The organism is Rhizobium sp. M1 (assembly GCF_002531805.1).
Taxonomy (GTDB): Bacteria; Pseudomonadota; Alphaproteobacteria; order Rhizobiales; family Rhizobiaceae; genus Rhizobium; species Rhizobium etli_C.
The window spans coordinates 57,210-112,040 of record NZ_NWSW01000007.1; the positions used below are offsets into that span (position 1 = coordinate 57,210).

A 54,831-nucleotide genomic window follows, 5' to 3' on the forward strand; every position below is an offset into this window, starting at 1 on the left:
AACGAAGCCGAAGGCGGTCAGAATCAGGACAGCTTTCTTCATCCGGGATCTCGCAACGAAAACACGCCCTACCCATTTGGCTGGAGGCATCTTAACGAAACCTTACCGTACCAGGTAAAATTCATTCACATCTGCTATCGGATTTTGCCCTAAACCGAACTCTCCGCGCTTGTCGCGATGATTTCGGCGCTTTATGGTGCGCAACTCTTAGTCATGGAATGCGGCCGAAGCAAGGATTTGGTCGTGAGGAGCTTTGCATGTTCAATGGGTCCATTCCCGCCCTCGTTACCCCCTTCACCGATGCCGGATCGATCGACGAAGACAGCTTCGCCGCCCATGTCGACTGGCAGATCAAGGAAGGCGGCGGCGGTCTCGTTCCGGTCGGCACGACAGGCGAATCGCCGACGCTGTCGCATGCCGAACACAAGCGGGTCGTGGAACTCTGCATCGAAGTGGCCGCAAAACGCGTTCCCGTCATGGCCGGCGCCGGTTCGAACAACACGCGTGAGGCGATCGAGCTTGCCCAGCATGCCGAAAAGGTCGGTGCCGACGCCGTGCTTGTCGTCACGCCCTATTACAACAAGCCGACGCAGAAGGGGCTGATCGCGCATTTTTCCGCGATCGCCGAGGCCGTCGCTCTGCCGATCTATATCTACAATATCCCCGGCCGTTCGGTGGTCGACATGACGCCGGAAACGATGGGCGCGCTCGTCAAGGCGCACGGGAATATCGTCGGCGTCAAGGATGCGACGGGCAAGATCGAGCGTGTCTCCGAGCAGCGCATCACCTGCGGCAAGGACTTCAGGCAATTGTCCGGCGAGGACGCAACGGCGCTCGGCTTCAACGCCCATGGCGGCGTCGGCTGCATCTCGGTAACGGCCAATGTCGCCCCGCGCCTCTGCGCCGATTTTCAGGCGGCAACGCTGGCCGGCGAATACACCCGCGCGCTGGAATATCAGGACCGGCTGATGCCGCTGCACAAGGCGATCTTCCTTGAGCCCGGTCTCTGCGGCGCCAAATACGGCCTCTCCAAGCTCGGCCGCATGAGCCGCAACGTCCGCTCGCCGCTGCTGTCGACGCTGGAGCCGGCAACCGAAGCGGCGATCGACGCAGCTCTGCGCCATGCCGGGCTGCTGAACTGAAGAGACCGCCCGTCTTCACAAGGCCGGGTCGTTCCCTTACATAAAGGGCAGCAATGAGGGCGCGGCTTTTCGCGCGCCTCGAAGGAAATATCGTCATGGCCCCCAAAGGCAGCCAGCGCGTGGTGAACAAGGTCGTGGCGGAAAACCGCAAGGCCCGCTTCAACTACGAGATCATCGATACTTACGAGGCCGGCCTCGTGCTGATGGGCACGGAGGTCAAGTCGCTGCGCGAAGGCAAGGCCAATATCGCCGAATCCTACGCATCGGACGAGGACGGCGAGATCTGGCTGATCAATTCCTACCTGCCGGAATATCTGCAGGCGAACCGCTTCAACCACGAACCGCGCCGGCGTCGCAAGCTTCTGCTGTCGGGCCGCGAAATCCATCGCCTGCGCTCAGCCGTCAACCGCGAAGGCATGACGCTGATCCCGCTGAAGATCTATTTCAACGATCGGGGACGGGCGAAGATGGAACTGGCGCTCGCCAAGGGCAAGAAGCTGCACGATAAGCGCGAATCCGAGAAGGAGCGCGATTGGAACCGCCAGAAGAGCCGCTTGTTGAAGGATAATGGCTGAGCCATCAAGCCGCAGCCGATCGGCTCGCGGCGCTTTCGATCAGTCCTCGAAATCGCTGGCCGGGGCGACTTCGGCCGGACGCGGCGCCCGCTCCGACGGATCGCGACCGATCTCAGCCTTCAGAGACAAGAGGTCGATGAAATGATCGGCCTGCCGGCGCAGGTCGTCGGCGATCATCGGCGGCTGGGTCGCCATCGTCGAGATCACCGAGACCTTGCGGCCTCTGCGCTGCAGCGCCTCGACCAGGTTGGTGAAGTCGCCGTCGCCGGAGAAGATGACGAGATGGTCGACGGTTTCGGATTGTTCCATGGCGTCGATCGCAAGCTCGATGTCCATGTTGCCCTTGATCTTCCGCCGGCCCATGGAGTCGGTAAACTCCTTGGCGGGTTTGGTGACGACCTTGTAGCCGTTGTAATCGAGCCAGTCGATCAGGGGACGGATCGACGAATATTCCTGATCTTCGATCAAGGCCGTATAGTAGTAGGCGCGCAGGAGGTAGCCGCGTTTCTGGAACGCTTTCAATAGCTTGCGGTAATCTATGTCGAAACCGAGGCTCTTGGATGCAGCGTAGAGGTTGGCGCCGTCAATAAAGAGTGCAATTTTTTCGCGTGGGTCAAACATCGCTTACCAATTCCTAATGAGAGAAATCGAAATTCGCAGGGCATCAAATTTCAATAAATACAATGGCTTATTGTGATTTTTGATTTGATCCTTACTTTACTAAGTGTTCATATAAGAGAGATTTAGGGCACGATTCGTCATATTCCAAGCAACCTTCGGTGGAATTGTGACATTCTCCATGGAAATTTAGCTCAGCCACGGATAAAGACGAGGGAGCCGGAACGAAAAACTTGTATTTGCCCGGTTTTAATTGTATCGGGCGTGTTAATCCCGAAATGACGACCGTAAAGGACAGGCAATGGCCCGTGTCACAGTTGAAGATTGCATTGACAAGGTAGAGAACCGCTTCGAGCTGGTTCTGCTCGCCAGCCACCGCGCCCGGCTGATTTCCCAGGGTGCCTCGATCACCATCGACCGCGACAATGACAAGAACCCTGTCGTCGCCCTGCGCGAAATCGCCGACGAGACGCTGTCGCCCGATGACCTCAAGGAAGATCTGATCCATTCGCTGCAGAAGCATGTCGAAGTCGACGAGCCCGAGCCCGATCCGGCCAGCATGATCGCCGCCGGCGGTGTTGCCGCAGCCGACAGCGAGGAGCAGGACGACCTGCCGGAGACGATCACCTTCGACCAGATGTCGGAAGAAGAGCTGCTTGCCGGCATCGAGGGCCTGGTGCCGCCGGAAAAGAGCGACGATTATTAAGCGCGCCGGCCGGTTCTGATCCGGAAAAGAGCGACGATTACCAATCGTCAATCTTGCGCCTTTATTGCTTAGGCATATTATTGCCCATGTGTGCGCCAATCGTTGATTGGCGCGCTTTTATTTTTACCGGAGTGGCTTTGGAATGATGCGGCAGTACGAGCTCGTGGAGCGGGTTCAGCAATACAAGCCCGATGCCAATGAAGCACTGCTGAACAAAGCCTATGTCTACGCCATGCAGAAGCATGGCCAGCAAAAGCGCGCGAGCGGCGATCCCTATATTTCCCATCCGCTCGAGGTCGCCGCCATCCTCACCGACATGCATCTCGACGAATCGACGATCGCGGTTGCCCTTCTGCACGACACGATCGAGGATACAACGGCGACGCGCGCCGAGATCGACGAACTCTTCGGCGAGGATATCGGCCGTCTGGTCGAGGGCCTGACCAAGATCAAGAAGCTCGATCTCGTCACCAAGAAGGCCAAACAGGCCGAAAACCTGCGCAAGCTGCTGCTCGCCATTTCTGACGATGTGCGCGTGCTGCTCGTCAAGCTCGCCGACCGTCTGCACAATATGCGCACCCTCGATCACATGTCGGCCGACAAGCGCGCCCGCATTTCCGAGGAGACGATGGAAATCTATGCGCCGCTCGCCGGCCGCATGGGCATGCAGGACATGCGCGAGGAACTGGAGGAGCTCTCCTTCCGGCACATGAACCCCGAAGCCTATGAGACCGTCACGAAAAGGCTGGAAGAGCTCTCCAAGCGCAACGAGGGCATCGTCAAGAAGATCGAGGCCGAGTTGCGCGACCTGCTGGTCGCCAGCGGCCTGACCAGCGCCTATGTCAAGGGGCGGCAGAAGAAGCCCTATTCGGTCTTTCGCAAGATGCAGTCGAAGTCGCTGTCCTTCGAGCAGCTTTCCGACGTCTACGGCTTCCGCCTGATCGTCGAGGACATCCCCTCCTGCTATCGGGCGCTCGGCATCGTCCACACGCGCTGGCGCGTCGTGCCCGGCCGCTTCAAGGACTATATCTCGACGCCGAAGCAGAACGATTACCGTTCGCTGCACACCACCATCGTCGGCCCCTCAAGCCAGCGCATCGAACTGCAGATCCGCACCAAGCGCATGCACGAGATCGCCGAATTCGGCATCGCTGCCCACACGCTCTACAAGGACGGCGCCACCAATGCCGATGGCGACATCCTTTCGCGCGAATCCAATGCCTATTCCTGGCTGCGCCACACGATCGAGGCGCTCGCCGAGGGCGACAGCCCGGAAGAATTCCTCGAACACACCAAGCTCGAGCTTTTCCAGGACCAGGTCTTCTGCTTCACGCCGAAGGGCAAGCTGATTGCCCTGCCGCGCGGCGCCACGCCGATCGACTTTGCCTACGCCGTTCACACCAATATCGGCGACACCACGGTCGGCGCCAAGATCAACGGCCGCATCATGCCGCTGGTGACGCGGTTGGCCAATGGCGACGAAGTCGAGATCATCCGCTCCGGCGTGCAGGTTCCGCCGGCCGCCTGGGAGGAGATCGTCGTCACCGGCAAGGCGCGCGCCGCCATTCGCCGCGCCACCCGCATGGCCATCCGCAAGCAATATGCCGGCCTCGGCCACCGCATCCTCGAGCGCACTTTCAATCGGGCCGGCAAGATCTTCTCGCGCGAGGCGATGAAGCCGGCGTTGCACCGTCTCGGCCAGAAGGACGTCGAGGATGCGATCGCCGCCGTCGGCCGCGGCGAGATGTCCTCGCTCGACGTGCTGCGCGCCGTCTATCCCGACCACCAGGACGAGCGCGTCACTGTCAAGCCTTCCGGCGACGACGGCTGGTTCAATGTCCGCAGCGCGGCCGGCATGATCTTCAAGATCCCCGGCAAGACCAAGGCGGGGGCCGAGGGCGGCCATTCCGAACTCGACGCCGATGTCGATATCGGCCCGATCCGCGGCCTGTCTGGTAATGTCGACGTCAAGTTCGCCTCGACCGGCGCCGTGCCCGGCGACCGCATCGTCGGCATCATGGATCAGAGCAAGGGTATCACCATCTATCCGATCCAGTCGCCGAGCCTGCAGCGCTTCGATGATCAGCCCGACCGTTGGATCGACGTCCGCTGGGACCTCGACGAAGCCAACAAGTCGCGTTTCATGGCGCGCATCATGGTGAATGGATTGAACGAGCCCGGCACGCTCGCCAAGGTGGCCCAGACGGTTGCAAGTCTTGACGTCAATATCCGCCTGCTGAACACCGTACGGGTGGCAGCCGATTTCACCGAAATGATGCTCGAGGTCGAGGTGTGGGATCTGCGTCAGCTCAATCAGCTGCTCGCCCAGATGAAGGAGCTCGACTGCATCGCCACGGTCCGGCGGCTCTACGAATAGGCTTTTGTTAAGCCTGTCACGGCAGCCAACCCGAGAATTTGCACATTTTATGACCGCTTCAAGGTCAAGTCGGCGCATGGAAGTGGCAATGTATGCGTTCCGTGCATGGCTGTCCCCATGTTGCGGGCGGTGGTAATTAACCTTTGCCGGGACTATCTTCTGATCGTCGAAAACGTAAACAGAAGATGAGACAAGGAAATGTTTGATCCTATCAGGAAAATCGCTCGCGCTCTTCGCGCTCCGACCACGCAGGAACGTGAAATGGCCTATCTGAACGGCTCGTTCGATCGTATCGATCTCGAGTTTCGTCAGCGTCAGGTCGACCGCGGTCTGTTCCGCAGCCGCTAATAGCGGATTTATACTTGGATGAGTGGGGGACGTTGCGTTACGAACGCCCCTCGGCATGAGGCCGCTGCTCCGCAGAGAAAATTGAGCGGCTGTTTTGCGGGTGGTATCATTTGCCGCTCTTGTCACGGTGCTGTGCGCTGCACTAAATAGCCGCCATGTTGTTTCGCCGTCGCAAGCCTGCGGGTTTCAAGGAAAAGATGCGGGAGCTTCTGTGGCCCCGAAAAGGTTTCCTTCGCCCGATCCGTTATCTGACAATGCGCATTCTGCGCCTGAGCGCCTCGCCGCATGCGGTTGCGGCCGGCGTCGCCGCGGGCGTCTTCGTCTCGTGGACGCCTTTCATCGGCGTGCATTTCGTCATGGCTTTCGTCATCACCTATTTCCTCTCGGGCAATATGGTGGCGGCCGCCCTCGGCTGCGCTGCCTTCGGCAATCCGCTGACCTATCCCTTCATCTGGGGCATCACCTGGGAGATCGGCCATCTGCTGCTCAGCCGCGAGGATCATCTGGCCGGTCAGGCGGTGGATCTCGCCGCCCTCTTTCACAAGCTGAACTTCACCGAATTATGGAAGCCGGTGCTGGAGCCGATGCTGATCGGCGCCATTCCGCCGGCCGCCGTGACCTCCGTTGCGCTCTATGCGTTGACGTTCTACACCGTGAAGGGGTTTCAGACGCGCCGCCGCACGCGCCTGATGGAGCGGGCGCGCCTGCGTCTGGCGGGGCCGGTTAGCGACATGCCGAGCGTATGAAACCCGTGCAGAATGCTTAAGCGACGGAAGGGTCCGGCATGATCATCGGCATTGGCAGCGATTTGATCGACATTCGCCGTGTCGAAAAATCGATTGAGCGCTTCGGTGAGCGCTTCACCCATCGCTGTTTCACCGAGATCGAACGGGCCCGTTCCGACCGCCGGGCAAACCGTGCCGAATCCTATGCCAAGCGTTTCGCCGCCAAGGAAGCCTGTTCCAAGGCGCTCGGCACGGGCCTCGCCCAGGGTGTCTTCTGGAAGGACATGGGCGTCGTCAACCTGCCGAGCGGCAAGCCGACCATGGTTCTGTCAGGCGGTGCCGCCGCAATCCTCGAATCGATGCTGCCCGCCGGCCACAGGGCCGCCATTCATTTGACAATAACCGATGATTATCCCTTGGCGCAGGCCTTTGTTATCATCGAGGCGTTGCCTGAGAGCCTGTGATCGTGACCTCGGGGAGCGTTGATCGCGACCTCTCGTCGCTTTTGATGTTGTCGCCATTGCCGCAACCGGCCGAAGCCGCTAGAACAGGATGATCTGAAGCCGGTCGGCCTGAATCCTGTTCTGGATTAAAGAATTGGAGCATGATGTTGTCCGAAAGCTGCTGACACTTTTCGGCATCATGCCCTACAGCGCCGCGCGTCTCTTCAGGTGCGCAGAGGACGCCGTAGCACTTTGAATTGCTGCATAATTCCCTAAATCGATATTGGTTTAGGAAATTATGCAGTAAGAGAACGACAGAAAGAATTGCGCCTCTGCGGCGTCTTGAAGGAATAAGACTGCGTGTCCGAAAAAGTCCAAACCAAGCCGAACGCCCTCTGGGAAAATATCAAGGTCATCATTCAGGCGCTGATTTTGGCGATGGTGATCCGAACCGTGCTGTTCCAGCCCTTTACCATCCCGTCCGGCTCGATGATGCCGACGCTGCTCGTCGGCGACTACATCTTCGTCAATAAGTTCGCTTACGGCTATTCGAAATATTCGCTGCCCTTCTCTCCCAATATCTTCAGCGGTCGCCTGTTGGGTTCCGATCCGAAGCGTGGCGACATCGTCGTTTTCCGCTTCCCGCCCAATCCCGATATCGATTACATCAAGCGCTGCATCGGTCTGCCCGGCGACCGCATCCAGGTCACCGACGGCGTGCTCTACGTCAACGGCAAGCCGGTTCCGAAGGTTGCAGACGGCAGCTTCACCTCGGATTACAAGCTCGATCCGGGTGAGGACGTACCGGTCTTCCGCGAAACGCTGGACAATGGCAAGACCTACGACACGCTCGACCAGTCTCCGGTCTCGCGCGGCGACAACACCCGTGAATTCATCGTGCCGGAAGGCCATTATTTCATGATGGGCGACAACCGCGACAATTCCCTCGACAGCCGCTTCGATGTCGGCTTTGTGCCGGCTGAAAATCTCGTCGGCCGCGCCAGCGTCATCTTCTTCTCGCTCGGCAACGACACGTCTTTCCGCGAAATCTGGAAGTGGCCGACCAATATGCGCTGGGACCGCCTTTTCAAGGTTGTTGAATGAGCAAGGCGCAGACGCTTTCTGCGGCGGACCGCGCAAAGCTTGAAAGCCTGATCGGTCATGACTTCGCCGAAAAGGCACGCCTGGATCGCGCGCTGACCCATGCCAGCGCCCGGACGGAAAAGGGCGGCAATTACGAGCGGCTGGAGTTTCTCGGCGACAGGGTCCTCGGACTCTGCATCGCCGAGCTCCTGTTCCGCACCTTCGGCACGGCGGGGGAAGGCGAGCTCTCGGTTCGTCTCAACCAGCTCGTCAGCGCCGAAACCTGCGCTGCGGTCGCCGACGAGCTCAACCTTCACCTCTATATCCGCACCGGCGCCGATGTGAAGAAGCTGACCGGCAAGCGCATGATGAACGTGCGCGCCGATGTCGTCGAAAGCCTGATCGCCGCGATCTATCTCGACGGCGGCCTCGAGGTCGCGCGCCGCTTCATCCTGCGCTACTGGCAGGGCAGGGCGGTCAGGGCCGATGGCGCCAAGCGCGACGCCAAGACTGAGCTGCAGGAATGGTCGCATGCGAAATTCGGCGTCACGCCGATCTATCGGGTTGATGAACGCAGCGGACCGGATCATGATCCACGCTTCAAGGTGACGGTGGAAGTTGCTGGCATAAAGCCGGAAACCGGCGTAGAGCGGTCGAAGCGTGCCGCCGAACAGGTGGCGGCGACCAAGATGCTCGAGCGCGAAGGCATTTGGCAGCAATCGCCTGCCGGAAACTGACGGGACAATGACACAAGAAGAAGATATCGCGGCTGAAGCTGCTGCAGAAACTCATGGCCCGACGCATTCGGGCTTCGTCGCGCTGATTGGCCCGACCAATGCCGGCAAGTCGACGCTGGTCAATCGCCTCGTCGGCGCCAAGGTCTCGATCGTCAGCCACAAGGTGCAGACGACCCGCGCGATCGTGCGCGGCATTGCCATTCACGACAATGCCCAGATCGTCTTCATGGATACGCCGGGCATTTTCAAGCCGCGCCGCCGGCTCGACCGCGCCATGGTGACCTCGGCCTGGGGCGGCGCCAAGGATGCCGATCTGATCATGCTGCTGATCGACAGCGAGCGCGGCCTGCGCGGCGATGCCGAAGCCATCCTCGAAGGGCTCAAGGAGGTCCAGCAGCCGAAGATTCTGGTGCTGAACAAGATCGACCGCGTCAACCGCGAGGATCTGCTCGCGCTGGCCGCGAGCGCCAACGAGAAGATCGCTTTCGAACGCACCTTCATGATCTCGGCCGAAAACGGCTCCGGCTGCGACGACGTCATGGACTATCTGGCAGCGACCCTTCCTGAAGGGCCGTGGTACTATCCGGAAGACCAGATCTCCGATCTGCCGATGCGTCAGCTCGCCGCCGAGATCACCCGCGAGAAGCTGTTTCTGCGGCTCCACCAGGAGCTTCCCTATTCCTCGCATGTCGAAACGGAGAAGTGGGAAGAGCGCAAGGACGGCTCGGTGCGCATCGAACAGGTCATCTATGTCGAGCGCGACAGCCAGAAGAAGATCGCGCTCGGCAAGGGTGGGGAAACCATCAAGGCGATCTCGACGGCGTCCCGCAAAGAATTGTCGGAGATTCTCGAACAGCAGGTTCACCTCTTCCTGTTCGTCAAGGTCCGCGAAAATTGGGGCGACGATCCCGAGCGGTTCCGTGAGATGGGTCTCGATTTTCCGAAATAGCGGTGGCAAGGATTTCATCGGGCAGACGCCAGTCCCTTGTTTCCTTGGAAAAAACCCGCTTCGTTGCGGAACGAATCCATGGCTTTGCGCATTCCCTGCTCGACGGTGCGTCGATGAGGGGCCGCCGGTTTGTTAAGACCGCGGGAGCAGGCATGGCAACGTCGAGACCCATCCATTCCTTCAAGACCCCTTGCGAGCAATGTCCCTTGCGGCCCCTGCCGCATTTCAGGGAGTTCAGCCGCGACGAGCTGGAATTCGTCTCCCGCTTCAAGCGCGGCGAGCTCGCCGTCGATGCCGGTTCCACCATCCTCGTCGAGGGCGCACACAGCGCCCATCTTTTCACCGTGCTTTCCGGTTGGGGCTTCCGCTACAAGATGCTGGAAGACGGCCGCCGCCAGATCCTGAATTACATCATGCCGGGCGACCTGATCGGCCTGCAGGGAACGATTGCCGGCGAGATGCAGCATTCCATCGAAGCGCTTTCACCGGTTTCCCTCTGCGTCTTCGAGCGCGACAGGCTGATGACGCTTTATAACAAGCACCCCTCGCTCGCCTTCGACATCACCTGGATCGCCGCGCGCGAGGAGCGGATATTGGATGAACATCTCCTCAGCATCGGCCGCCGCACAGCACTGGAAAGAGCGGCCTATCTGCTCGCGTTCCTGTTTGAGCGCGGCAGGAAGCTCGATCTTTTCAACGGCCGCAAGTTCATCCCCATCACCCAGCAGCACATCGCCGACACACTCGGTCTTTCCATCGTTCACACCAACAAGACTTTGAAGAAGCTCAGCGGACGGGGATTGATCCGCTGGCAGGAGCGCGGCTGCGAGGTGCTGAACGGTGAGGAACTGATGGCGATCGCCGGCTGGGATGGGCTTGGAGAGGGCAAGCGCCCCTTCATCTGAAGCATGGCGCGCAAAAGTGGGCCGCGATCTTGCGATAAGGACCTACGCGAAAAAAGACCTGAAGCGCGAGGTGTGAGCGGAAGGTTGCGGTGCGCTCCACGGCTATCCGACAGATGCGGCATGGGCGTGCGGAAACGCACAGCCGGCCTGTCTATGTCTTTTTTAAATGCGCATTAGCATCTGGCGAAATAAGGTCGGCCCTCGTCTTTCCTCCGATTTGATTCTTATTGGCCGGACAGAAAAATGGTTTATTCAGAAGTGGTGGCGGAATTCACCGATAGCGTGCCATGCGGGGCACCGGAGGGCAATGATGTTGGCGAAACGGCCGGGGCGCTGCGACAGGCGCTCGACGAGGGGCATGGAATCATGAGCGCAAACCGTGTTCTGGTTCTTGAGGACAGTCTGATCATCGCCATGGAGGCGGAGGATATTCTGCGCCTGGCCGGCGTCGACGGCATCGATATCGTCGGCAGCCTCGAACAGGCGAGGGCGGCGATTGCTGCGGAAAGCTATGATTTCGCCCTTCTCGACGTCAACCTCGGTGAGGGCATGAGCTTCGGATTTGCCCGCCATCTTCTCGATGTCGGCATCCCCTTCGGCTTCGTCAGCGGCTATTCCGATATACGCGATTTCCCGCCCGACCTGCAGCATATACCGCTTCTGGTGAAGCCTTTCGACGAGAAGGCGATGTGCGAATTCCTGCAGAGGCTTCTTCCGGCCGCGGCTTGACCCGGCCGGACGCCGAAAGCACGCTGTAACACTTTGAATTACTGCATAATTCCCTAATTCGATTTCGATGGCGGGAATTATGCGGTAGGATGGAATCGTCAGCCGCAGGGACTTCTTTCGATGCAGTGGCAGGACCACGCGATCATTCTGGGCGTCAAGCGCCACGGTGAGACGAGCGTCATCGCCGAGGTGATGACGCGTGATCGCGGCCGCCATCTCGGCCTGGTGCGTTCCGGCCGCTCTCGCGCCATGCAGCCGGTGCTGCAGCCGGGCAATGCGGTGGAGGTTATCTGGCGTGCCCGGCTTGACGAACATCTCGGCGAATTCCGGGTCGAACCGGTGACGCTGCGCGCCGCGCGCCTCATGGAAACGGCGACCGCCGTCTACGGCGTCCAGGCAATGGGCGCGCTGCTGCGGCTGCTGCCGGAGCGCGACCCGCATCCGCATCTCTTCGACGCGCTGGAGGTCATCCTCGATCATCTGCACAATCCGGCCGATGCCGGCGAACTCTTCGTGCGTTTCGAGCTGGCGGTGCTCAACGATCTCGGCTTCGGTCTCGATCTTGCCGAATGCGCGGCAACCGGCGACCGTTCCGATCTCGCCTATGTCTCGCCGAAATCCGGCCGCGCCGTCAGCCGCAGCGCCGGTGCGCCGTGGGCGGACAAGATGCTGCTCCTGCCGCCCTTCCTCGGCGCCGAAGGCAATCAGGCGGCGGACTTCGACAGCCTTTCAGCCGCATTCCGTCTGACGGGTTTCTTCCTGCATCGCCATGTCTACGAGCCGCGCGGCATGGAGGCTGCGGCCGCGCGTGACGGTTTCGTCCAGGCCGCACTCAAGGCGCTCAATCCAGCCTTGCGGACGCTTTCCGGTCCAAACGACGTCTCCGCCTGACCTCGTTTTTTACTGCTGCAAAACATCCTCCGGATTTGGCGGTTTACCCGCCTGGGAGCTCTTCCTATGTCTTGAAGGGCTGCCAACCACGGAGGTAACTCATGCTGACCAAGACCGCATCACCGACGACGATCACGCTCTGGAACGGCCGCGAAATTCCGCGCCTCGGCATGGGATGCTGGGCGATCGGCGGCCCATTCTTCGCCGGCGACACGCCGCTTGGCTGGGGTGAGGTCGATGACGACGAATCGGTGGAAGCAATTCATCGCGCCATCGCCCTCGGCATCCGCTTCTTCGACACCGCCTCGAATTACGGCGCCGGCCATTCGGAGGAGGTGCTCGGCCGGGCAATCGGCAATCGTGACGATATCATCGTCGCCACCAAATTCGGCTTTGCCACCGATCCGGAAACGAAGCAGGCAATCGGCGCCTTTGCCGATGAGGTTTTCATCCGCCGCTCCGTCGAGACATCGCTGCGCCGTCTCAAGCGCGACCGCCTCGATCTCTTGCAATTCCACCTCAATGATTTTCCGCTGGAGCAATCGGATGCCGTCTTCGATACGCTGGAGGCGCTGCGTGCCGAAGGCAAGATCGATGCCTTCGGCTGGAGCACCGATCATCCCGATCGCGCCGCCCGCCATGCCGGGCGCAAGGGCTTTGTCTCGATCCAGCATACGATGAACGTCTTCGAGCCGGTGCCGGAGATGATCGCCGTGGCCGAGCAGAAGGGCCTGATCTCGATCAATCGCGGTCCGCTGGCCATGGGACTGTTGACCGGCAAGTTCACCGCCGACAAGGCGGTCGGCGCCAAGGATGTCCGCGGCGCAGCGCTCGAATGGATGGTTTACTTCAAGGACGGGCGCATGGCCCCGGAATTTGCCGCAAGGCTCGATGCCGTCCGCGACCTTCTCAAATCAGGCGGCCGCACGCTGACGCAGGGTGCGCTCGCCTGGCTCTGGGCAAGGTCGCCGCGCACCTTCCCCATTCCGGGTTTCCGCACCGTTGCCCAGGTGGAGGAAAATGCCGGCGCGCTGGAAAAGGGACCGTTGCCGACCGGTGTCATGGCGGAGATCGATGCTGCACTCGGGCATGCATGAGAGGCGGTGAATCTGCCCCAAGGCTCCCTCATTCCTGTGCCTGTCACAGGAATCCTGCCACCGCGCGTCTGCGCGGTGACTGACCCAATGCAAATTTGAAAAAAAGACTTACGCGCCCAAGGACTTGGGCGCACTGGATTCCTGTGACGAGCACAGGAATGCGCATGTGACCTACCTTCGGGCACGAACCTTCAAGGCCAAGCCCTCCGGCCTCTCCGCGATGATCTTCACCGCATCGCCGATCGTGATCCTGCCGCTGCCGCGCGGCGTGACGTTCCAGCCGAACAGCGGGCCGGGCACGCGCCGGTCGGCCGACATGCGGATGCGGCCCATGGCCGGCATCGGGTTTGCCACCTCGCGTGACCCGGTCAGCTGGTCCTGCGTCGTCATGATGCAGCGCGAGCAGGGTTTGACGAGATCGAAGCGGATGCCGGCGATCTCGATCGCCGCCCAACGATCCTCCGGCCAGGCCTCGTCGGTGTCGATGACGATATTCGGTCGGAAACGCTCCATGCCGACGCTGCCTTCGCCATGGGCGGCGAGATCGGCGTTCAGTGCCTGCAGCGAGCCGGTCGTCGTCACCAGGATCTGGTAGCCGTCGGTAAAGCTCACCGGCGTGCCTTCGCCGGCCCATTCGGCATTCGCCGTCCGTTGTGCCTGTCCGTCGAAAAATACCAGCCGCACCTCGCGGCGGAGCCATTCGGACAGCTGGCGATTGCTCTCTGCATCGGCGACGGCGGCGCTGACGGTCGATTTCCACACGCTCACATCCATGCGGATATCAGGCCGGGGCGGCGGCACCGATATCTCGGGCTTGCCCTGCATCAGCAGCCGGAAGGCGCCTGCCTCCGGCCGTATTTCGATACGCGCGAGATCCGGCAGTTCGCGCTGGGTGATGAAGTGGCCCTGCGGGTCGGTGATCATCGCCCGCCGGTCGCCGGGAAGCCCATAGGCGTCAATATCGGCGGCGGGCAGCGCAATGGCGCGAGCGCTCTTGAGCGGGTAGATGAAGAGGTCGCTGACACGCATGCCGTTCTCCTAAATTTCGTCCATGAATGCCGAGAGAAAATCACGCAGACTTTGGTCACGCGCAGCTGCCAGCCGGCGGCCGGTCTCGGTCTGGAACCCTTCCGCCAGTTTGAACAGCTTCGTCTGGAAATGGTCAATGGCATAACGCTTGTCGTCGAGAGGACGGTTCGTTGCCGCCGGGTCGAACGGATCATAGAGCCCGGATCCCATTCGTCCGCCGATATAGAAGCAGCGCGCGACGCCAACCATGCCGATTGCGTCCAGTCGGTCGGCATCCTGCAGGATCTTCGCCTCGATCGTCCGCGGCGTCACCCCGGCGGAGAAACTGTGAGCGGTGACGGCATGCGCCACGGCGCCGATATCCGCCGCGCTCCAGCCGAGTTCGGCCAGGATCACTGAGGCTTTTTCCGCCGCCAACGCCGATGCTTTGGCCCGCAAGGGGGAATTCTTTTCGACCGCGACGCAGTCGTGCAGCAGCACGGCAGCGGCGAGGATGCGTCCGTCTCCGCCTTCGCCCGCATGGATGCGCATGGCGTTTCTGAAGACGCGCAGGATATGGGCGAGATCGTGTGAACCGTCGTCGCCTTCGGCCGCATGCGCAATCAGCGACGCTGCGAGCGTCTCATGAGGGGAGAAGGCTTCGGCCTTGAACATTGCGCCACCTGTTATTGGGGAAAATCGTCCATAGCGCACCGGCCGAAAGCGAGGCTCCCGGGAGGCGGCGCGGCTACGAAGAGCTGCAGAACACGGAGCCGGTTTTGTAGCGGCTTGCCGTGCGAGTCGCAATCACGAGGAGTTCGGCGCTGACCTCAGGAGAAGTCTGTCGCACCGTCGCTTCCCGGCGGCATGGAGAGAAGGTGCGGCACGTCGCGAGCGGGGCGCGGCGGACTGATGTGATAGCCCTGGATCTCGTCGCATTCCTCGCATTGCAGCGCCAGCTGGGCGGCCGTCTCGACGCCTTCGCCGGATTGATATTCGGTTGCAGTGCAGCAGGCGCACGCGCGGTCCGAACCCCGTGTTTTTACATTAAAAACCGCTGAAATATCGGTGATGCTGGCGACAAAGAGCCGATCTGGCAGTCATCCGTTAATGCCCGTCAATCTTTATTAATGAGAAGTTAACAACTTATTGACGCACTGCGCAAATCAGTTTAACCACCGAGTCACTCGTAATTTTCAGCTCTCGTATTGCGTACAAACACCACCGGCAAAAGGCGGTGAATGGAGGTTTGTATGACCCGCACCACATCCGTTTCAGATACTTCATATGCATATCTTGCGACACTTTCGCGGCTCGATTCCAATGGTGACGGCGTGCTCAGCCGCGGCGAACGTGCCGCCGACGAGAAGCCCGGTATCATCAAGCAACTGCTGGAAGACGACACGGCCAGCGACACGCAGCCGAAATTTTCCGGCAGCCTGATTGCGCTGATGATGGACACGCGCGACACCGCCACGACGAGCAGCATTGCCGTTCCCTATCCATTGCAGCAGACTGCGCCGACGACCGGCGATCAATCCGACGATCTTTACCGCAACACCTACGGCCAGTTCGATTTTGACGCCGTCGCCTGACGGCGGCTGAATTCAGGTGATCTGCAAGCCGGCCGTTGGCCGGCTTTTTCGTTGGATGGTCCGCAGAGGAACACCTTCCGGGCTGACACGTTCAGAAGGACAACCGGAGGGAAGGAGATCTCCATGAAAGCCATGCGCATCATCGCCGCCCTGAGCCTGCTTGCGATTGCCCTGCCGGCAGGTGCTCAGGACAAGCAGACGGCGGTCGCCAATTTCGTCGGCAAGGACGGCAAGGAAACCGGCCGCGCCCAGCTGACCGCCGCCGCCAATGGCGGCGTGCTGATCGAAGTGGAGATATCGGGACTGCCGGCGAATAAATGGGTGGCCTTTCATGTTCACGAGACCGGCCGCTGCGATGCGGCCACCCATCACGAATCGGCAGGCGGCCATTTCAACCCGGACTCGGCCGAGCACGGGATTCTGGCGGCCAAGGGACCTCATCCCGGCGATATGCCCAATCAGTATGTCGGACAGGACGGCGTGTTGAGAGCCCAGATATTCGACGCCATGGTGACGCTTGACGGCAAGAAGGATGGCATCCGCGGCCGCGCATTGATGGTGCATGCCAATTCGGACGATTATCGCAGCCAGCCCTCCGGTGATGCCGGGGAGAGACTTGCCTGCGGCGTCGTTCAATAGGCCGACAACCCCCGCGCAGCAATGTTTCACTGCCGCGTCGGCTTTTCGGCCGTCGCGGTGCCGTTGGACCTTTTTCTCGGCACGGAATTTGAATCGTCCCGCAAAGCGGCCGGATCGTCCTTTTCGTCGAAGGCAAGTTTTACCCGCTTCACCATGTCACGGCTGACCTGCCACCAATCACCGGTCTTCGCCCAGTAGCGCAGCGTTAACGATATTGTGCTGTCACCGAGGCTGTCGATGAAAACGCTGGGTGCCGGTGACGGCAGCACCCTGGGATTGCCCTTGGCAATGCCCATCAACGTCTCCATCGCCAAATCAAGATCATCCCCACGAGAAATGCTGACCTTGAGGTCGTTCTGCCGCGTGGGTTCGCGGCTGAAGTTGGTGATCGGCGTGTTCCACAGCGTCGAATTCGGCGCCAGCCGATAGAGCCCGTCGCCGGTTCTGAGTTCTGTCGCAAACAGCCCGATCTCGCGCACCGTGCCGGCCACGCTGCTGGTCTCGATATATTCGCCGACGCGGAACGGTCTGAGGATCAGCAGCATGATGCCGGCCGCAATATTCTGCAGCGTCCCTTGCAGCGCCAGCCCGATCGCCAGGCCGGCCGCGCCGAGGGCGGCGATGATCGAGGCGGTCTGGACGCCGAATTGGCCGAGCACGGTGATGAACACCAGGATCAGCAGTGCATAGCGGATGACATTGGTGAAGAAGCGCGCCAATGTCTCGTCGATGCCATGGATGCGCGACAGGCCTTCATAGGCCCAGCGGCTGACGAAGCCGGCCAGCGTCCAGCCGACGACGAGCAGGATCACCGCTCCGAGGATGGAGAAGGAATACTGGACTGCGAGCGCGCTTGCCTGGCTGAGCGCCGTGCGGGTGGCAAGAAGGACGTCGGCTGCTTGTTGTTCCATGATTTGGCCCTGCGGATTGTGCGTGGTCGAGGGCAAGATGGAGCGGCCGGCGGCAGCGTCAACCGCAGGCGGCGTCCCGAATCCCAAGCAAGAAGGGCGCATTGCCGTCGGCATCTGCGCCGCGCCCGATTGCCCGTACGGCCGCGACCAGCCGGCCGCCGCGGTCAAGCAAGGTGTCGCCGATCTCGATCAGCCGGGTGTTCGGCGTCGCGAAGGGCGAAGCGGCGCGCAGCCGCCGTGCCAGCTCTTCCTCGCTCTGATCCGGTGCGAGCGACAATGCGGCGATGAGAGCGGCCGCCGGGGATCGCGACACGCCCATCCAGCAATGGATGAGCAGCGGCGTCTCCTGCCGCCACGATGCGGCAAACTCGATAATCCCCTGCACATGCGTTTCATCGGGCGCCACGAGACCGCCGGTGCCCTTGAACGTGATGTCGTTCATTGCAAGCGTCAGGTGGCGCTCGGGCGCGATCACGCCCGGCCGGTGAAAAGCCTGTTCCCTGGCGATCAGGCTGATCATGTCGCGGGCCTTGTGGCGCACCGCCATTTCGGCGATGCGTGACAGCGGCGAGACGACGATGAAGCTCACGATCCCATCTCCCGCTCGGCCTCGATCGCCGCGAAACGCTCGCAGAACAGCCGCTGCGCTTCCACTGCCGGCAGCGGTTCGATCATCAACATTTCCCTGCTGACCCCGCGCGGCTGGCCGAAGAATTTTTGCGCCTCGGCCGGCGTGAAACCGGCAAGCACCGTCGCCTCGAAATAGGCGGCAACCGTGTCGGCCTTCTTGATCCGCTCCTTGAGCTCGCGCGTGGGATGCGGCGGCAGGCCGAAGCGCAGGTGTATGGCCGCCTCCAGCCGCATTTCCACCGTCTTGTAGCCGCCGCCGACCACCGATTTGAACGGCGAGATCATGTCTCCGATCACATATTCCGGCGCGTCGTGCAGCAGCGCCATCAGGCATTCCTCCGGCCGGGCATTGTTGAAGCGGCGGAAAATATCTTCGACGACGAGACTGTGCTGCGCCACCGAAAAAGCATGATCGCCCGATGTCTGGCCGTTCCAGCGGGCGACGCGCGCGAGCCCATGGGCGATGTCGGCGAGTTCGACATCGAGCGGCGAGGGGTCGAGCAGGTCGAGCCTGCGCCCGGACAGCATGCGTTGCCAGGCGCGCGGAGCCTTAGTCGTCACGCGCTGGCCTCGTCGGCGCTGGTGGGGAAGGCAAGGCCGGACCATTGCGGCAGGGTGAGAGAAACCGGTGTTTCGCCGGCCAGCAGCGGCGTGCCTTCCGACATCGCGGCGCCGGCGCGGTCGATGCGCACGATCGCAAGTCCGCTGCCGCCCTCGACGGAACCGAGTGTCCCCACAGGCTTGCCGGCAGCAGTGATCGCAGTGCCCGTCCCGGGCAGAGCCGTTGCGGCGGATACCGTGACGACGCGCCGGCGCGCGGTGCCGCGGTGCTGCATGCGCGAAACCACTTCCTGTCCGACATAGCAGCCCTTTTTGAAGGAGAGGCCGCCGTTCAGATCCATCAGCACGTCATGCGGAAAGGCATCCTGCAGCGCGAAGTCCGATCCCGATATCGCAACGCCGTGGGCGATGCGCAACGCGTCGTAGAGCGCCTCAGCGCCATCACCGTGCCGCCCCGGCCGGCGGGTCAGCGTGATGCCGGCCTTGGCGAAGCGGCTGTCCCGGACGCCTTGGCTGTCCCGGACGCCCTGGCTGTCCCGGACGGCCTCGGCGTCGCTGATGCCATCGGCATCTTCGCCCCAGCAAACGCTGATGCCTTCTTCGGCGACGGGCGCAAGCGTGACGGCGGCCCGCAGCCTGTATATCGTCAGCCGCTTCATGAGCCCGTCACGCTGGCCGGCATCGGTTTCGATCACATAGCCGTCGCCGTCCTGCCAGATCATGAAGTCGAACAGGATCTTGCCCTGCGGCGTCAACAGCGCCCCGGGCCGCGCCTCGTCTGAAGCAAGCGAGGCGATATCGGTGGTGATCAGGTTCTGCAGGAAGGATTGAGCGTCCGCGCCGCCGACGGAGAGCAATGAGCGGTCTTTCAGGAATACGGATGGCATGGCGGAACCTGTCGCGTTGGTCATCGCTCAGAGGTATGACTTCATAAGGTGGATCGCAAGCGCCATGCGGCTTGCGTGGGGCGTCAGTCGCCTGCCGTGAAGAATTTCCATTTGCCGTCGGGCGTAATGCCGAGGCGATAGAAATTATATCCGCCGAATTCCTGCATATCGGAGAGATCGCCGGCGGTGACGATGCGCAGCAGTTCGACGCGTTCCGGCGGCGTCAGCGACTTCAAGTCTTTCTCGGCGAAATAGGGCCAGACATACATGTCTTCGGCTGTGCCCTGGCCGACATGCACGAAGCCGGTCGAGACGATGTCGAGCATGATGGCGAGGATTTCGTCCCCATCGGGATCGCCGGAAAGATCCTTCAGCGTGCCGATCGGATCGTCTGTGGGCTCGCCGACGGTCACCTGCGTCTGTTCTGCGCCGGCGCCCATCAGCGGCCGCAGCCGTTCGAGATCGCCGGAGGCGGCCGCTTCGACGATCTGCTGGCGCATCTTGCGCACCGGCTCGGGCGCCTTGCTGATGTCGTGGATCACCTCGACGGGCTTGGAATTGTCCTGCGCGCCCGGCGTTTTGTCGACACCCTGGCTGTTCTGGCTGTTGACCAGCGGATCGGCCATGGGAACGCCGGGGGTTGTGTCGCCCTGCGGCTGGCTCTGCCCCTGGGCGTTTCCCTGTGCCGGCTGATCGTTCGGCTGGCCGGGGATCTTGTGCAGTTCGGAAAGCGCATAGGCCGAGGGCGCAAGGGCGAGACTGCCGGCGGCAAGGCTGAATGCAAGCATCACCGGCGCGAGCGGAATTCGCGAAACTTTCTCTTTACCGATGCGCATCGAACTCTCTGATAATAATTATTGCAGGGTGCGGTTGGCGGAGAATTCGCCGGCAAGCATACGGTCGCGCAGCGAATCGAGCAGAGCTTCGGCGCTGCTTTCCCCATGCAATCTAATGGTCTCGCGCAGTGCATGCGCGATGGCGGCATCAGCGATGATCTCAGGCTCGATCCCGTCAGCCATGCCGTCGGCCCAAGCCTCGTTCTGGTACTCCAGAGCCGCCTGCATCTTTTCGTGGACGATCATGTCGTCGATCTCGTTGAGGCTTGCTTCCATTGTCTTTTCCTCAGAACTTCTCATCTCTTACTGCACCGTTAACAACACTAACAGCCTTTTCCCAAAACGACACGTCCGCATGCGAAAACAGGTTAATTAAACGTCAATTTCCAAAGCGCGAGGTAATTTCTGTGGCAAGTGTTGCACCTTCGTTACGGTAGCGCTCTTCTGCCACGATGGCCGCCGGGGTGCAATCCGTATAGACCGAGGCGAAGGCGCGATAGCCGCGATTGAAGGCTGCAGTGAGCCTTTCCTTGCGTGGCGGTTCGTTGCCGGCCTCCGAATCGAGCAGCTGCTGCATGCCCTTTCGCCACTCATCACCGCCCGCCGCCTTGCAGAGGGTTCTCAGATAATGCACCGAACCCAGCACTTCAGCGAGCCGCGCCAGTTTGTCGTCATAGGGTACGATCGCGGCCGGCGGCGCAATCTCCTCCTCCTGTGGAGGCGGCGTGTTCTTGCCCTGAGCCATGGTGGGGCCGGCGAGCACGAGCAGGGACAGGACAACGCGTCGAACGGGAATCATGCTCCCAGTTGATACGTTGAGCATGACGGCAACAAGGCGCGCTTGAAAGTTTCCACTTCTATTCGCCGCCCGCCAGAGCATGATGCCGAAAAGTGTCAGCGGTTTCGGATGACATCATGCTCTAACTTTTAATTCAGAACAGGATGATTATCGGCCGGTTGGCCTATTATCATCCTGTGCCAGCCGTTCCGCGCATTCGAGCACGCTCTGCGGCACGGGCAGTCGCCGAATCTCATCCACCGTGTACCAGCCCAGCGCCGCTGCATCGTCGGCGGCCTCCGCCACCATGTCCCGGTCGGCCTCGACGCGAAAGACCGACAGGAAGAAATGGCTCTTGATGCTGCCGTCCGGCCCATGCGTCTTCAGGTCATAGGTCGAAAACAGCCGCGGATTATGTACCGGGATGCCGGTTTCCTCGCGGAATTCCCGCAGCGCCGTCTGCTCCGGCGTTTCGCCCGGCTCGGCGCGCCCACCTGGAAAGGCATACATGTCGGCGGAAGGCGGGTTGCGTCGCAACACCAGCAGGAATCGCCCGTCGCGTTCGAGAATGGCGGAGGAGGCGGCGTTGGCGGTGGAGATCATAAGACTGCCCTCGTTGTGACGATCGATTCTATCGCATGGACCGATTGTTGCATGCCGCCGCTGCCTGGCTTCCGCAATTTTCGTGTGGGCCGGCTCGGAAGACAAGGCCCGGAAGGCGGTGCAGCGGTTCCCGAGATGAAGCCATGTGTGCGACAAAGATTCCAGCGCTTTAGCTTTTTGGTCGCGGCATGTTCTTGAAAACCGCTGCACAGTCTTGCGCGGCATGCTCCGGGTGCCTTGACCGGACTCGGACCGGGTGCAAAGACAGGCCGATGTGTGGACGTTTCGCCCTGACAAGTTCCAGCGCAGAGCTGAGCAATTTCCTCTCCGGTGTCGATCTCGACGATTTTCCGGCGCGCTACAACATCGCCCCAACGCAGCCGATCCTCGTCGTTATAGCAGGTGAGGGCAGGGAGCGAGGCAGCAATCTGGCCGACCGGCGCGCGGTGTTGGTGCGCTGGGGTTTTACCCCGGCCTGGGTCAAGGACCCGAAGGAATTTCCGCTGCTGATCAATGCCCGCGCCGAGACGGCGATCGGCAAGGCCTCGTTTCGGGCGGCGATGCGTCATCGCCGCGTGCTCATTCCGGCCTCGGGTTTTTATGAATGGCATCGTCCGCCGAAGGAAAGCGGCGGCAAGCCGCAGGCCTATTGGATCAGGCCGCGCCACGGCGGGATCGTCGCCTTTGCCGGGCTGATGGAAACCTGGTCCTCGGCCGATGGCTCGGAGGTCGATACCGGCGCGATCCTGACGACGTCGGCCAATGCGGGCATCTCGGCGATCCACGATCGCATGCCTGTCGTCATCAAGCCGGAGGACTTCTCGCGCTGGCTCGATTGCAGGACGCAGGAACCGCGTGAGGTGGCCGACCTGACGCAGCCCGTTCAGGACGATTTCTTCGAGGCCGTACCGGTCTCCGACAAGGTCAACAAGGTTGCCAATATGGGGCCCGATCTGCAGGAGCCGGTCGTCATCGAACGGCCGCTCAAGGCACCCGAGAAGCAAAGGCCGAATAACGGCCAGCTCAGCTTTTTCTGAAACGCTATCGGCCGCTTCCGGCACGGCGGCCTGTTCGGCTCATTCGCGATGTCACGGCATGTCGCGCAAAAAGCGTGTAGCGGTTTTGCGGCAACGACATGCCTGAGAACAAAGACCTATAGCGCAAGAAACGAATCCGCAAGATCACGACGCTTTAGAAACATGCCGCAGTCTTGGGGCAACGGCATGTCGGAAACTGGAAGGTGAAGCGCAGATGACGGCAGTTCGAAGCTCGGCGCTTCAGGCGGATTTCTTGACGCTCTCCGGCTTGTTCTTTGCCATCAGCGATGCCGCGGCAACGGCCTTGAGGCCGACAGGGCGATAGTTGGCGGCGAGGTCCGGCTTGGCCGTCTGCTGTTCGCCGGTACTGCTCTTCTTCGAAGTCACGGATACTCTCCTTTACGTGGTTCTTCCCTGGATATTTTATTTTTGCAGTTTCGCCAGAAATAGCGACAAATCGGCGGCGTCGCTTATCAGGAATTGTGAACGCCCACCATAATTCGCGAGGCTTAACTGAAGCCTACGTTGGTTAATACTTACTGAAAGAAGCGGTTCCAAAAAAACTGCACAGCCGTTTTCCCCGGGGAAGCTCATGGCTTCCCCGGAAGAAGCGCACGTTTTCCGGGAATCTGCGAGAACGAGGGGAGCAGCATTTCCAGGGGAGAGAGGCCAGGAAATGCTGGAAGGTCAGATGTGACGGCCGATATCGTCGTCGCCGACGCCGGGCTCCTCGATCGTCAGCGTCCCATATTTCCGCCGCCATTTCCGCGCGCCGAAGGGAAGCGATACAAGGTAGGCGGCAACGGTAAACACCATCACCTCCCAGGTGTAGCTCATCAGCAGAGCCACATAGAGTACGACGCCGAGCATCATCGGCAGCACGAGATCGCGCCGCAGCCGGTTGCCATCCGATTTGCCCGACCAGACCGGCAGCCGGCTGATCAGCAGGAAGGCGATGAACACGGTGTAGATCGACGAGATATAGGCGAAGGTGCGGTCGGTCGCGAGCCCGAGGAAACCGAGATAGACCGGCAGCAACACCAGCATGGCGCCGGCCGGCGCCGGCACGCCGACGAAATATTCCGACTGCCAGCTCGCCTTGTTCTCGCGTTCGGCCATGACATTGAAACGGGCAAGGCGCAGTCCGGCGGCGATCGCATAGATCAGCGCCGCGATCCAGCCGAGCGAGCGCGCCTGGTCGAGCGCGAAGACATAGACGACGAGGGCGGGTGCGACGCCGAAATTGACGATGTCGGCAAGCGAATCCATCTGCGCCCCGAACTTCGAGGTCGCCTTCATCAGCCGTGCGACGCGCCCGTCGATGCCGTCGAGGAAGGCGGCGACGAGCACCATGGCGACGGCGAGCTCGTAGCGATTCTCGAAAGCAAGCCGGATGCCGGTCAGCCCGGCGCAGATCGCCAGAATGGTGATGAGGTTCGGAAAGACGAGACGGAGCGGGATTTCGCGCAGACGCGGGCCGCGGGCGGAATCATCCGGACCATTGGGCTCGAAGGGCGGAAAAGGCGTTTCCATATCGCGTTCCAATCTAAACCTAGCTGCGGCGGCTGATGACGGGACCCTTGGCGGAGGCGAATTCGGCGATGACGGTTTCTCCGGCGATCGCCGTCTGGCCGAGCGAGACACGTGGCGCCGCACCGGCGGGCAGGAAGACGTCGAGCCGGGAGCCGAAACGGATCAGCCCGAAGCGCTCGCCGGCATCCACCGGCTCGTTGGGGTTTACCCAGCAGAGGATACGCCGCGCCACGAGGCCGGCGATCTGGACAACGCCGATTTGGCCGTGGCGGGTTTCGATCACCAGGCCGTTGCGCTCATTGTCCTCACTGGCCTTGTCGAGCTCGGCGTTGACGAAGCTGCCGGAGCGGTAGTTGATGCTGACGATGCGCCCGCGCATCGGCGCCCGGTTCACATGGCAGTTGAAGACGTTCATGAACACCGAGATGCGCAGCATCGGCTCGGAGCCGATGTCGAGCTCGGCCGGCGGGGTCACCATCTGGATCGCCGAGACCCTGCCGTCGGCGGGAGAAATCACCAGATCGTCGTCCTGCGGGGTCACGCGCTCGGGATCGCGAAAGAAATAGGCGCACCACAGCGTGAAGATCATGCCGATCCAGAAGAGCGGCTTGAAGATCCATCCGAGGATCAGCGATGCGACGAAGAAGGCGGCCACGAAGGGATAACCCTCCTTGTGCACGGGGACGATCGTGTTGCGAACCGTGTTGAACAGGCTCATGGCTGCCGGTCTCCTTGCGTTGTCGTTTTTTGCTGGTTAGCGAAAAACCGCCTCCGGGGCAATGCTGCGGCCTCGACCCCCGTTCGACTGCCGGGGTTCTGAACAACAAAAGCCTGTACCGGCGTCTGGTTCCCCAATCAGTTGGCCGGCGTAAGCCGCGCGATCACGCCCATATCGTCGCTTTCGCGCACCTGTTTCAGGTGCTCCTCGGCCTGCGTGGCCTCGCGCTGGCGGTTCCACATCGAGGCATAGAGACCGTTTTTATCAAGCAATGCGGCATGCGTTCCGCGCTCGGCGATCTCGCCGCTTTTCAACACGATGATCTCGTCAGCGCTGATGACGGTGGATAGCCGGTGGGCGATGACCAGCGTCGTCCGGTTCTTCGAAACCACGTCGAGCGCCGTCTGGATTTCCCTTTCCGTCGTCGTGTCGAGCGCCGAGGTCGCTTCGTCGAGGATGAGAATCGGCGGCGCCTTGAGGATGGTACGGGCGATCGCCACCCGCTGCTTCTCGCCGCCCGAAAGCTTGAGCCCGCGCTCGCCGACTTTGGTTTCGAAACCCTCTGGCAGCATTTCGATGAAATGCGCGATCTGCGCCACCTCGGCCGCGGCAAAGACCTCGCTATCGCTGGCCGACGTGCGGCCGTAGCGGATGTTGTAGGCAACGGTGTCGTTGAAGAGCACGGTATCCTGCGGCACCATGCCGATCACCGAGCGCAGGCTCTTCTGCGTCACCGTGCGGATATCCTGGCCGTCGACCGTGATCGTGCCGCTCTGGATATCGTAGAAACGATAGAGCAGCCGCGACAGCGTCGATTTGCCCGCACCCGACGGGCCGACGACGGCGACCGTCTTGCCGGCCGGCACGTCGAAGGAAATCCCCTTGAGGATCGGACGGGCCGGGTCGTAGGCGAAGTGCACGTCCTTGAAGGAGATCGCGCCCTGGCCGATCCTGAGTTCTGTCGCATCGGGCGCGTCCTTGACCTCGGCCTTCACCTCCAGGAGATCGAACATCTGCTCGATATCCGTCAGCCCCTGGCGGATTTCGCGGTAGACGAAGCCGATGAAATTGAGCGGCGCGGAAAGCTGCAGCAGCATCGAATTGACGAAGACGAAATCGCCGACCGTCTGCTCGCCGCGCTGGACGGCCAGCGCCGACAGCACCAGCATGATCGTCGTGCCGATGCCGAAGATGACGCCCTGGCCGAAGTTCAGCCAGCCGAGCGAGGTCCAGACATCGGTCGCCGCCTTCTCGTAGCGCTCCATCGATTTGTCGAAACGCTTGGCTTCCATCTCCTCGTTGCCGAAATATTTGACGGTCTCGAAGTTGAGGAGGGAGTCGATCGCCTTGGTGTTGGCGTCGGTGTCGCTGTCGTTCATCGACCGGCGGATGGCGATGCGCCAGTCGGATGCACGGATCGTGAACCAGATATAGGCCCAGACCGTAAAGGCGGTGACGGCGAGATAGGAAAATCCGTAACCCCACCAGAAGATCGCAGCCGTCAGCAGGAATTCGATGACGGTCGGGACCGAGTTGAGGATCGTGAAGCGCACGATCGTCTCGATGCCCTTGGTGCCGCGCTCGATGATGCGGGAGAGACCGCCGGTCTTGCGTTCCAGATGGAAGCGCAGCGACAGCTCGTGCATGTGCACGAAGGTCCTGTAGGCGAGCTGGCGCACCGCATGTTGCCCGACGCTGGCAAACAGCGCGTCGCGCAGCTGGTTGAGGCCGAGTTGGATCAGCCGGGTGACGTTATAGGCGATGACAAGCGCGATCGCGCCGGCAAGCAGCGGCGGCACGGTGCCGGCCAGATCCATCCTGCCGTTCAGCGCGTCAGTCGACCATTTGAAGAAATAGGGGACGAGCAGCAGGACGAACTTGGAGATCAGCAGATAAACCGAGGCCCAGACGACGCGCATCTTGAGGTCGGGCCGGCCGGCCGGCCACATATAGGGCCAGAGGTTGAGAAGCGTGCTGAGCAGGTGGGATTCCGAGACAGTTTTGCCGTTTGCCATGCGTGTCTCCAGCCCGGTCGGGATTGCCGTGGTCGCCTGTATCGATGCTGGCAAAGCGCGAGCGGGACGTGCTCGAAAGCGTTTCCCTGTCACCGCCAGATAGGGTGCCGGGCGGATGAATACAACAAATGCAGGGTTCAGGAAAAGCCGGGCCGGGCGGTTATCCCGCCCGGCCCGATCATGGTGTTCTGCTATGTTTAGAGATGCCGGTCGGAAAGACGTTTGCGGTGCAGTTCCTCGGCATTCGGCAAGGCATCCTTCGGCAGGCCGAAGATCTGGCCGGGGCGGATGCGGTCGGGATCGATGATCTTGTCCTCGTTGGCGATGTAGATCGTCGTGTAGCGCACGCCAAGGCCATAGGTCCGGCGCGAGATCTGCCACAGCGTGTCGCCGCGGCGAATGATGACCGCTGCGTTGTCGGCCGTCAGCGGCGCCTGTTCGATCGTCTTCGGCTGGTCGCCGGCAGCCTCGTTGGCAGCCGGTGCCGCGGATGCGGGTGCCGCCGGCGCGGGTGCTGCGGTGAGTTCGGCGATCAGCGCGCCGAGCCGGTCGAGCGTGGCGCCGACCGACTTCGCGTCTTGCGGCAGCCCCTGCAGGATTTTCAACGCACTGGAAGCGGTCTGCGAGGCAGCGCCGGAGGCTTGCTTCAAGGGGTCGGACGCATCGGCGGCCGGACGGAAGTCGGCGAGCGAGCGCAGCGCGAATTCCGTCGCCGAGCGTGCTGCCGCAAGCTGTTCGGCGCCCGGCAGCTTGCCATCGGCAAACAGCCCCTTCAGCAAGCCGAAGGCTTTGCCGGCCTCGGCCTTGCGCTTGCCGAGCTCACCTTCGTCAAGCGGCACCATCGACGAAGCCCCGTTCACGTCGACGGGACCGGATTGAGCGGCAACCCTCACTTGATCGCCTGCCGGGCGATTGAAATTCACTGCCGCGCGCACGATCACCTTGCCCGCGGGGTCGACGACATCGACGCGAATCTTGTGGTCGCCGACCGAGAGCGCCATCACGCCGTCGATAACGAAATGTCCGTCGGCACCGGCTGTGTCCTGGCCGACCAGATTGTCGTCGGCATAACCGAGGACCTTGGCGTTGGCGCGCGCCGTGCCGGCGATGAAGATCTTGTTGCCTTCGATCTCGACGGCGTTGACCATCACGTCAGGCGCGGTGGCCTTGTCGGTTTCGGCCGCGCCGGGAACGGCCGGGGCTGTTGCCGTGCCGCCGGCGGCGGCATTGGGCAGGCCAGGCGTCTGCAGCGCCAGCTCACCGCTCGGTGCAGCTGTCGCGGCCGGGGCATCGGCTGCCTCGGTCACGCCGGTTGCCGGCTTGTCCGTTGGCGCCACCGCCGGATTGGAGGCGTCGGCGACTTCGGTTCCGCCCGTCGGCGCCGTGATGATGCGGCTTGCGGTGCCGGGCTTGGAGACCATGGCGAGCAGGTTGGCGCCATTGCCGTCCTTGGGCACGGAAACGGTCGCGACCTCTTCGGAAAGCGTGGTCTTGCCATCCTTGCCCGTCACCTTCAGCACGAGCTGGTGGTCGCCGGCCGGAAGCGGATTGTCGAGGACAGCGGCGAAATCGCCGCTCGGACCGACATCTGCCGTCGTCACGACCTTTTCACCGTCGAGCACTTCGAGCTTGCCGTTCGGCTCGGCGGAACCGGCGATGACGGTCGAACCGTCAGGCTCGACGCGCAGGACGTCGAAGGCGGGAAGTTTCGGGCCGGCATTCGCCGCCGCGGCAGGGGCCGGCTCGGCTGCGCCGGTCAGCGCAGCCTCGGCCCTGGCGATTGCGGCAAGCGCATCGGTGATGTTTTCAGGCAGCGACTGCACGATGGCGAGCGCCTTGGCGCCACCTTCCTTGGCCTTCGTGGCAACGGCTTGCGTTGCGGGATCGACGCCCTCGGGAATGGTGAAGCCGGCAAGTGCGGTGAGCGCATTGATCGTCTTGGTCTTGGCGGCGGTGAAGACATCGATGGCCGGGCCTTTGCCGTCGGCAAACAGCGCCTTGAGCTCGCCGAGCGCTACACCGGCATCGGCTGAAAGACGGCCCAGCTGATCAGCTACCGCAGCAGGGGAGCGCGATGTCTTTGCCGCTTCGTTAACCGTGTTCTTGAGCTCCGTGCTCGCCTGGTTGATGGCGTCGCCGACTTTGGTTGCATCGCCGCTAATGCGCGGCATGACAAAGAGCACCATCAGTAAGATTGCGGATACGAGCACTGCAAGGGCCAGCAAGCCGGCACGGTTCTTCATCATTATGTCTCCCAAGGCGGCAATTTGCCGTAGTACCGAAAATTGCTAGCGATTCCCGTTGCTTTTCACAAGCATTCAAAGCAATTAGACAAGCTAGGCACGCTGCTTTTCAGTCAATTTTCTTGACTGCATTGAAATGAAATAGTTGTTTCGCCTCCATGACCGAACAATCTGTATCGATTCGATCCATCTGCGTTTACTGCGGCTCAAGGCCCGGACGCGATCCTTCCCACATGGCGGCCGGGCGCGCTCTCGGAAGAGAGATCGCCGAATACGGCCTGCGCCTCGTCTATGGCGGGGGTACCAAAGGCATCATGGGCGCGGTTGCAAGCGGGGTGCTTTCAGGCGGCGGTCAGGTCACGGGCATCATCCCGGAGTTCCTGATCGATATGGAAGCGACTCGCCATTCGCTCGGTCAGCTCAACGAACTCATTGTAACCCCTGACATGCATGCGCGCAAACATACGATGTTCGAGCGCTCCGATGCCTTCGTCGCGCTGCCCGGCGGCATCGGCACGCTGGAGGAGATCGTCGAGATCATGACCTGGGCGCAGCTCGGCCGCCATGAGAAGCCGATGGTCTTTGCCAACATCAACGGTTTCTGGGATCCGATGATGGAACTGCTGCGCCATATGACCGACGAAGGTTTCCTGCACACCGCCCACCGGGTGCAGCCGCTCATCGTCGACGACGTTTCCGGCATCATACCGGCGATCATGGCCCAGGCAGCCCAGCTCGCCGCCGATCGCGACGGCGAGGACGCGGTAATTTCGAAAATGTGAGGTAGGTTCCCCGCGGGTTCAGCGCCCGCGGCTCCCCTTCAGCATCGACCAGCTATAGAAGAACAGCCCGGCCCAGATCAGCGGAAAGGCGATCATGCGCGCCGTGCTCAGCGGCTCGCGAAAGGCGAAGACGGCGATCAGGAAGATCATCGTCGGTGCGATATACTGCATGATGCCGATCGTCGAAAGTTTCAGCAGCTTTGCGCCGTTGGCATAGATCATCAGCGGCACGGCAGTGACGACGCCGCAGCCGAGCAGCATGGTCGTATCGGCAAGGCCGGTGCGGTAGAAATGGCCGAGGCCGCTGCTGAATTCGAGATGGAGGATGTAGACGAGGGCCGGCCCGCTGAGGATCAGAACCTCGAGGAAGAAACCCTGGTTGGGTCCGAGTGGCAGCGTCTTGCGGAGCAAGGCGTAAAAACCCCAGCTGACGGCCAGCGTCAGCGCCACCCACGGAATGCCGCCGCTGTCGAATGCGAGAATGACGACGGCCAGCGCGGCAAGCGCGATCGCCGCGATCTGCAGCGGCTGCAGCTTCTCCTTGAGAAGCACTGCGCCGAGAAAGATGCTGAACAGCGGATTGATGAAATAGCCAAGTGCTGCATCGAGCGAATGGCCGGCGCCGATCGCCCAGACATAGGTGCCCCAGTTGACGGTGATCAGCGACGCCGTCAGCGCCCCCATGGCCAGCATGCGCGGCGAGCGCAGTGCTGCGCTGATATCTCCGGTACGCCCGAGCAGGATCAACACGATGCCGGCCAGCGGCAGCGACCAGACGATGCGGTGGGCGATGACTTCGGCCGGCGGGATATGCGCCAGCGCCTTCATGTAGAACGGCAGGAAGCCCCAGAGCAGATAGGCCGTCAGCGCGAAGGCAAAACCGCGCGGACTGTCTTCGTTCTTGGCCAGCGGAACGGATACATCGGTCGACATCGGCGTGTTTCCATCTTTGTTCTTCTTCTGATCCGGCCTAGCTTAAGCGCCGTGAATAGGCCAATTCATTTCGTTGAATAAAGGCTAATAGGATTTGAAGCGGATGGGGAAGAATGAACGCATGATAGCGGCAAAGGCTGGTATCGGCCTCCAATAATCCGAATCCTGTTCCAGACTGCCGCGGGCAGGCGACAGGCGGACCAATCGAGGGAACAAACTCGCAAACCCGCTGATGATCTGCGCATTCAGTTGACAGGCCCGGCAGGTTCTTTCATCTGGAACGCCAAGCGCCAGATCAGGAGCCTCTCACATGACACTTACCGTACGCCCGGCAACGCCTTCAGACGCGGCAACGATCCTGCGATTTGTCCGCGAATTGGCCGATTATGAAAAGGCGATCCACGAGGTCGAGGCGACCGAGGAGAGCACGCGTGCGGCAATCTTCGGCGACGGTTCAGTCACGCATGCGCTGATCTGCGAACGCGAGGGTCAAGCCATCGGCATGGCGGTTTATTTCTTCAGCTATTCGACCTGGCAAGCGAAGAACGGCCTTTATCTGGAAGATCTATACGTAACACCGGACGCGCGCGGTTCGGGCGCCGGCAAGGCGCTTTTGCGGCGCCTGGCGCAGATCGCGCTGGAGAAGGGTTGCGGCCGCTTCGAATGGAGCGTGCTCGACTGGAACGAACCCTCGATCCGTGTCTACGAGGCGATTGGCGCGGAGCCGCAGAAGGAATGGATCCGCTATCGGATGACGGGAGAGACGCTGGCGGCGTTTGCCCGCGGTTAGCCGAACCGGCGGAACAGACTTATTCCGCCGCGATCTTGCCCGCCAGCTGCCGGTTCTTCATCAGCTTGTAGATGACGGAATCCATCAGCGCCTGGAACGAGGCGTCGATGATGTTCTCCGAGACGCCGACCGTCCACCAGCGCACGCCGTCGCTGTCGGTGGATTCGATCAGCACGCGGGTGATCGCCTCCGTGCCGCCATTGAGGATACGCACCTTGAAATCGGCGAGCACCAGATCGTCGATCTCGTGCTGGTATTTGCCGAAATCCTTGCGCAGCGCCAGGTCGAGCGCGTTGACCGGGCCTTCGGCATCGGCAACCGACATCAGCGTCTGGCCGTCGATGGTGATCTTGACCACCGCTTCCGAGACGATCTTCACGCGGCCAAGACTGTCGAAACGGCGCTCGATCATCACCCGGAAGCCTTCGATGGTGAAGAATTCCGGGATGGTGCCGAGCGTGCGATGCGCCAGCAGCTCGAAGCTCGCATCGGCGCCCTCATAGGCATAGCCGATGGATTCCCGTTCCTTGACAATCGAGATCAAAAGGTCGAGCTTCGGATCGTCCTTGGCGACGGTGATGCCGCGCCGCTTCAGCGCATTGATGAAGTTCGCCTTGCCGCCCTGGTCGGAGACCATGACCTTCCGGAAATTGCCGACGCTTTCCGGCGGCACATGTTCATAGGTCTTCGGATCCTTCAGCAGCGCCGATGCGTGGATGCCGGCCTTGGTGGCGAAGGCGGAAGCGCCGACATAGGGCATCTGGTGGTCGGGCGAGCGGTTGAGCAGCTCGTCGAAGGCATGCGAGAGCCGGGTGAGGTTGAGCAGCCGCTCCTCGTCGATCGCCGTTTCGAACCGTGTGTTATAGGCGCTCTTCAGCGCCAGCGTCGGGATCAGCGTCACCAGGTTGGCATTGCCGCACCGTTCCCCGATGCCATTCAGCGTGCCCTGGATCTGCCGGACGCCGGCTTCGACCGCAGCGAGTGAATTGGCGACAGCCTGGCCGGTGTCGTTATGGGCATGGATGCCGAGACAGCGGCCGGGCACGCCGGCGGCAATCACCGCCTCGACGATGGCGCGGATCTCCGGCGGCTGCGTGCCGCCATTGGTGTCGCAGAGCACGACCCAGCGGGCGCCGCTCTCATAGGCGGTCTTGGCACAGGCGAGCGCATAGGCCGGGTTGGCCTTGAAGCCATCGAAGAAGTGTTCGCAATCGACGATCGCCTCCTTGCCGGCGCCGACCGCCGCCTTGACGCTTTCGGCGATGCATTCGAGATTTTCCTCGTTGGTGCAGCCGAGCGCCACCGCGACATGGTAGTCCCAGCTTTTGGCGACGAAACAGATGGCGTCGGATTTCGCCTGCAGCAGCCCGGCAAGGCCCGGATCGTTGGAGACCGAAACGCCCGCCCGCTTCGTCATGCCGAAGGCGACGAAGGTCGCCTGGCTGGTGCGCTTCTCGCCGAAAAAGGCCGTATCGGTCGGATTGGCGCCGGGATAACCGCCCTCGACATAATCGAGGCCGAACTCATCCAGCATGGCGGCGATCGCAATCTTGTCCTCGACGGAAAAATCGATGCCGGGCGTCTGCTGCCCGTCCCGGAGCGTCGTGTCGAAGAGGTAGATGCGTTCTTTCATGTCGTTTCCTCCCGCCAGGCGGGTGTTGTTTTCTGTTGTGCGGAAGCCCCCTCATCCGCCCTTCGGGCACCTTCTCCCCGAGGGGAGAAGGGGTAGCTGCCTTGCGCGCCTTGTCCCCTCTCCCCTCGGGGAGAGGGCTAGGGTGAGGGGGCTTCACGGCACCAGGTTATATCTTCCCGGCAAACTTGTCCGTCGCCCGGATCAGCCGATCGAGAATCCCGGGCTCCGAATAGGCATGGCCGGCACCTTCGATCAGGTGGAACTCCGCCTTCGGCCAGGCCTTGTGCAGCAGCCAGGCATATTTGGCCGGGCAGGGCATGTCGTAGCGGCCCTGCACGATGACGCCGGGAATATCCTTGAGCCTGCCGGCGTCGCGGATCAGCTGTCCTTCGTCCATCCAGCCGGCATTGACGAAGAAATGGTTCTCGATGCGGGCGAAGGCATAGGCGAATTCCGGCTCCTCGAACTTGCCGCTCGTCGAGGGTTCCGGCAGCAGCGTGATCGTTTCGCCTTCCCAGATGCTCCAGGCCTGCGCGGCCGCAAGGCGCACGTTTCTGTCCGCATGCGTCAGGCGGCGATGATAGGCATGCATCATCTCATGCCGCTCTTCCGGCGGGATCGGAGCGATGAAGCGCTCCCACTTGTCCGGGAACATCTCCGAGACGCCGAACTGATAGTACCAGTCGAGCTCGGCCTTGGTCAGTGTATAGATGCCGCGCAGGATGAGCTCGGAGACGTGCTCCGGATGCTTTTCGGCATAGGCGAGCGCCAGCGTCGAACCCCAGGAGCCGCCGAACACCTGCCAGGTCTCGACGCCGGCCATTTCGCGCAGCCGCTCGATATCGGCGACGAGGTCCCAGGTCGTGTTGGCATTGAGCTCGGCATGTGGCGTCGACCGTCCGCAGCCGCGCTGGTCGAACAGCATGACGTCGTAGAGGGCCGGATCGAACAGCCGGCGGTGGGCGGGCGAGAAGCCGCCGCCCGGGCCGCCATGCAGGAAGACGGCGGGCTTGGCGCCGGGTGTTCCCGATCGCTCCCAATAGATCACATGGCCGTCGCCGACATCGAGATGACCGGAGGCATAGGCTTCGATTTCGGGATAGAGGGTGCGCAGGATTTCGGTCATATCTTCACGCCTTTTTCGGGCCAGACTTGGGTGTCGTGATCGGGATGCTGAAAGGAGATGATCGCCTCCTGTCGGGCATAGAAATCCGGGTCCTTGTGCACCGGCGCCTCGAAGATCGTCTCGACCCAGGGCAGGCGGGCGTCGTAATTGACCTGGATCTGCGGCGCGAGATCGCTGCGGTCGTCGAAGGTGCCGATCGCAAGCTCCAGGCCACCAGGATGCCGATAGGTCATCGGCGTGCCGCAACTGCTGCAGAAGCCGCGGGCGATATTAACGGAGGACTGAAAGTAGCTCGGCTCGCCGCGCGTCCATTCCATTCCTTCTTCGGGTGCCGTGACCAGCGCGGAAAAGAAGCCGCCGAACTGCTTCTGGCACATGCGGCAATGGCAGATCGAGGGTCGCCCCAGCGCGGCCGATATGCGGAATCGCACGGCGCCGCACTGGCATCCGCCTGTTCTTATCCTATCCGTCATGGCGTTCTCCGAGCGGCCAGCTTTCCGTGTCGTGATCCGGGTGCTGATGATTGCTTGCCGCAATCGCGTTTTCGCGATCGGGCGTTTCAGGCTGCGGCTCCACCGGCAGACTGTCGATCGCGTGAAACCAGGACATCTTGCGGCCGGTGCTCGATTGCATCACGGGCTTGACCGCATCGGGCTCATCGAGCGAGCCGAGCGTGATATTGATGAAGTCAGCGCCCGGGATGTCGTAAAACAGCGGCGTACCGCAGTCGCCGCAGAAACCGCGCCGCACCAGGTCCGAGGATTGGAACCATTTCGGTGCGCCGCGCGTCAGCTCGAAATCCTCGCGCATGGCGGCCGCAAGCGGCAGGAAATAGTTGCCGGCCGCCTTCTGGCACATGCGGCAGTGGCAGATATGGGGATAGCCGAGTTCGCCGCGCGCGCGATAGCGAACCGTGCCGCATTGGCATCCGCCGGCCTGTTTCGTCATTTCGCTCAAGCGCGATCCTCCGGTGGCCAGACCTGCGTGTCATGGTCTGGATGTTGATAGGAAACGAGTTCGTGCAGGAAGGAGCCTGCCGTCAGATCGGCCTCGGTCCGCTCTCCCGGCAGTTCGTGCACGTGATCGACGAAGCCGATCTTGCCTTCCACGCCCCATTGAACGGTCGGCGGCAGCGACGACGGATCGTCGAAGGCGCCCGCAGCAATCGCCATTCCGTCTGGCGCTTCATAGGTCAGCGGCGTCCCGCAGTCGCCGCAGAAACCGCGCTCGACGAAATTGGAAGAGCGGAACTTTTTCCGCTCCCCCCGCGTCCACTCGAACTCGGCGCCGCGCACCGAGACGAGCGGCGCATAATAAGCCCCGAACGCCTTTTGGCACATGCGGCAATGACAGATCGACGAATCCTTGAGTTCGCCGCTGACACGGAAGCGGATCGCTCCGCACTGGCAGCCGCCGGTATAGGTGGTCATGGCAGGTCCTCCCGCAGCGACGTCGATGAGAAAGAGAAAACCCCTCCCAACCCTCCCCGCAAGGGGGAGGGTCCTCTCGTGGCGCCGTCTTCGTTTCCGTCTCGAATGTTTGCAATTGCGATGAGGTCGCTTCGGAGTGGTGCGCTGTCGTAGCCCCTCCCCCTTGTGGGGAGGGGTTGGGGAGGGGTCTTATACCCAGGCACCACTCTCACCGCTTCACCTCCCACGTCGTCACCCGCTCGCCCGTCGCGGCATCCTTGCCGTCCTTCAGTTGGATGCCCTTCGCCGTCAGCTCGTCGCGGATCTTGTCGGCTTCGACAAAATTCTTCGCCTTCAGCATTTCAAGACGCATGGCGACCAGCGCATCGACCGCCGCTGCGACGGCTTCATCGATTTCGGCCTTCTTCGGCAGCACCCCGAGAAGTGACGCCGTCGCGGCGAAGGTGGCGCCCGCGGCGGCATCGGTATGGGCGGCCTGCGCCAGCGCATGCAGCGCCTGCACCGCCGCCACCGTATTGAGGTCATCCGCCAGCGCGTTCAGCACGCTTTCGTCCGGTGTGGCGTCGCCGGCTTCCGTCGCCGGCCATTTGGCGAGCAGCCGTTCGGCCTCTTCCAGCCGCTTGATCGAGAAATCGATCGGCTCGCGGTAATGCGTCATCAGCATGGCAAGACGCAGCACCTCGCCCGGCCATTTACGGCCGCCGAAGACCTCAGTGTGCAGCAGATCGTGGATGGTGACGAAATTGCCTTCGGATTTCGACATTTTGCGGCCTTCGACCTGCACGAAGCCGTTATGCATCCAGACATTCGCCATCACCTCGGTGCCGTGAGCGCAGCGCGACTGGGCGATCTCGTTTTCATGGTGCGGGAAGATCAGATCCAGCCCGCCGCCATGGATGTCGAAGACATCGCCGAGATAACGCCGGCTCATCGCCGAGCACTCGATGTGCCAGCCGGGCCGGCCGCGGCCCCAGGGGCTCTCCCAGCCGGGTTCGTTATGGCTCGACAGTTTCCAGAGCACGAAATCGCCGGGGTTCTTCTTGTGCGCATCGACGGCGACGCGGGCGCCGGCCTGCTGCTCGTCGAGCGGGCGCTTCGAAAGCTGGCCGTAATCCGCCATCGATTTGGTGTCGAACAGCACTTCGCCCGATGCGACATAGGCATGGTCGTTGCCGATCAGCTTCTCGATGATCTCGATCATCTCTTCGATATTGTCGGTGGCGCGCGGCTCGACGTTCGGCTCCAGGCAGCCGAGGTCGGCGACATCGGCGTGAAACTGAGTCTCGGTCTTTTCGGTGACCGCGCGGATCGCGTCGTTGAGCGGCAGGCCCGGATGGTCCCTCAGCGCCCGCGCATTGATCTTGTCGTCGACGTCGGTGATGTTGCGGGCATAGGTGACGTGATTCTCGCCATAAACATGGCGCAGCAGCCGGAACAGCACGTCGAAGACGATGACCGGCCGGGCGTTGCCGATATGGGCGAAATCATAGACGGTCGGGCCGCACACATACATGCGGACGTTCTCGGCATCGATCGGCGAAAACACCGATTTTTCCCGCGTCAGCGTGTTGTACAGCTTCAGTTCCGGCGTGCCGCCCATTTCACTCTCCCAAAATGCACGTTCAGAAAATATCGCAACCGGCGGACCGGGGCGTTTCGCATCTTGACTATTTGGGAGACGAAAACGGCCGGGCCAGCGCTTGCGCTAGCGAATAATCTTTCCGCAGATAATGCAGATAACCGTTTTCATGCCGCGTTTTATGGCGCGGGAATGACGTTTGGTCAAGAGGGGACGAGGAACGATCCGATGGCACGCTGCGTTCGCCATTTTCCCGGCACAAATCACCTGTAGCCAGTCGAGAAGCTGCTGAAAATACGGGAGGAATGAGTGGGGAGCGTGGTTCGGTGGGGTGTCGGAGCGGCCGCAATTCTGGTGGTCGCATCCGCGGCATATTTAGCATACGATTTCGGCATGCTTCGCTTCAACAATCCTTCCTTATCTCGGTATCCGATCCAGGGCATCGATGTCAGCCATCATCAGGGCGACATCGATTGGAGGACGGTGGCGGCGCAGCCGAACATACACTTTGCGATCATGAAGGCGACCGAAGGCGGCGACCACCGGGATTCGAGGTTCGCCGAGAACTGGCAGCGTGCCGGCGATGCCGGAGTGGTCAGGGGCGCCTACCATTTCTTCACCTTCTGCCGCCCGGGCAAGGATCAGGCGCAGAACGTCCTGGCGACCGTGCCGAAGACGCCGGGAACATTGCCGATCGCGGTCGATCTCGAGTTTGTCGGCAATTGCAACAAGGTCCCGACGCTCGAGGAAATGGCGACGGAGGTGAATGCCTTCTTCACCGAGCTGAAAGCCACCTTTCCGGAAAAGCCCATCTTTTACGTCACCCAGGAATTCTACGATCAATATCTGAAAGGCAATGAGGCCCGTTTCCCCGAACATTACCTTTGGCTGCGAAGCGTATTCAAGGAGCCGACGCAGGAAGGCTGCAGCCGCTGGTCGATCTGGCAATTTGCCGACAACGGCACAGTGAATGGCATTCTGGGAGCGGTGGATCTCAACGCGCTCTGCCCGTCGGAAACGGGCTTCGCTCACCTGTTTCCGGCCGTTGCATCGAATTGAGGCGTCGATCTATTCCGGCAGCCGGTAATCGGCGAGCTTGTTCTCGCGCACGATGAAGAGTTTACCTGTCTCGGTCACGCCGGGACCGAGCAGCGGCAGGATCGCCTTGGCAACCTCGGAAGGGTGCGGCAGCGTCTGCGGATCTTCGCCCGGCACGGCCTGCGCCCGCATCGCGGTGCGGGTCGCGCCCGGATCGACGCTGGTGATGCGCAGCGGCGTCGATTGCGTCTCGCCGGCCCAGGTGCGGGCGAGCGCCTCGACGGCAGCTTTGGAGGCGGAATAGGCGCTCCAGAAGGGGCGGCATTTGTGCGCGGCCCCGGACGACAGGATAACGGCGCGGCCGGCATCCGAGCGGGCGAGCAGCGGATCGACCGAGCGGATCAGCCGCCATGTTGCCGTCACGTTGATGGTCATCACCTTTTCGAACACCTTCGCCTCGATATGGCCGATCGGCGAGATGACGCCGAGTACGCCGGCATTGGCGACGAGGATGTCGAGCTTGCCCCAGCGCTCGAAGATCGAGCCGCCGAGCGCATCGATCGCGTTCATATCGGCAAGATCGAAGGGCACCAGCGTCGCGCTGCCGCCGACCGCCTTGATCGCATCGTCGAGATCCTCGAGTCCGCCGACCGTGCGTGCGCAGGCAATGACATGGGCGCCGGCTTTGGCAAGTTCCAGCGCCGTGAAATAGCCGATGCCGCGCGACGCACCGGTGACGAGTGCGATCTTGCCCTCAAGATTGATGTTCATCTGTCCGGTTCCGGATTGGCTTGCGAAGGTGAGGGGCGCAATTAGGCCCCTCGGAAGCGAAAGTCAAAGTGGCAAGCGGCTCAGCCGTTGCTGGCAAGCATCGAAAGCTTGTTGCCCATGGACTCGCCGTTCTTGTCGAGCAGACGGGTCGGGTAGTCACCGGTGAAGTAGTGATCGGTGAATTGCGGGCGGGCCGGATTGCGGTCCTCGCCGCCGACGGCGCGATAAAGCCCGTCGATCGACAAGAAGGCGAGCGAATCCGCGCCGATATATTTGGCCATGGCTTCGACATCGGCATATTGGTTGGCGAGCAGCTTGTCGGCATCGGGCGTGTCGATGCCATAGAAATCGGGGAAGAAGATCATGGGGCTTGCGACGCGAAGATGAACTTCGCGCGCGCCGGCTTCGCGGATCATCTGCACGATCTTCAGAGACGTCGTGCCGCGCACGATGGAGTCATCGACCAGCACGACGCGCTTGCCTTCGATCATCGCGCGGTTGGCGGAATGCTTCAGCTTCACGCCAAAGGCGCGAATCTGCTGCGTCGGTTCGATGAAGGTGCGGCCGACATAATGGTTGCGGATGATGCCGTATTCGAAGGGAATGCCGCTTTCCTGGGCATAGCCGAGCGCCGCCGGTGTGCCGCCGTCCGGCACCGGCACGACCACGTCGGCCTCGACCGGCGATTCCTTGGCGAGGTTCATGCCCATGTTCTTGCGTGTCGTATAGACGTTGCGGCCGCCGACGACCGAATCCGGCCGGGCGAAATAGACATATTCGAACAGGCAGAGGCGCTCCGGCTGCGGCTTGCCGGGCTTGCGGGCATCGATGCTGATCGAGCCGTCGGGCTGGATTTCGCAGATGATGACTTCGCCGTTTTCGACATCGCGGATGAACTTGGCGCCGATAATGTCGAGCGCGCAGGTTTCCGAGCAGAAGATCGGCTTGCCGTCCAGTTCGCCCATGACGAGCGGGCGGATGCCGGTCGGGTCGCGCGCGGCGATCAGCTTGGTGCGCGTCATGGCGAGCATCGAATAGCCGCCTTCCATCTGGCGGATCGCATCGATGAAGCGGTCGGAGGTGGAGGCGTGGCGGGAGCGGGCGATGAGATGAAGGACGACTTCCGTATCGGAGGTCGACTGACAGATGGCGCCGGTGGCAATGATCTGGCGGCGCAGCGTCAGGCCATTGGTGAAATTGCCGTTATGGGCAATGGCGATACCGCCTTCTTCCAGTTCGGCGAAGAGCGGCTGCACGTTGCGCATGGCCACTTCGCCTGTTGTGGAGTAGCGGGTATGGCCGATTGAAATGCTGCCGGGCAGGCGGGCGAGCGTCATCGGATTGGTATAGTGGTCGCCGACGAGGCCCATATGGCGCTCCTGGTAGAAGCGCTTGCCGTCGAAGGAGACGATGCCGGCTGCTTCCTGTCCGCGATGCTGCAGGGCATGCAGGCCGAGAGCCGTGAGTGCGGCGGCATCGGGATGTCCCAGAATTCCGAAAACGCCGCATTCTTCGTGCAGCGTATCTCCGTCGAGCGGATCGTCGGTCGGGAAGGAATGGGACTGGTTCATTTCTGCGGGCCTCTGCTCTCACAAGAATGGATCGGCATTTCCAGTATCATATATCGGAAACTGATCCGATAACGTCATGCTGAACGACATCCGCTGTCAAAGCCCGCTCGCCGGCTCTGAAACGGCTGAGGTCCGGCGGAGCTGAATGCCCGGCCGGACCTTTATTTCACGTCCCGCTCAAATGGCAATTGCCGGACGGCGGGTCAAGCTCTTGAACACTGTGTCAATTCGTCGGCTGCTGTGTGCCGCCTGCAGGCGCGTCTTCCGCCGGAGCCTGATCGGTGGCCGGCGGTGTGGTGCCTTCGCCGCCCTGTGCCGGCGACTGCATCGTATCACGGAAGCTTGCCTCGAGCATCTGGGCAAATTGCTCCGGCAGGACGGCCTTCAGCTTCACCACCATCGAATCCAGGAAGGGTTTCGACTTGGCCTCATTGACCCAGGTCGGCCGGTGGTCGACATCGACGAGCCAGTTCCAGAAAGCGACGGCGACGACCATCAGCAGCAGGCCGCGCGCCGCGCCGAACAGGAAGCCAAGCGTGCGGTCGAGCGCGCCGATGCGGCTGTCGATGATGAAATCGGCGATCTTCATGGTGATGAAGGAGATGACGATGAGTGCGATCAGGAAGACGACCGCGGCCGAGCCGGCGATCGCGATGCGGTCGTCATCGGTGTATTTCTTCGCATAAGGCAACAGGTACGGATAGAGGTAGTAGGCGGCGGCGGCCGAACCGCCCCAGCTTGCGATCGAAAGGATCTCGCGGGAGAAGCCGCGGACCATCGCCAGAACGGCGGAGAAGAGCACGACGCCGATGACAATACCGTCGAAAATCGTAATGGGCATGTAAATTCAACTCCAGGACTGCCGCTCGGCGGCCGTGTCGTGCCTTATCGTGTGCTTCCTATAACATCACCATTCCCGGCAATGAAAGGATCAAACCTCGTCTTCCACACGCAGCGCTCCCTTCGATCCGGCGATGCGCGCGACCAGATCCGGCAGGCTTTCGACTTCGTTCCATCGCCCGCCGGAACCCTTCGGCAGCTCGGCGGAGGCGGAAGGAAGCAGCGCTGTCGAAAAGCCCAGCTTCTCGGCTTCCTTGAGGCGCTGGGCGGTGTGCGCAACCGGTCGGATGGCGCCCGACAGGCTGACTTCGCCGAAATAGACGCAATCGGCGGGAAGGGCAATACCGGCGAGCGACGAAACGAGCGCCGAGGCAACGGCGAGATCGGCCGCCGGTTCGGAGATGCGGTAGCCGCCGGCGACGTTGAGATAGACGTCGTGCTGGCCGAGCCTGACGCCGCAATGGGCCTCCAGCACCGCCAGGATCATCGACAGCCGGGCTGAATCCCAGCCGACCACGGCGCGCCGCGGCGTGCCGAGCGAGGTCGGCGCCACCAGCGCCTGCACCTCGACGAGCACCGGCCGCGTGCCCTCCATGCCGGCGAAGACGGCCGCACCGGGCGATTTTTCGTTGCGCTCGCCGAGAAAGAGTTCGGATGGATTGGCGACTTCGCGCAAGCCTCTGTCGGACATCTCGAAGACGCCGATCTCGTCGGTCGGGCCGAAGCGGTTCTTGACCGTGCGCAGGATGCGGTAGTGATGGCCGCGATCGCCTTCGAAATAAAGCACGGCGTCGACCATGTGCTCGACGACGCGCGGTCCGGCGATCTGCCCGTCCTTGGTCACATGCCCGACGAGCACCATGGCCGCACCCGTCTGCTTGGCGAAGCGGATCATCGACTGCACGCCGGTGCGCACCTGCGTCACCGTTCCCGGCGCGGATTCGGCGAGCTCGCTCCAGAGCGTCTGGATGGAATCGATAATGACGAGGTCAGGGCGTTTGCCCTCGGCGAGCGTCGCCAGAATATCCTCGACATTGGTTTCGGCCGCCAGCATCACGTCGGTATCGGCCGCCGCAAGACGCTGCGCCCTGAGGCGAACCTGCGCCACCGCCTCTTCGCCGGAGACGTAAATGATCCTGTGGCCGCGCCGCGCCAGGGCCGCAGCCGCCTGCATCAGCAGCGTCGATTTGCCGATGCCGGGATCGCCGCCGATCAGCACCGCCGAGCCGCGCACGAAGCCGCCGCCAAGCGCGCGGTCGAGTTCGGACATGGCGGTATGAATGCGCGGCGCCTCCTCGATCTCGCCGGACAGCGCCGTCAGCGCCACCGGCCGGCCCTTCTTCGGCGTCTTGCCGGGGCCGGAGCCGATGCCGCCCATCGGATCTTCCTCGACGATGGTGTTCCACTCGCCGCAATTGTCGCATTTGCCGGCCCAGCGGTTGTGAACGGCGCCGCAACTCTGGCAGATGAATTGTGTCCTGGCCTTCGCCATCAAATGTTTCTTTCAGTCGCGTTCTGCAGTGAAGCACTCGTAGGCTTCATCGAATCATTGTCGTGCTTGAGATAATGGCTATCGCGACGGATCAAAACTAATGATTTCCCCATCAGCCTTCGCCGTGCCTATGCTTTTCACCTCTGATCACAGCTATGGTGGAAGATGTTCGATTATTCGCTCGCGCACTGGCTTGCATTTCTATCGGCGGCGGTTTTGCTCAACCTGTCGCCAGGCCCCGACATCGCTTTCATCCTCGGCCACACGATGAGAGGCGGGAAACGCGCCGGTTTTTCCGCATTGTTCGGCGTCTGGTCAGGCGCCTGCATGCATGTACTGATGGCGGCATTGGGCCTTTCCGCCGTGCTGGCCGCCTCTTCCTTCGCATTCTCAACCGTCAAATGGCTCGGCGCCGCCTATCTCGTCTGGCTGGGCATCCAGGCTTTGCGCACGGGTGGTGGCAGCGGCCTGATCAAGGCGGCCGGTGAAGAAATGCCGATCGCAAACATCTACCGGCAGGGAATCCTGGTGTCGCTCCTCAATCCGAAGGTGGCGATATTCTTCCTGGCCTTCCTGCCGCAATTCGTCGTAGAGGGGGCAGGGCCGGCATGGGCCCAGCTCATGCTGCATGGTGGGCTCATCATCGTCGTCGCGGCCTTCATCGAACCGCCGCTCGTCCTTGTCGGAGGACGGCTTGCCGATGCGCTCAGGCACAATCAAAAGGTCGGGCTATGGCTTGACCGCGGCCTCGGCGCGCTTTTTGTGGCGCTCGGTGTCCGCCTTGCACTAAGCAGCCGTTGAGGGGCGAGCTTTATTCTTCGGCGACGTAGCGCCGCTCGTGGCGTAGCCCCATGCTGGTCAGAATCTCGTATCCGATCGTGCCAGCCGCCCGCGCCACGTCGTCGAGCGGCATGTTCTTTCCGAACAGCTCGACATAGTCGCCAGCGCGCACGGCGTTTTCGGGCAGGTCGGTGACGTCGAAGATCGTCAGGTCCATGGTGATCCGGCCGGCGACCGGGACCTTGTGTCCGGCGATGAAGCCATGTCCGCCCTGCGGCACGGCCTGGCGCAGCGGCACGCCGCCGCTCGACTGGCTGCGCATATAGCCGTCGGCATAACCGGCCGAGACGATCGCCAGCCGGCTGTCGCGGCGCAGCTGCAGCGCCCGCCCGTAGCTGACGCTCTCACCGGCTTCGACGCTGCGCACCTGGATGACGCGCGCCTCCGCGGTAGCGACCGGCCGCATCGGATTCGCCAAGCCGCTGACCGCTTCGCCGCCATAGAGCGCGATGCCGGGTCGGGTCAGGTCGAAGTGATAGTCGTCGCCGAGAAAGATGCCCGCCGAGGCGGCAAGGCTTGAATCGATGCCTTCATAGGCGGCGGTAACCCTGCGGAATGATTCGAGCTGTTGCCGGTTCATGACGTGGGCGGGATCGTCGCCGCAGGCGAGGTGGCTCATGACAAGCACCGGTGCGAAGCTTGCCGGCCGCGAGACGTCGTCGGCAAGCGCGATCGCATCGTCGACACGCAGCCCCAGCCGGTTGAAGCCGGTGTCGACATGCAGCGCGCAAGGGTAATCGCCATAATCGGCAAGCACCGCCATCCAGAAGGCGAACTGCTCGTCGGAGGAAATCACCGGCACCAGGTCATTGTCGAAGAAGCGCCGCTCCGTGCCCGGCCATATGCCTGACAGCACGAAGATGCGCGCATCCGGCGCATAGAGGCGAAGGGTCACGCCCTCATCAACGGTCGCGACGAAGAAATCCCGGGCGCCTGCCGTGTAGAGCGCTTCGCCGGCGTCCTCGATGCCGAGGCCGTAGGCATCCGCCTTGACGACGGCTGCGGCGCGCGCAGCGCCCGAACGGCGCGCCATGTCGCGCCAGTTTTCCGTCAGCGCGGTGAGGTCGACGGTCAGCCGCAGACCCGCCGAGGCAAAATTGTCGTCGTCTGAGGCGTCCAGAAATTCGCTCATGATCCACGTCGAAAAAGAGGCCGGAGAAGGATTCTCCGGCCAGTCTAAAGGTCAACCCTGTCGAGGGAAAGGCCGAGGCCGGATGACAGCTGCACCGTGATCAATGCTCTTCATATTGTATGAAGGAGGGATCGGCGAGATCGGCAAAGCGCGTGAATTCCGCCTGGAAGGCGAGCTTCACCGTGCCGGTCGGCCCGTGGCGCTGCTTGGCGATGATGACGTCGGCCGTGCCCTTCACCTTGTCGAACAGCGCTTCCCATTCCGGATATTTCGGATCGTGGGGATCGCGCGGCTCCTGGTTCTTGACGTAATATTCCTCGCGGAACACGAACAGCACGACGTCGGCGTCCTGCTCGATCGAACCGGATTCACGAAGGTCGGAAAGCTGCGGCCGCTTGTCGTCACGGCTTTCGACCTGGCGCGACAGCTGCGACAGCGCGATGATCGGAACGTTGAGCTCCTTGCCGAGCGCCTTCAGGCCAGTGGTGATCTGGGTGATTTCCTGGACGCGATTGTCGCTGGATTTACCCGAGCCGGTCATCAGCTGCACGTAGTCGACCACGAGCACGTCGAGGCCGCGCTGACGCTTGAGGCGGCGCGCGCGTGCCGAAAGCTGAGCGATAGAGATACCGCCGGTCTGGTCGATATAGAGCGGCACCTTCTGCATCATCATCGAGCAGGCGACGAGCTTTTCGAAATCGGCATCGTTGATGTCGCCGCGGCGGATCTTCGAGGAGGAGACTTCCGTCTGTTCGGAGATGATACGGGTGGCGAGCTGTTCGGACGACATTTCGAGCGAATAGAAGCCGACGACGCCGCCGTTCCTCGCTTTCATGCTGCCGTCCGACTGCACTTCGCCCTCGTAGGCGGCGGCGATATTATAGGCGATGTTGGTGGCAAGCGAGGTCTTGCCCATGCCCGGGCGCCCGGCGAGGATGATCAAGTCCGAGCGCTGCAGGCCGCCCATCTTGGCGTCCAGCGAGTGGATGCCGGTGGAAATGCCGGAAAGGCCGCCGTCGCGTTCCTTGGCGACGGCCGCCATGTCGATCGCCAGCGCCACGGCGTCGTTGAAGGACTGGAATCCGCCGTCGTAGCGGCCGTTTTCCGCAAGTTCGAAGAGCCGGCGTTCGGTATCCTCGATCTGCGACTGCGGCGGCATGTCGAGCGGCGCGTCATAGGCGATGTTAACGACGTCCTCGCCGATCGTGATCAGCGCCCGGCGTAGCGCCAGGTCATAGATCGCCCGGCCGTAATCCTCGGCATTGATGACGGTGACCGCGTTGCTGACCAGGCTCGCCAGATATTGCGAAACCGTCATGTCGCCGACCTTTTCGTCGGCCTTGAGGAAGGTCTTGATCGTTACCGGGTTGGCGATCTTGCCCATGCGGATAATGTCGCCGGCGACCTCGAAGATCTTCCGATGCAGCGGTTCGTAGAGATGGATCGGTTTGAGGAAATCCGACACCCGGTAATAGGCGTCGTTGTTCATCAGGATGGCACCCAGAAGCGCCTGCTCGGCCTCGATGTTGTTGGGTGCTTCGCGATAATGCTGCTCCGAGGGAGCAACAGCTGCAATCTTTCGAGCGGCGTCGTTCATCATCATCCGTTCTGTCTTTTTCCAACTCCGGATTTGCAATTCCGGATGGAGAAAATCAAGGGGCTGCAAAAGGCCCGGAGGCCCGCTTCGCCAAAATCCCGAACGCTGTGCACGTTGTTCGACTTCTCCACAGTCCTGGGCGACACAAGCGAGAAATACCGGGAGTGTCACCGGCAGGACACGGTACGGAGCCGACTCAGCTCATCCGTTCCGGAGATGGCCATGGTAACGCGATGACATCGGGCACGCAGCAAAAACATCCGGAAATCCCCTGTAAAAGATGATCTCCCCGGTTGTTTCCCATCAAGCGGATGAAACGAAAAAGCCCGGCGCAACGGCCGGGCTTCCCTCACGCGGATCGTGTCCGGCGCGACTTATGCTTCGTCTTCGTCGATGCCGTCGGCTTCCGGATCGAAGAAATCTTCCGGACGCAGCGCGTCTTCGTCGACGCCGTAGATCGCGTCGACCGAGGTGAGTTCTTCGCCCTTGGCCTGGCGCTCAGCCTCTTCGGCGGAACGGGCAACGTTCAGCTCGACATTGATTTCGACTTCGGCATGCAGCTGCAGCTCAACCTTGTGCAGGCCGATCGCCTTGATCGGCGTGTTCAGGTGAACCTGGTTGCGGCCGATGTTGAAGCCTTCGGCGGCGAGAATCTCGACGACGTCACGGGCAGCGACCGAGCCGTAGAGCTGGCCGGTTTCGCCGGCGGAGCGCACGACGATGAACGACTTGCCGTCGAGAACGTCGGCGACCTTCTGGGCTTCCGACTTGCGCTCGAGGTTGCGGGCTTCGAGCGTCGCGCGCTCGGCTTCGAAGCGGGTCTTGTTGGCGGCGTTGGCGCGCAGCGCCTTGCCGAGCGGCAGCAGGTAGTTACGGGCAAAGCCGTCGCGAACCTTTACGGTTTCGCCCATCTGGCCGAGCTTGGAGATGCGTTCGAGAAGGATGACTTCCATTTTCTTTGTCCTTTCTGTGTCTCAGATTTTCGTATCGGGTTGTTTGGGGGCATCGGCATCTTTCGCCGGGGTCAGCGCGATCGCCTTGCGCGTATCGACGAGACCGAGGACGAGGATGAGGAGAGCTGGCAGCATCATGAGCATGGAGGCCAGATAGCAGAGGATGAGGGCCGGCAAACGCCAGTCCTTGCCGCGCGTGCGGAAATGCAGCGAGGCAAAGCCGGAGAGCATGAAGCCGGCGCCGAACGTGCCGATCACGGTTGCGCCGATCAGCGCCGGAACGCCGCCGAAGAAGCAGGCGGCCAGCCCGGCGAGGAAGACGAAGATCGAGTTGCGGTTCATGCGCAGCGACGAGGGAATGTCCTCGCGGGGGCGAAGGCCGCGGCCGGATGCCGCGACGATGCGCACGGCGAAATAATAGGCTGCGAACAGCATCGTCACCCACATGCCGCCCTGCAAAGCCGGCAGCATCAGCAGGATCAGCGATTTGGTCTGCGCGGTTGCGGCCGGATCCGGCATGAATTCCGGCTGCTGCTGCTTGACCGAGGCAATCAGCAGATCGACGATCGGATCGGTGATCTCGGGCCCGTAGCCGATCATCACACCGATGACGATGACGGCGAACGTCACCAGGCCGCAAAGATGCAGCAGGATATCGGAGAGCGGATACCAGGCGAGCAGGTGGTCCGGACCGCCGAGTTCGGATGCGGGGCGGGCGAGATTGGCGAGGTGGCTGAGCCAGCCGGCCGGCAGCAGCGTCACCAGCGTCATGATCAGCGCGAAGGAGGGCGAGATGAAGACCGCGCCGAGTGCGGCTGCAGTCACGACGGCCACAATCGCGGCGACATTGCCCCAGCCGAGCCCGACAAGCAGGATCGGCAGTGCCGAAGCAGTATAGAGGAGCGCACTGAAAAACGACGGCTGCACGCTCGCGCCCAGCACCAGCAGGGCAGCGGTCAAGCCGGCGAGTGCGCCGGTCAGCAGCGTTTTAAAATCCAGTCGTTTCAAGGTCGCTGTCCTGCTTCATCAAGCAGTTAGAGGATGTTGCTGAATCGAATTCAGAAACGTCTCAACATGGGTTTTAACAGTTCCGATCCGCGCCCATCGCGGAAGGGAGGCAACCCCCGGATCAGAAATCCGGGGGTCACATATTCTATTAGGCGACGACGTACGGCAGCAGGCCGAGGAAACGGGCGCGCTTGATCGCCTGGGCGAGTTCGCGCTGCTTCTTCTGGGAAACGGCCGTGATGCGGGACGGAACGATCTTGCCGCGCTCGGAAATGTAGCGCTGCAGCAGACGAACGTCCTTGTAGTCGATCCGCGGTGCGTTTGCGCCGGAGAACGGGCAGGTCTTGCGGCGGCGATGGAACGGGCGGCGGACCGGTGCGGAGGAAGCTTCAGACATTCTTATATCTCCTTATGCACGGTCTTCGCGGGGAGCGCGATCCGGACGCGGGCCACGCTGGAAGTCGCCGTCACGGCGCGGCGGACGGTCACCGAATTCGCGGCGCGGGCCACGGTCGCCGCCTTCACGCGGGCCGCGGTCGTCGCGGTCGCGCTTCTGCAGCATGGCAGACGGGCCTTCTTCGTGCTTTTCGACGGCGATGGTCATGTAGCGAAGAACGTCTTCGCTGATGCGCATCTGGCGTTCCATTTCCTGGATCGCAGCAGCCGGGGCATCAATGTCCATCAGCGCATAGTGCGCCTTACGGTTCTTCTTGATGCGGTAGGTGAGGGACTTGAGGCCCCAGTTCTCGATACGCCCGACCTTACCGCCGTTAGCTTCGATCACGCCCTTGTACTGTTCTACGAGGGCATCGACCTGCTGAGCGGAAATATCCTGCCGGGCAAGGAATACATGTTCATAAAGAGCCATGACAGCTTTGCCTTTCTTGCGTTTGGTTCAACCCGATATTCGGCGGCTAAGCCTCAACGACTGCTCCTGATTGGGCGGACCCAGGCAAGAAAGCGTTTTCCGAGACGGTCGAGAGCGGAGACACGGGAGGCTGGAACGCTTCCGTTCCGAACGATTTCCGAGGAAACCGGCCCTCCGTTCAGCCACCAGCCAGAAGACCGGGTTAACGAACAGCGCGGCTTATACGGATTTTTCGGGGAAAGGCAACCCCAATCGGACATTCGAGCCCGACTGAGGCCAATCGTTAGCGCCGGGTCGGGTGATCAAAGCGTCAGCGGATACTGCCGGTGCACCTTGGCAATCTCCGCCAGCACCTCGTCCGAAAGCGTCAGCTCGGCCGCGCCGAGATCGATTTCCAGCTGTTCCATCGAGGTCGCGCCGATGATGACCGAGGTCATGAAGGGCCTCGATCGGCAGAAGGCGAGCGCCATGACCGCCGGGTCGAGACCATATCGGGCCGCGAGAGCCAGATAGGCCTTGGTCGCCGGCTCCTGCAGCGGCTGCAGACGGCCGCCGATATCGGGATTGATCGAGGCGCGCGACCCCTTCGGCCTGCCGCCATCGACATATTTGCCGGTCAGGATGCCGCCGGCGAGCGGCGAATAGGCGAGCAGCCCGACATCCTCGTGATGCGAGAGCTCGGCGAGATCGAGGTCGAAATGGCGGTAGAGCAGATTGTACTCGTTCTGAACGCTGGCGACGCGCGGCAGGCCATTCTGTTCTGACAGCGTCAGATATTTCTGGATGCCCCAGGTGGTTTCGTTGGAAAGGCCGATCGCCCGGATCTTGCCTTCCTTCACCAGCGCGCCGAGCGTTTCCAGGATGTCGAGCATGTTGGCGACGGCCTTGTCGCGATCCTGGTTGAAGGGGTTGTAGCTCCAGTTCTGCCGGAAGTGGAAATGGCCGCGGTTCGGCCAGTGCACCTGGTAGAGGTCGACATAATCCGTCTTCAGCCGCTTCAGGCTGGCCTCGAGCGCCAGGCGGATATTCCTCGCGTCGGCGCCTTCGCCGCCGCGCAGATAATCGCGGCCGCGGCCGGCGACCTTGGTGGCGAGCACGATTTCCCCGCGCTTGCCGGTCTTTTCGAACCAGCTGCCGATATAGTCTTCGGTCCAGCCCTGTGTCTGCGCCGAAACCGGGGTGGTCGGATAAAGCTCGGCTGTATCGAAGAAATTGACGCCCTTTTCGACGGCGTAATCCATCTGCGCATGCGCGTCGGTTTCGCTGTTCTGCGAACCCCAGGTCATGGTGCCGAGGCAGATTTCTGAAACGGAAATGTCGGTTCGGCCGAGTGAATTGTACTTCATGGGAAAACCTTGGGAGAGAGGGGAAAGCCTCGGGAGGGTCCACGCAAATCTAGGCTCGATTTGGCTGAGCGCAAGAGCAAAAACCTGGCTTTTGCGCCAGGGCGAAAGGCTTTGCGCAGAAGGTGCCGCCACTTGACTCTGCCGGAAAGAATGTCAATTGGAGGCAAAACAGCCTCGAGGGGCGCAATCAGGGGCATCAGCCAGGGATACGAGAATGACCATTGCTTTCACTTTTCCCGGCCAGGGCAGTCAGGCCGTCGGCATGGGCAAGGATCTGGCCGAGAATTTCGCGGAAGCCCGCGCCGTTTTCGAAGAAGTCGACGAGGCGCTCGGTGAAAAGCTCTCGGACGTCATGTTCAACGGTCCGGAGGACACGTTGACCTTGACGGCGAACGCCCAGCCGGCGCTGATGGCCGTCTCGATTGCCGTAGTCCGTGTTCTCCAAGCCAAGGGGCTGGATCTGAAGTCCAAGGTCGCCTTTGTCGCCGGCCACTCGCTCGGCGAATATTCGGCACTTTGCGCCGCCGGCACCTTTTCGCTCGCCGATACGGCGCGGCTGCTGCGCATTCGCGGCAATGCCATGCAGGCCGCCGTCCCGGTCGGCGTCGGCGCCATGGCGGCGATCATCGGGCTGGAACATGCCGATGTCGCAGCCGTCTGCGAAGCGGCCGCCGCCACCGGCGCCTGCCAGATCGCCAACGACAATGGCGGCGGCCAGATCGTTATCTCGGGCGAGAAGGCGGCCGTCGAAAAGGCCGCCGGTCTGGCAACCGACAAGGGCGCCAAACGCGCCATTCTGCTGCCGGTCTCGGCTCCCTTCCATTCCAAGCTGATGGCGCCCGCCGCAGAGGCGATGCGCGCAGCGCTGGCGACGGTCGCCAAGTCCGATCCGCTCGTGCCCCTCATCGCCAATGTCCGCGCCGCCCCGGTGACTGACGCCGACGAGATCGCGAACCTCCTGGTCGAACAGGTGACCGGCCAGGTCCGCTGGCGCGAGACCGTGGAGTGGTTCGCCGGCAATGGCGTGACGACGCTTTATGAACTCGGTTCCGGCAAGGTGCTGACCGGTCTTGCCCGCCGCATCGACAAAACAGTCAACGGCATCTCCGTCGGCGGTCCGGCGGATATCGACGCGGCCGTCGCCGCCCTCATGGCCTGATTGATATCTCCAGATATAAGGAACGTTTCCATGTTCGATCTTTCCGGCCGCAAGGCTCTCGTCACCGGCGCATCGGGCGGTATCGGCGAGGAAATCGCCCGCCTTCTTCATAAGCAGGGCGCCACCGTTGGCCTGCACGGCACCCGCGTCGAGAAGCTGGAAGCGCTGGCGGCCGAGCTTGGCGAGCGCGTCAAGATCTTCCCGGCCAACCTGTCGGACCGCGACGAGGTCAAGGCACTCGGCCAGAAGGCCGAAGCCGAACTCGAAGGCGTCGATATCCTCGTCAACAATGCCGGCATCACCAGGGACGGCCTCTTCGTGCGCATGAGCGACGAGGACTGGGACGCCGTCCTCGAAGTCAATCTGACGTCGACGTTCCGCCTGACGCGCGAGTTGACGCACCCGATGATGCGCCGCCGTTATGGCCGCATCATCAACATCACCTCCGTCGTCGGCGTCACCGGCAATCCGGGGCAGGCCAACTATTGCGCCTCCAAGGCCGGCATGATCGGCTTCACCAAGTCGCTGGCGCAGGAAATCGCCACCCGCAACGTGACCGTCAACTGCGTCGCACCCGGCTTCATCGAAAGCGCCATGACCGGCAAGCTGAACGATAAGCAGAAGGAAGCGATCATGGGAGCGATCCCGATGAAGCGGATGGGCACCGGCGGCGAAGTCGCTTCGGCGGTTGCCTATCTCGCGTCCTCCGAGGCTGCCTACATGACCGGCCAGACGCTGCACGTAAACGGCGGCATGGCGATGATCTGAAACGACAAACCATCGGCGCGGGGATAATTCCGCCAATAGCATGTTGAGCAATCACGAAGCGTTGATTTTCTGGCTTTGCGGCAGACTTAAACCATGTTAAGCGGGCCATGACTGTGAACAGTCGTCCCGAGAAAGCAGACGGACCGGCGGGCTTTTCGCAAGCCTGGGAAATCTCTGAAGCCGGGTAAACGAGTTTGCCGAGGATGTCTGAAAACATCGCAGGCTGAAACAGGGTAGGGGTGCCGCAAGGGCATTCCGATCAGGACATAAGGTCGAGGAAACCGACATGAGCGATATCGCAGAACGCGTAAAGAAAATTGTTATTGATCATCTTGGCGTCGATGCCGACAAGGTCGTCGAGAGCGCCAGCTTTATCGACGATCTGGGCGCCGACTCGCTCGACACGGTCGAACTTGTCATGGCTTTCGAAGAAGAATTCGGCGTTGAAATCCCCGACGACGCTGCCGACTCGATCCTGACGGTCGGCGATGCAGTGAAGTTTATTGAGAAGGCCCAGGCCTGATCCTGTAGATTTGAGAAAGGGCGGGCCTGGAGTCCGCCCTTTTCTTTTCGGCCTATTTCTCCATAGAACATAAGAGACGGGGGAAAGCACGCGATGAGACGTGTCGTCATCACTGGTACCGGCATGGTATCACCCTTGGGATGCGGAACTGAGGTGACGTGGTCGCGGCTGCTCGCCGGCCAGAACGGCGCCCGCCTCGTCACCGAATTCGAGGTCGACGACCTTCCCGCCAAGATCGCCTGCCGCATCCCCCTTGGTAATGCCGCAGACGGCGCCTTCAACCCTGATGAGTGGATGGAGCCGAAGGAGCAGCGCAAGGTCGATCCCTTCATCATCTTCGGCATGGCCGCCGCCGACATGGCGCTTGCCGACGCCAACTGGCATCCCGAGAGCGACGAGGATCAGATCGCCACCGGCGTGCTGATCGGCTCCGGTATCGGCGGCATCGAGGGCATCGTCGAGGCGGGCTACACCCTGCGCGACAAGGGCCCGCGCCGCATCTCCCCCTTCTTCATTCCCGGCCGCCTGATCAATCTGGTTTCCGGCCAGGTGTCGATCCGCCACAAGCTGCGCGGACCCAATCATTCGGTCGTCACCGCCTGCTCGACGGGCGCGCATGCGATCGGCGACGCCGCGCGGCTGATCGCGCTTGGTGATGCCGACGTCATGGTCGCCGGCGGCACGGAATCGCCCGTCAGCCGCATTTCGCTGGCAGGCTTTGCCGCCTGCAAAGCGCTGTCGACCCAGCACAACGACGATCCGCAGAAGGCCTCGCGCCCCTATGACCGCGACCGCGACGGCTTCGTCATGGGCGAAGGCGCCGGCATCGTCGTGCTCGAGGAACTGGAACACGCCAAGGCGCGTGGCGCCAAGATCTATGCCGAAATCGTCGGCTACGGCCTGTCGGGCGACGCCTATCACATCACCGCGCCCTCCGAAGACGGCGAGGGCGCCGGCCGCTGCATGGCGATGGCGCTGAAGCGCGCCGGGCTGACGCCGGCCGATATCGACTACATCAACGCCCACGGCACTTCGACCATGGCCGACACAATCGAACTCGGCGCCGTCGAGCGGCTGGTCGGCAATGCGGCGTCGAAGATCTCCATGTCCTCGACCAAGTCGGCGACCGGACACCTTCTCGGCGCTGCCGGCGCCATCGAGGCGATCTTCGCCACGCTGGCCATCCGTGACAATATCGCGCCGCCGACGCTCAATCTCGACAATCCCGAACGCGAGACGGCGATCGATCTTGTTCCGCACAAGGCTCGCGAGCGAGAAATCAACGTGGCCTTGTCCAATTCGTTCGGATTCGGCGGCACGAACGCATCGCTCG

Annotated in this window: 60 protein-coding genes (2 of these 60 running past the window's edge); 25 read left to right on the top strand and 35 right to left on the bottom strand. The window is 62.0% G+C overall.

What is annotated here, in order from left to right:
• Nucleotides 1-42, bottom strand: the 5' end (the start) of a protein-coding gene (locus CO655_RS07715) for a lytic transglycosylase domain-containing protein (protein ID WP_097664279.1). It extends 2,034 nt beyond the left edge of the window; only the first 42 of its 2,076 coding nucleotides appear in the window; the start codon lies at nt 40-42; the stop codon falls past the left edge of the window.
• 215 nt (nt 43-257) lie between these two features.
• Between CO655_RS07715 and dapA the strand changes: the two genes are divergently transcribed.
• The gene (dapA, locus tag CO655_RS07720) at nt 258-1,142 is read left to right on the top strand and encodes a 4-hydroxy-tetrahydrodipicolinate synthase (protein ID WP_097664280.1); all 885 of its coding nucleotides are present in this window, start codon (nt 258-260) and stop codon (nt 1,140-1,142) included.
• Nucleotides 1,143-1,237: 95 nt separating this feature from the next.
• A complete protein-coding gene (gene smpB, locus CO655_RS07725) occupies nt 1,238-1,717 on the top strand; it encodes an SsrA-binding protein SmpB (protein WP_085736719.1) in 480 nt (159 codons plus the stop codon).
• A gap of 39 nt (nt 1,718-1,756) precedes the next feature.
• Here smpB and CO655_RS07730 read toward each other — a convergent pair whose 3' ends face one another.
• Nucleotides 1,757-2,338, bottom strand: coding sequence for an NYN domain-containing protein (locus CO655_RS07730; RefSeq protein ID WP_003546927.1), 582 nt, complete (start codon nt 2,336-2,338; stop codon nt 1,757-1,759).
• A gap of 298 nt (nt 2,339-2,636) precedes the next feature.
• Here CO655_RS07730 and rpoZ point away from each other — a divergent pair, with 298 nt between their 5' ends.
• From rpoZ to CO655_RS07790, 12 genes are all read left to right on the top strand, one after another.
• The gene (gene rpoZ / locus CO655_RS07735) at nt 2,637-3,041 is read left to right on the top strand and encodes a DNA-directed RNA polymerase subunit omega (RefSeq protein WP_003574261.1); all 405 of its coding nucleotides are present in this window, start codon (nt 2,637-2,639) and stop codon (nt 3,039-3,041) included.
• A 142-nt stretch (nt 3,042-3,183) separates the two neighbouring features.
• Nucleotides 3,184-5,418, top strand: a complete 2,235-nt coding sequence (locus tag CO655_RS07740; protein ID WP_097606354.1) for a bifunctional (p)ppGpp synthetase/guanosine-3',5'-bis(diphosphate) 3'-pyrophosphohydrolase — start codon at nt 3,184-3,186, stop codon at nt 5,416-5,418.
• A 198-nt stretch (nt 5,419-5,616) separates the two neighbouring features.
• Entirely contained in the window at nt 5,617-5,766 is a 150-nt protein-coding gene (locus CO655_RS07745; protein ID WP_004675049.1) for a DUF3563 family protein, read from the top strand.
• Nucleotides 5,767-5,921: 155 nt separating this feature from the next.
• Nucleotides 5,922-6,512: a DUF2062 domain-containing protein gene (locus CO655_RS07750; protein ID WP_097606355.1), complete on the top strand. Its 591-nt coding sequence runs from the start codon at nt 5,922-5,924 to the stop codon at nt 6,510-6,512.
• A gap of 38 nt (nt 6,513-6,550) precedes the next feature.
• A complete protein-coding gene (gene acpS, locus CO655_RS07755) occupies nt 6,551-6,955 on the top strand; it encodes a holo-ACP synthase (RefSeq protein WP_010028627.1) in 405 nt (134 codons plus the stop codon).
• A gap of 339 nt (nt 6,956-7,294) precedes the next feature.
• Entirely contained in the window at nt 7,295-8,038 is a 744-nt protein-coding gene (gene lepB, locus CO655_RS07760; RefSeq protein WP_097606356.1) for a signal peptidase I, read from the top strand.
• On the top strand, nt 8,035-8,754 hold the full coding sequence (rnc, locus tag CO655_RS07765) for a ribonuclease III (RefSeq protein ID WP_064706760.1): 720 nt from the start codon (nt 8,035-8,037) through the stop codon (nt 8,752-8,754). Before lepB ends, rnc begins: the two co-directional genes overlap by 4 nt.
• 7 nt (nt 8,755-8,761) lie before the next feature.
• Nucleotides 8,762-9,703, top strand: a complete 942-nt coding sequence (gene era, locus CO655_RS07770) for a GTPase Era (RefSeq protein ID WP_097606357.1) — start codon at nt 8,762-8,764, stop codon at nt 9,701-9,703.
• Nucleotides 9,704-9,855: 152 nt separating this feature from the next.
• Complete coding sequence (locus CO655_RS07775; protein ID WP_097606358.1) at nt 9,856-10,608, top strand: Crp/Fnr family transcriptional regulator; 753 nt, start codon at nt 9,856-9,858, stop codon at nt 10,606-10,608.
• Between the two features lie 243 nt (nt 10,609-10,851).
• Nucleotides 10,852-11,337, top strand: a complete 486-nt coding sequence (locus tag CO655_RS07780; RefSeq protein WP_064682065.1) for a response regulator — start codon at nt 10,852-10,854, stop codon at nt 11,335-11,337.
• Nucleotides 11,338-11,457: 120 nt separating this feature from the next.
• Nucleotides 11,458-12,228, top strand: a complete 771-nt coding sequence (gene recO / locus CO655_RS07785) for a DNA repair protein RecO (protein WP_097664281.1) — start codon at nt 11,458-11,460, stop codon at nt 12,226-12,228.
• 101 nt (nt 12,229-12,329) lie between these two features.
• The gene (locus CO655_RS07790; protein ID WP_010029365.1) at nt 12,330-13,325 is read left to right on the top strand and encodes an aldo/keto reductase; all 996 of its coding nucleotides are present in this window, start codon (nt 12,330-12,332) and stop codon (nt 13,323-13,325) included.
• 171 nt (nt 13,326-13,496) lie between these two features.
• Here the strand turns inward: CO655_RS07790 and CO655_RS07795 are convergent, their stop codons facing one another.
• The gene (locus CO655_RS07795; RefSeq protein ID WP_097664282.1) at nt 13,497-14,354 is read right to left on the bottom strand and encodes an MOSC domain-containing protein; all 858 of its coding nucleotides are present in this window, start codon (nt 14,352-14,354) and stop codon (nt 13,497-13,499) included.
• A gap of 9 nt (nt 14,355-14,363) precedes the next feature.
• Entirely contained in the window at nt 14,364-15,008 is a 645-nt protein-coding gene (locus tag CO655_RS07800) for an HD domain-containing protein (protein WP_097664283.1), read from the bottom strand.
• Between the two features lie 578 nt (nt 15,009-15,586).
• Between CO655_RS07800 and CO655_RS07805 the strand changes: the two genes are divergently transcribed.
• Nucleotides 15,587-15,928, top strand: coding sequence for a hypothetical protein (locus CO655_RS07805; protein ID WP_010030226.1), 342 nt, complete (start codon nt 15,587-15,589; stop codon nt 15,926-15,928).
• A 123-nt stretch (nt 15,929-16,051) separates the two neighbouring features.
• Complete coding sequence (locus tag CO655_RS07810) at nt 16,052-16,567, top strand: superoxide dismutase family protein (protein ID WP_010030227.1); 516 nt, start codon at nt 16,052-16,054, stop codon at nt 16,565-16,567.
• A gap of 26 nt (nt 16,568-16,593) precedes the next feature.
• Here CO655_RS07810 and CO655_RS07815 read toward each other — a convergent pair whose 3' ends face one another.
• The 8 genes from CO655_RS07815 to CO655_RS07850 form a co-directional block, all read right to left on the bottom strand.
• A complete protein-coding gene (locus CO655_RS07815) occupies nt 16,594-17,478 on the bottom strand; it encodes a mechanosensitive ion channel domain-containing protein (protein WP_097664397.1) in 885 nt (294 codons plus the stop codon).
• Between the two features lie 58 nt (nt 17,479-17,536).
• Entirely contained in the window at nt 17,537-18,067 is a 531-nt protein-coding gene (locus tag CO655_RS07820) for a tyrosine phosphatase family protein (RefSeq protein WP_010029698.1), read from the bottom strand.
• The gene (locus CO655_RS07825) at nt 18,064-18,636 is read right to left on the bottom strand and encodes an HD family hydrolase (protein ID WP_097664284.1); all 573 of its coding nucleotides are present in this window, start codon (nt 18,634-18,636) and stop codon (nt 18,064-18,066) included. The genes CO655_RS07820 and CO655_RS07825 overlap by 4 nt, the downstream gene beginning before the upstream one ends.
• A 29-nt stretch (nt 18,637-18,665) precedes the next feature.
• Nucleotides 18,666-19,556, bottom strand: coding sequence for a folate-binding protein YgfZ (locus tag CO655_RS07830; protein ID WP_097664398.1), 891 nt, complete (start codon nt 19,554-19,556; stop codon nt 18,666-18,668).
• 83 nt (nt 19,557-19,639) lie between these two features.
• A complete protein-coding gene (locus CO655_RS07835; RefSeq protein ID WP_097606365.1) occupies nt 19,640-20,392 on the bottom strand; it encodes a hypothetical protein in 753 nt (250 codons plus the stop codon).
• 18 nt (nt 20,393-20,410) lie between these two features.
• On the bottom strand, nt 20,411-20,668 hold the full coding sequence (locus tag CO655_RS07840) for a hypothetical protein (RefSeq protein WP_004675135.1): 258 nt from the start codon (nt 20,666-20,668) through the stop codon (nt 20,411-20,413).
• A gap of 103 nt (nt 20,669-20,771) precedes the next feature.
• The gene (locus CO655_RS07845; protein WP_170964982.1) at nt 20,772-21,215 is read right to left on the bottom strand and encodes a TIGR02301 family protein; all 444 of its coding nucleotides are present in this window, start codon (nt 21,213-21,215) and stop codon (nt 20,772-20,774) included.
• A 123-nt stretch (nt 21,216-21,338) separates the two neighbouring features.
• A complete protein-coding gene (locus CO655_RS07850; protein WP_097664285.1) occupies nt 21,339-21,773 on the bottom strand; it encodes an NUDIX domain-containing protein in 435 nt (144 codons plus the stop codon).
• Between the two features lie 272 nt (nt 21,774-22,045).
• Here CO655_RS07850 and CO655_RS07855 point away from each other — a divergent pair, with 272 nt between their 5' ends.
• Nucleotides 22,046-22,810: an SOS response-associated peptidase gene (locus CO655_RS07855; RefSeq protein WP_097664286.1), complete on the top strand. Its 765-nt coding sequence runs from the start codon at nt 22,046-22,048 to the stop codon at nt 22,808-22,810.
• Nucleotides 22,811-23,050: 240 nt separating this feature from the next.
• Here CO655_RS07855 and CO655_RS33790 read toward each other — a convergent pair whose 3' ends face one another.
• The 5 genes from CO655_RS33790 to CO655_RS07875 all read right to left on the bottom strand — a co-directional run bounded on the left by CO655_RS33790 (nt 23,051) and on the right by CO655_RS07875 (nt 29,322).
• Nucleotides 23,051-23,197 (bottom strand): hypothetical protein, encoded by a 147-nt coding sequence (locus tag CO655_RS33790; RefSeq protein WP_010028596.1) that lies wholly within the window; start codon nt 23,195-23,197, stop codon nt 23,051-23,053.
• 300 nt (nt 23,198-23,497) lie between these two features.
• Nucleotides 23,498-24,343 carry a CDP-diacylglycerol--serine O-phosphatidyltransferase gene (gene pssA, locus CO655_RS07860; protein ID WP_097664287.1) on the bottom strand — a complete coding sequence of 282 codons (846 nt, stop codon included), beginning with the start codon at nt 24,341-24,343 and terminating at the stop codon, nt 23,498-23,500.
• Nucleotides 24,344-24,362: 19 nt separating this feature from the next.
• Nucleotides 24,363-25,061 carry a phosphatidylserine decarboxylase gene (locus CO655_RS07865; protein WP_097664288.1) on the bottom strand — a complete coding sequence of 233 codons (699 nt, stop codon included), beginning with the start codon at nt 25,059-25,061 and terminating at the stop codon, nt 24,363-24,365.
• A 137-nt stretch (nt 25,062-25,198) separates the two neighbouring features.
• The gene (locus tag CO655_RS07870; protein WP_097664289.1) at nt 25,199-27,076 is read right to left on the bottom strand and encodes an ABC transporter ATP-binding protein/permease; all 1,878 of its coding nucleotides are present in this window, start codon (nt 27,074-27,076) and stop codon (nt 25,199-25,201) included.
• A gap of 197 nt (nt 27,077-27,273) precedes the next feature.
• Nucleotides 27,274-29,322, bottom strand: coding sequence for a LysM peptidoglycan-binding domain-containing protein (locus tag CO655_RS07875; RefSeq protein WP_097664290.1), 2,049 nt, complete (start codon nt 29,320-29,322; stop codon nt 27,274-27,276).
• A 155-nt stretch (nt 29,323-29,477) separates the two neighbouring features.
• On the opposite strand from CO655_RS07875, the gene CO655_RS07880 reads away from it, so the two are divergent.
• Nucleotides 29,478-30,101: a TIGR00730 family Rossman fold protein gene (locus CO655_RS07880; protein ID WP_097606371.1), complete on the top strand. Its 624-nt coding sequence runs from the start codon at nt 29,478-29,480 to the stop codon at nt 30,099-30,101.
• A gap of 18 nt (nt 30,102-30,119) precedes the next feature.
• On the opposite strand, the gene rarD is transcribed toward CO655_RS07880, so the two are convergent.
• Nucleotides 30,120-31,034 carry an EamA family transporter RarD gene (gene rarD, locus CO655_RS07885; RefSeq protein WP_097664291.1) on the bottom strand — a complete coding sequence of 305 codons (915 nt, stop codon included), beginning with the start codon at nt 31,032-31,034 and terminating at the stop codon, nt 30,120-30,122.
• A gap of 310 nt (nt 31,035-31,344) precedes the next feature.
• Between rarD and CO655_RS07890 the strand changes: the two genes are divergently transcribed.
• Entirely contained in the window at nt 31,345-31,824 is a 480-nt protein-coding gene (locus tag CO655_RS07890; protein WP_049733904.1) for a GNAT family N-acetyltransferase, read from the top strand.
• A 19-nt stretch (nt 31,825-31,843) separates the two neighbouring features.
• On the opposite strand, the gene cimA is transcribed toward CO655_RS07890, so the two are convergent.
• From cimA to cysS, 6 genes are all read right to left on the bottom strand, one after another.
• A complete protein-coding gene (gene cimA / locus CO655_RS07895) occupies nt 31,844-33,457 on the bottom strand; it encodes a citramalate synthase (protein WP_097664292.1) in 1,614 nt (537 codons plus the stop codon).
• A gap of 166 nt (nt 33,458-33,623) precedes the next feature.
• Complete coding sequence (gene pip, locus CO655_RS07900) at nt 33,624-34,583, bottom strand: prolyl aminopeptidase (protein ID WP_097664293.1); 960 nt, start codon at nt 34,581-34,583, stop codon at nt 33,624-33,626.
• On the bottom strand, nt 34,580-35,056 hold the full coding sequence (locus CO655_RS07905; RefSeq protein WP_097664294.1) for a GFA family protein: 477 nt from the start codon (nt 35,054-35,056) through the stop codon (nt 34,580-34,582). Before CO655_RS07905 ends, pip begins: the two co-directional genes overlap by 4 nt.
• Nucleotides 35,046-35,531, bottom strand: a complete 486-nt coding sequence (locus CO655_RS07910) for a GFA family protein (RefSeq protein WP_097664399.1) — start codon at nt 35,529-35,531, stop codon at nt 35,046-35,048. Before CO655_RS07910 ends, CO655_RS07905 begins: the two co-directional genes overlap by 11 nt.
• Before the next feature lie 5 nt (nt 35,532-35,536).
• Entirely contained in the window at nt 35,537-36,013 is a 477-nt protein-coding gene (locus CO655_RS07915) for a GFA family protein (protein ID WP_097664295.1), read from the bottom strand.
• A 208-nt stretch (nt 36,014-36,221) separates the two neighbouring features.
• The gene (gene cysS / locus CO655_RS07925; protein ID WP_097664297.1) at nt 36,222-37,613 is read right to left on the bottom strand and encodes a cysteine--tRNA ligase; all 1,392 of its coding nucleotides are present in this window, start codon (nt 37,611-37,613) and stop codon (nt 36,222-36,224) included.
• A gap of 288 nt (nt 37,614-37,901) precedes the next feature.
• On the opposite strand from cysS, the gene CO655_RS07930 reads away from it, so the two are divergent.
• Nucleotides 37,902-38,651, top strand: a complete 750-nt coding sequence (locus CO655_RS07930; protein ID WP_097664298.1) for a GH25 family lysozyme — start codon at nt 37,902-37,904, stop codon at nt 38,649-38,651.
• A 9-nt stretch (nt 38,652-38,660) separates the two neighbouring features.
• On the opposite strand, the gene CO655_RS07935 is transcribed toward CO655_RS07930, so the two are convergent.
• The 4 genes from CO655_RS07935 to radA form a co-directional block, all read right to left on the bottom strand.
• The gene (locus CO655_RS07935) at nt 38,661-39,401 is read right to left on the bottom strand and encodes an SDR family NAD(P)-dependent oxidoreductase (RefSeq protein WP_004680489.1); all 741 of its coding nucleotides are present in this window, start codon (nt 39,399-39,401) and stop codon (nt 38,661-38,663) included.
• 80 nt (nt 39,402-39,481) lie between these two features.
• Nucleotides 39,482-40,972, bottom strand: coding sequence for an amidophosphoribosyltransferase (gene purF / locus CO655_RS07940; RefSeq protein ID WP_097664299.1), 1,491 nt, complete (start codon nt 40,970-40,972; stop codon nt 39,482-39,484).
• Between the two features lie 223 nt (nt 40,973-41,195).
• A complete protein-coding gene (locus CO655_RS07945; RefSeq protein ID WP_097664300.1) occupies nt 41,196-41,813 on the bottom strand; it encodes a CvpA family protein in 618 nt (205 codons plus the stop codon).
• 90 nt (nt 41,814-41,903) lie between these two features.
• A complete protein-coding gene (radA, locus tag CO655_RS07950) occupies nt 41,904-43,304 on the bottom strand; it encodes a DNA repair protein RadA (RefSeq protein WP_077993187.1) in 1,401 nt (466 codons plus the stop codon).
• Between the two features lie 165 nt (nt 43,305-43,469).
• Here radA and CO655_RS07955 point away from each other — a divergent pair, with 165 nt between their 5' ends.
• The gene (locus CO655_RS07955; protein ID WP_010028851.1) at nt 43,470-44,105 is read left to right on the top strand and encodes a LysE family translocator; all 636 of its coding nucleotides are present in this window, start codon (nt 43,470-43,472) and stop codon (nt 44,103-44,105) included.
• A gap of 10 nt (nt 44,106-44,115) precedes the next feature.
• Here CO655_RS07955 and alr read toward each other — a convergent pair whose 3' ends face one another.
• The 7 genes from alr to CO655_RS07990 all read right to left on the bottom strand — a co-directional run bounded on the left by alr (nt 44,116) and on the right by CO655_RS07990 (nt 51,048).
• Nucleotides 44,116-45,276, bottom strand: coding sequence for an alanine racemase (gene alr, locus CO655_RS07960; protein WP_097664301.1), 1,161 nt, complete (start codon nt 45,274-45,276; stop codon nt 44,116-44,118).
• 100 nt (nt 45,277-45,376) lie between these two features.
• Nucleotides 45,377-46,873: a replicative DNA helicase gene (locus CO655_RS07965; RefSeq protein WP_012483300.1), complete on the bottom strand. Its 1,497-nt coding sequence runs from the start codon at nt 46,871-46,873 to the stop codon at nt 45,377-45,379.
• Nucleotides 46,874-47,247: 374 nt separating this feature from the next.
• Nucleotides 47,248-47,826 carry a 50S ribosomal protein L9 gene (rplI, locus tag CO655_RS07970; protein ID WP_064692468.1) on the bottom strand — a complete coding sequence of 193 codons (579 nt, stop codon included), beginning with the start codon at nt 47,824-47,826 and terminating at the stop codon, nt 47,248-47,250.
• A 21-nt stretch (nt 47,827-47,847) separates the two neighbouring features.
• Nucleotides 47,848-48,834, bottom strand: a complete 987-nt coding sequence (locus CO655_RS07975) for a DUF2232 domain-containing protein (protein WP_097664302.1) — start codon at nt 48,832-48,834, stop codon at nt 47,848-47,850.
• A 148-nt stretch (nt 48,835-48,982) separates the two neighbouring features.
• The gene (rpsR, locus tag CO655_RS07980) at nt 48,983-49,231 is read right to left on the bottom strand and encodes a 30S ribosomal protein S18 (RefSeq protein WP_004680498.1); all 249 of its coding nucleotides are present in this window, start codon (nt 49,229-49,231) and stop codon (nt 48,983-48,985) included.
• Nucleotides 49,232-49,243: 12 nt separating this feature from the next.
• The gene (rpsF, locus tag CO655_RS07985) at nt 49,244-49,702 is read right to left on the bottom strand and encodes a 30S ribosomal protein S6 (RefSeq protein ID WP_004680499.1); all 459 of its coding nucleotides are present in this window, start codon (nt 49,700-49,702) and stop codon (nt 49,244-49,246) included.
• A 302-nt stretch (nt 49,703-50,004) separates the two neighbouring features.
• Complete coding sequence (locus CO655_RS07990; protein ID WP_097664303.1) at nt 50,005-51,048, bottom strand: aldo/keto reductase; 1,044 nt, start codon at nt 51,046-51,048, stop codon at nt 50,005-50,007.
• A gap of 214 nt (nt 51,049-51,262) precedes the next feature.
• On the opposite strand from CO655_RS07990, the gene fabD reads away from it, so the two are divergent.
• The 4 genes from fabD to fabF form a co-directional block, all read left to right on the top strand.
• Nucleotides 51,263-52,207, top strand: a complete 945-nt coding sequence (fabD, locus tag CO655_RS08000) for an ACP S-malonyltransferase (RefSeq protein ID WP_097664305.1) — start codon at nt 51,263-51,265, stop codon at nt 52,205-52,207.
• 30 nt (nt 52,208-52,237) lie between these two features.
• Nucleotides 52,238-52,975: a 3-oxoacyl-[acyl-carrier-protein] reductase gene (fabG, locus tag CO655_RS08005; RefSeq protein WP_097606383.1), complete on the top strand. Its 738-nt coding sequence runs from the start codon at nt 52,238-52,240 to the stop codon at nt 52,973-52,975.
• A 286-nt stretch (nt 52,976-53,261) separates the two neighbouring features.
• On the top strand, nt 53,262-53,498 hold the full coding sequence (locus CO655_RS08010) for an acyl carrier protein (protein ID WP_003547058.1): 237 nt from the start codon (nt 53,262-53,264) through the stop codon (nt 53,496-53,498).
• Between the two features lie 93 nt (nt 53,499-53,591).
• Nucleotides 53,592-54,831, top strand: the 5' portion of a protein-coding gene (gene fabF / locus CO655_RS08015) for a beta-ketoacyl-ACP synthase II (RefSeq protein WP_097606384.1). Its footprint extends 23 nt past the window's final position; only the first 1,240 of its 1,263 coding nucleotides appear in the window; it begins with the start codon at nt 53,592-53,594; its stop codon lies off the right edge, out of view.

What these genes read in the sequence shown, in the direction of transcription:
- fabG (WP_097606383.1), top strand. Translation starts at nt 52,238, where the DNA reads ATGTTCGATCTTTCCGGCCGCAAGGCTCTCGTCACCGGCGCATCGGGC.
- CO655_RS07890 (WP_049733904.1), top strand. Translation starts at nt 31,345, where the DNA reads ATGACACTTACCGTACGCCCGGCAACGCCTTCAGACGCGGCAACGATC.
- CO655_RS07815 (WP_097664397.1), bottom strand. Translation starts at nt 17,478, where the DNA reads ATGGAACAACAAGCAGCCGACGTCCTTCTTGCCACCCGCACGGCGCTC.
- CO655_RS07740 (WP_097606354.1), top strand. Translation starts at nt 3,184, where the DNA reads ATGATGCGGCAGTACGAGCTCGTGGAGCGGGTTCAGCAATACAAGCCC.
- smpB (WP_085736719.1), top strand. Translation starts at nt 1,238, where the DNA reads ATGGCCCCCAAAGGCAGCCAGCGCGTGGTGAACAAGGTCGTGGCGGAA.
- fabD (WP_097664305.1), top strand. Translation starts at nt 51,263, where the DNA reads ATGACCATTGCTTTCACTTTTCCCGGCCAGGGCAGTCAGGCCGTCGGC.
- CO655_RS07910 (WP_097664399.1), bottom strand. Translation starts at nt 35,531, where the DNA reads ATGACGAAACAGGCCGGCGGATGCCAATGCGGCACGGTTCGCTATCGC.
- rpsR (WP_004680498.1), bottom strand. Translation starts at nt 49,231, where the DNA reads ATGTCTGAAGCTTCCTCCGCACCGGTCCGCCGCCCGTTCCATCGCCGC.
- era (WP_097606357.1), top strand. Translation starts at nt 8,762, where the DNA reads ATGACACAAGAAGAAGATATCGCGGCTGAAGCTGCTGCAGAAACTCAT.
- recO (WP_097664281.1), top strand. Translation starts at nt 11,458, where the DNA reads ATGCAGTGGCAGGACCACGCGATCATTCTGGGCGTCAAGCGCCACGGT.
- CO655_RS07965 (WP_012483300.1), bottom strand. Translation starts at nt 46,873, where the DNA reads ATGAACGACGCCGCTCGAAAGATTGCAGCTGTTGCTCCCTCGGAGCAG.
- dapA (WP_097664280.1), top strand. Translation starts at nt 258, where the DNA reads ATGTTCAATGGGTCCATTCCCGCCCTCGTTACCCCCTTCACCGATGCC.
- cimA (WP_097664292.1), bottom strand. Translation starts at nt 33,457, where the DNA reads ATGAAAGAACGCATCTACCTCTTCGACACGACGCTCCGGGACGGGCAG.
- CO655_RS07800 (WP_097664283.1), bottom strand. Translation starts at nt 15,008, where the DNA reads ATGTTCAAGGCCGAAGCCTTCTCCCCTCATGAGACGCTCGCAGCGTCG.
- CO655_RS07730 (WP_003546927.1), bottom strand. Translation starts at nt 2,338, where the DNA reads ATGTTTGACCCACGCGAAAAAATTGCACTCTTTATTGACGGCGCCAAC.
- alr (WP_097664301.1), bottom strand. Translation starts at nt 45,276, where the DNA reads ATGAGCGAATTTCTGGACGCCTCAGACGACGACAATTTTGCCTCGGCG.
- purF (WP_097664299.1), bottom strand. Translation starts at nt 40,972, where the DNA reads ATGAACCAGTCCCATTCCTTCCCGACCGACGATCCGCTCGACGGAGAT.
- rnc (WP_064706760.1), top strand. Translation starts at nt 8,035, where the DNA reads ATGAGCAAGGCGCAGACGCTTTCTGCGGCGGACCGCGCAAAGCTTGAA.
- acpS (WP_010028627.1), top strand. Translation starts at nt 6,551, where the DNA reads ATGATCATCGGCATTGGCAGCGATTTGATCGACATTCGCCGTGTCGAA.
- CO655_RS07955 (WP_010028851.1), top strand. Translation starts at nt 43,470, where the DNA reads ATGTTCGATTATTCGCTCGCGCACTGGCTTGCATTTCTATCGGCGGCG.
- cysS (WP_097664297.1), bottom strand. Translation starts at nt 37,613, where the DNA reads ATGGGCGGCACGCCGGAACTGAAGCTGTACAACACGCTGACGCGGGAA.
- CO655_RS07750 (WP_097606355.1), top strand. Translation starts at nt 5,922, where the DNA reads ATGTTGTTTCGCCGTCGCAAGCCTGCGGGTTTCAAGGAAAAGATGCGG.
- CO655_RS07990 (WP_097664303.1), bottom strand. Translation starts at nt 51,048, where the DNA reads ATGAAGTACAATTCACTCGGCCGAACCGACATTTCCGTTTCAGAAATC.
- radA (WP_077993187.1), bottom strand. Translation starts at nt 43,304, where the DNA reads ATGGCGAAGGCCAGGACACAATTCATCTGCCAGAGTTGCGGCGCCGTT.
- CO655_RS07945 (WP_097664300.1), bottom strand. Translation starts at nt 41,813, where the DNA reads ATGCCCATTACGATTTTCGACGGTATTGTCATCGGCGTCGTGCTCTTC.
- CO655_RS07805 (WP_010030226.1), top strand. Translation starts at nt 15,587, where the DNA reads ATGACCCGCACCACATCCGTTTCAGATACTTCATATGCATATCTTGCG.
- CO655_RS07880 (WP_097606371.1), top strand. Translation starts at nt 29,478, where the DNA reads ATGACCGAACAATCTGTATCGATTCGATCCATCTGCGTTTACTGCGGC.
- CO655_RS07835 (WP_097606365.1), bottom strand. Translation starts at nt 20,392, where the DNA reads ATGCGCATCGGTAAAGAGAAAGTTTCGCGAATTCCGCTCGCGCCGGTG.
- CO655_RS07795 (WP_097664282.1), bottom strand. Translation starts at nt 14,354, where the DNA reads ATGCGTGTCAGCGACCTCTTCATCTACCCGCTCAAGAGCGCTCGCGCC.
- rpoZ (WP_003574261.1), top strand. Translation starts at nt 2,637, where the DNA reads ATGGCCCGTGTCACAGTTGAAGATTGCATTGACAAGGTAGAGAACCGC.
- CO655_RS07875 (WP_097664290.1), bottom strand. Translation starts at nt 29,322, where the DNA reads ATGATGAAGAACCGTGCCGGCTTGCTGGCCCTTGCAGTGCTCGTATCC.
- CO655_RS07810 (WP_010030227.1), top strand. Translation starts at nt 16,052, where the DNA reads ATGAAAGCCATGCGCATCATCGCCGCCCTGAGCCTGCTTGCGATTGCC.
- CO655_RS07780 (WP_064682065.1), top strand. Translation starts at nt 10,852, where the DNA reads ATGGTTTATTCAGAAGTGGTGGCGGAATTCACCGATAGCGTGCCATGC.
- rpsF (WP_004680499.1), bottom strand. Translation starts at nt 49,702, where the DNA reads ATGGCTCTTTATGAACATGTATTCCTTGCCCGGCAGGATATTTCCGCT.
- CO655_RS07915 (WP_097664295.1), bottom strand. Translation starts at nt 36,013, where the DNA reads ATGACCACCTATACCGGCGGCTGCCAGTGCGGAGCGATCCGCTTCCGT.
- CO655_RS07935 (WP_004680489.1), bottom strand. Translation starts at nt 39,401, where the DNA reads ATGAACATCAATCTTGAGGGCAAGATCGCACTCGTCACCGGTGCGTCG.
- CO655_RS07905 (WP_097664294.1), bottom strand. Translation starts at nt 35,056, where the DNA reads ATGACGGATAGGATAAGAACAGGCGGATGCCAGTGCGGCGCCGTGCGA.
- pssA (WP_097664287.1), bottom strand. Translation starts at nt 24,343, where the DNA reads ATGGAAACGCCTTTTCCGCCCTTCGAGCCCAATGGTCCGGATGATTCC.
- CO655_RS07850 (WP_097664285.1), bottom strand. Translation starts at nt 21,773, where the DNA reads ATGATCTCCACCGCCAACGCCGCCTCCTCCGCCATTCTCGAACGCGAC.
- CO655_RS07775 (WP_097606358.1), top strand. Translation starts at nt 9,856, where the DNA reads ATGGCAACGTCGAGACCCATCCATTCCTTCAAGACCCCTTGCGAGCAA.
- CO655_RS08010 (WP_003547058.1), top strand. Translation starts at nt 53,262, where the DNA reads ATGAGCGATATCGCAGAACGCGTAAAGAAAATTGTTATTGATCATCTT.
- CO655_RS07845 (WP_170964982.1), bottom strand. Translation starts at nt 21,215, where the DNA reads ATGCTCAACGTATCAACTGGGAGCATGATTCCCGTTCGACGCGTTGTC.
- CO655_RS07840 (WP_004675135.1), bottom strand. Translation starts at nt 20,668, where the DNA reads ATGGAAGCAAGCCTCAACGAGATCGACGACATGATCGTCCACGAAAAG.
- rarD (WP_097664291.1), bottom strand. Translation starts at nt 31,034, where the DNA reads ATGTCGACCGATGTATCCGTTCCGCTGGCCAAGAACGAAGACAGTCCG.
- CO655_RS07745 (WP_004675049.1), top strand. Translation starts at nt 5,617, where the DNA reads ATGTTTGATCCTATCAGGAAAATCGCTCGCGCTCTTCGCGCTCCGACC.
- CO655_RS07855 (WP_097664286.1), top strand. Translation starts at nt 22,046, where the DNA reads ATGTGTGGACGTTTCGCCCTGACAAGTTCCAGCGCAGAGCTGAGCAAT.
- rplI (WP_064692468.1), bottom strand. Translation starts at nt 47,826, where the DNA reads ATGGAAGTCATCCTTCTCGAACGCATCTCCAAGCTCGGCCAGATGGGC.
- pip (WP_097664293.1), bottom strand. Translation starts at nt 34,583, where the DNA reads ATGACCGAAATCCTGCGCACCCTCTATCCCGAAATCGAAGCCTATGCC.
- CO655_RS07790 (WP_010029365.1), top strand. Translation starts at nt 12,330, where the DNA reads ATGCTGACCAAGACCGCATCACCGACGACGATCACGCTCTGGAACGGC.
- CO655_RS07865 (WP_097664288.1), bottom strand. Translation starts at nt 25,061, where the DNA reads ATGAGCCTGTTCAACACGGTTCGCAACACGATCGTCCCCGTGCACAAG.
- CO655_RS07870 (WP_097664289.1), bottom strand. Translation starts at nt 27,076, where the DNA reads ATGGCAAACGGCAAAACTGTCTCGGAATCCCACCTGCTCAGCACGCTT.
- CO655_RS07825 (WP_097664284.1), bottom strand. Translation starts at nt 18,636, where the DNA reads ATGCTGTCCGGGCGCAGGCTCGACCTGCTCGACCCCTCGCCGCTCGAT.
- CO655_RS07830 (WP_097664398.1), bottom strand. Translation starts at nt 19,556, where the DNA reads ATGCCATCCGTATTCCTGAAAGACCGCTCATTGCTCTCCGTCGGCGGC.